We start from the raw sequence: 57,671 nt of genomic DNA, 5'->3' as shown, positions 1-57,671 counted from the left end.
TATTGCAAAATTCTGTGCCTTTTCAATTTATTATGTATTTTATTAACGAAGAGAACCCAACAATCGAAGAATTTTGCAACCGCTACTTCTCAAGTCGATCAACTGTATCGCGAAAAATCGAGAAGCTAAAAAATTTCTTGAAGACTTTTAATTTACGTTTTACATATACAGAAGCTGGTTTAGTAGGTGACGAAAGACTCGCTCGCCTCGCATTATTTAATCTGATTTGGTTGGGAACTAGAGGAATTACTTGGCCATTTAATGTGTCAGAAGAAAAAGTCGAACAAGTCGTAGCAGCTTTTGGCGAATACTTTCCTCTTTCTCGTACCTATTTAGGCAATTTAGAATTAAAATATTTTGCGGCTATTTTCTTATTACGCATTCAAAAAGGTATTTTTGTTAAATACGATAAAGCCTATGATTGCTTAATGAAAAACAATGACTATTATGATTTCACTCGTTTAAATCCTTTAGTTGATAATCAGTTAACTGCCCGTCAAAATAAAGCTGAATCCAGTTATATTTTCTTTTTGGCACACTTTATTCCGTTTTATACCTTAGAAGATGATCCAACCTTAACACAAGTTATTCACGACTTTGGTAAAGAAGCAAATCCTGTTGATAATTTAGTCAAAGAATTTTTACAATTTGCTAAAGAAGAGTTATTTACCAACAACCCTTCTGTCTTAGATCAACCCCTTGTTTTAGGGAATTTATTGAACATTACATTTGGTTATTATGTCATTAAACATCGCATGCCTACCATTCAACGTTTATTAGGACCAAAACAAGTTTTTGAATCACCTATTCGCGAAATGGAAGGAAAAATTCGTGCCTTCTTTATCGATAAAAGCAATCAAGAGCCTTACAATGCTTTCATCAATAATGCAACTATCAATAGCTTAATTAATGGCTTTACTCAAGTCTTAATGCCGCTTTATGACACCATGACGTATGCAAAAAAAGTTGAGGTGGGGGTTGCAATTGAACATAACTATTTAATCGTAAAAAATATTTATCAATTTATGTCAGATTTAAAATTTGTCAATGCGGAAACTTACAACAGTCAAAGACAAGAACAGTACGATTTGGTTATTAGTTCATCTTTAGTATTAAAAAATCAAACACCGAATTTAAATGTCTTTTTATGGGAATTGGACCATGATGATGAACAATATATCGTCTTATATAAACATTTACGCAAAATTTTTAATGAAAAAAACAAATAATAGCAGTTAAGGAGGGTATCTCATGCGGTGGAAAGGTGACCGACAAAGTAAAAATGTTGAAGATCGCCGTAGTAGTTCTGGTGGATTATCCGGTGGCGTAATCGGCGGTGGTGGAATCGGGCTACTACTTATCGTTTTATTTTCTCTCTTCTTTTCTGGGGGGAATATCGACTTAGGTTCGCTTTTAGGCAGTGAAAATAGTCCAACTACCACCCAACAACCAACTGGAACTGATGAGCAAAAAGAGTTTGCCAGTGTTGTTTTTGGGCACTTGGAAGATTATTGGAACGCTGAATTTAAACAACCTGAATATGCCCAATACCAACAAAGCTATGAAAATCCGACTTTGGTTTTATATAGTGGTAGCGTGCGTTCAGCATGTGGTCAAGCCTCCTCTGCTGTGGGACCTTTTTATTGTCCTGGCGATCAAAAAGTTTATTTGGATTTAAGTTTCCAAGAAGAATTATCCCAACGTTTTGGCGCAACAGGAGATTTTGCTATGGCTTATGTTATTGCCCATGAAGTAGGTCACCACGTTCAATATGAATTGGGCACTTCAGATAAGATGGAACGCTTACGTAGCCGCCTTTCGGAAAAACAGTATAATCGCTATAGCGTAGCCTTAGAGTTACAAGCCGATTATTTTGCGGGCTGCTTTGCTCGTTATTTAGCCAATAAAACTTACCAAGGCCAACCAATTTTAGAAGTCGGTGATATTGATGAAGCCATCCAAGCGGCTAATCAAATTGGTGATGATACCTTACAACAAGAAGCTCAAGGATATGTTGTTCCTGACAGCTTTACTCACGGTACTTCTGAGCAGCGTGTGGACTGGTTTAAGCGTGGTTACCAATATGGTGATTTAAAACACGGTGATACATTTAGTACTTATAATTTAAGTCTCTAAATCTTAGGAATAAAAGACTGCTTAGCTGATATATACTTATCAGTTGAGCAGTCTTTTTTTATTATTGCTTGCAAGCTTGACCTGAGTTATTTCAATTTTATTGGATATCTAACTTATGAACTCGCTCTCTACGTCAATAAACTGGAATTTCAAAAAATTCTGTTAATGCTAAAGAGTTGAACACGTTTGTTTTGCTTTTAAGGCTTAATACTTTTTTAAGGATATTTCCTAACTTTTGCTTCTTTGATTCACAAAATATTCATAAATGATTTGTACTATATAAGTGTACCAACAAACAACCCTAACTAACACTTTTTCATTTTTAACTCCTTGCCCGTCGCCTCCCTAGCGACGGGCCCTTTTTTATTTAGAGACAAAAAAGCTGCGCAAGCTTTTTGGCTGCGCAGCAAAATCTTTTATGGTTGTCGGGTAATACTTGTTCGTTGTCCTGATTTATCTAAAATACTCACTTTGCGAATCAGCTCTAACGGAATCATCCGCAATGGCTGTTCTTTATTTTGCGGTTGTATCACTAAATGATTGGGATTTAATTGTTTATTTAAAATCCAGCCATAAACAGTTTCATACTTGACGCTATTTGGGGTTACATCTAATTGTAAAACTACCAAACTTTCTTTTTCAGCCGCCAAAACCAACGTTTCAGCCATTTCAACTGAAATCTTTTGTTGCAGCTCTTTGTCCATACTATCGCTTAAAAATCCCTTTAATAAGGCATTCGAGGTATTGGCCACGAAATTGCCGAATTTTTTAACATTCATTTTTTCTTTCATTGCCGCCACCCCTTCTCATAAGTAAGCACATTTTATCAAATTTCTGTAAAAAGACAAGTTTTTCTGATTGTTCACACAGTAGTCAAAACCGCTAACCACGGTGCTAATCCTGCTTCAATCAATTGTTTGGTTTCATCAAAATCACCTGTGTAATAAGGATCTGGAATAGAGTCGTCTTCTTTTCCCTCAACTACTGATAAATACGTGGCAACTTTAGCGTTCTTATCATGAGGTGCGATCGCCAAAATGTCGTGAACATTTTCTTTATCCATTCCCACGATATAGTCAAAGCGATAAAAATCTTCTTGTTGCAATTGTCGGGAAACCATCGCTGAAAAATCGACACCCGCTTTTTTCAAGACCTTTTTTGTACCCGGATGTGGTGGATTTCCCACTTCAAAACGACTAGTAGCAGCAGAATCCACGTGAATTTTGTAGCCATTTTCAAGTGCAAATTTTCCAAACAAGCCTTCTGCCATTGGCGAACGACAAATATTACCTAAACAAACAAATAAAACACTACTCACCATATTCACTATTGCTCCTCTTGTTGATATAAACGATAAGAATAAAGCTCAACGTCTTTTGCCAAACGAAACATTTGCGTCGCCACTTCTAAAGGAGCGACGGGGTAATCATCTTCAATCCAAGCCAACAACACTCCACTACAGCCATAGGTAAAAAAGTGCCCATAAAAATCTTTATCTGATTCTGATAAATAATTTTCCGTATCAAAGTCTTCAAATAATTTGCGGAAAAGCCGCCCAACAATTTTAGAAAATTCGCGAATTAAAATTTCTTTGCGGTCCGCTACTGTTTTGCGATAAAACTCGCGACGCTGATAAATTGCCCGCAACATTTGGAGTACTTGTTCTTCCCAATTTGCCAGTGATAATTCATCACTAGTTAGAAAATTTAATGCTTCTGTGTAATAAATAAAACGGAGCAATTCATCTTTATCCGAAAAATGATAGTAAAAAGTTTGCCGGTTAATTCCCGCTTTTTTTGCAATCATTTGCACACTAATTTTACTGTAATCCGTTTTTGCTACTAGCTCAATTAATGCTGTTGCAATCTTTAATTTTGTTTGGTTAACTGCCATCCCAACACACTCCATTACTCATAAGGATAACCAAAATGTTCATAGGCTAAGCCAGTCGCAATTCGCCCACGAGGAGTACGTTTCAAAAATCCTTTTTGAATTAAAAAAGGTTCATACATATCTTCCACTGTTTCGGTTTCTTCACCAATATTAACCGCTAGCGTACTCAAGCCTACTGGTCCACCACCATATAATTCAATCATCGTTTTAATTAATTTTTGATCGACATAATCAAGTCCAGCTTCATCAACTTGCAACAACTGTAAAGCGCGCGCGGCGATTTTATCATCAATTATACCATCCGCTTCCACTTGGGCAAAATCTCGCACGCGTTTTAAAAGGCGGTTGGCAATTCGGGGGGTTCCCCGCGAGCGCCGGGCAATTTCATGGGCACCAGTTGCAACAATATCTGTAGCAAAAATATCCGCTGAACGCAAAACAATCTCTTTTAAATCAGCTTCTTGATAATATTCCAAATGGCTGATAATACCAAAACGATCTCGTAAAGGTGCAGAAAGCATACCCGCCCGCGTTGTCGCCCCTACTAAGGTAAAAGGAGGTAAAGGAAAGTGAACAGGATGGGCTGTTGGTCCTTGTCCAACCATAATATCCACATAAAAATCTTCCATGGCCGAATACAACATTTCTTCAGCTACTCGGGGCAGACGATGAATTTCATCAATAAATAAAACATCGCCAGCTTCTAGTTCATTTAAAATCGCCACCAGATCGCCTGGTTTTTCAATAGCTGGACCACTTGTCGTTCGAATGTTGACATTCATCTCATTGGCAATAACCATTGCCATAGTCGTTTTCCCTAATCCAGGTGGTCCGTAAAGCAAGACGTGGTCTAAAGACTCTTCACGACTTTTAGCCGCAGCGATATAAATAGATAGTTCATGTTTCACTTTATCTTGACCGATATACTGGGATAAAAACTGGGGCCGTAATGATTTTTCAATGAGTTGTTCGGTCGTTTCTTTTTCGGGTGAGACAAGTCGTTCTTCTGTCACAATTTCCCCTCCTTTCTATTTTTTCATCACAAGTTTTAAGGCCGCACGTAAATACTCATCTGTTGTTTGCATTTCTTCATTTGCCAAAGTTTTCTCAACTTTTTTGACTTCTTTTGCACTATACCCCAAAGCAGTTAACGCCTCCATTGCTTCTGTTAATGCTACTTTGCCATTTGCTTGTGGTAAGAGCTCCAAATTCAATTGCGGATCGTAAAGATCGCCTAATTTTCCTTTTAAATCTAAGATCATTTGCTGTGCGGTCTTTTTCCCCACACCGGGAAATTTTGTTAAATAAGTAACATCGCCTGACTCAATCGCATTAATCATGCCAGTATGCTCTTCGCCGGCCATAATAGCCAAAGCCGATTTTGGTCCGATACCAGAAACACTAATCAAGCGTAAAAAAAGTTGTTTTTCTGCTAATTGTTTGAAACCATATAAAACGTGAGCATCTTCGCGAATAACTTGTTGCACATATACTTTAACCTCTTCTTGTTCTTTAAAGCGATATGGATTTCCTACTGCGATTTGATACCCAATTCCATGATTTTCTAAAACAATATATGCGGGGGTAACGCCTGTAATTTTACCGATTAAATACTCGTACATTTTTTTGTCCTTCCTGTACATACGTTCCCCTTATTGTAGCATAGTTTGGCACCAGACAAAAGCTGACTATTTCACAAGGGGTAAATACTCCCCGTACCCCGCAGCTTCCATTTCTGCTTTTGGAATAAATTTTAGTGCAGCAGAATTAATGCAATACCGCAAGCCTCCTGCATCTTTTGGTCCATCGCTAAAAACATGACCTAAATGGGAATCGGCATTTTTACTGCGGACTTCTACCCGATGCATACCATGAGAAAAATCAGCTTTTTCTTTGACTCCTCGTTTTTCAATTGGTTTTGAAAAAGCAGGCCAACCACAACCAGCGTCATATTTATCAGTCGAAGCAAATAAAGGTTCCCCGCTAACGACATCCACATAAATGCCTTTTTCATAAAAATCGTCATATTTTCCGGTAAAAGGACGTTCAGTGGCATTTTCTTGGGTTACAGCATACTCTTCTGGTGTTAATTTCTTTTTCAATTCTTCTTTATCCATCGTAATCACCTCTTAAGAAAATAGTACGCTCATCTAATTAAAAGCAAAAATTTTATGCTTATAAATACGCAGCCCTTAATGTTGCGTCAAAACAGTTTTAGGCTGAATTTAGATACATTAATTGCTGCGCAGAATTTTTAGATAATTTTTTTTAACATTTGATTGACAACACCGACAGGAAAACCAACAATGCTGTAATAATCCCCATCAACTTTTTTTACAAACAGACTAGCCTGACCCTGAATCCCATAAGCACCAGCTTTATCGGCATATTCACCAGTATCCAAATAGCGATTGATTTCGGCATCACTAAGCTCAAAAAACAGTACTTTTGCTGGTACTAATTCTTGTAAAATTTGGTGACCCTTACGCATCACCACCGCTGTGTAAACATGATGCATGCCGCCACTCATATCTTTTAGCATCACAAAAGCGTCTTCTCGAGATGTTGGTTTGCCCAGAATTTGACCGTGATTAACTACAATCGTGTCACTGGCAATGACCAAATCTTTAGGATGCTTTTCAGCTACAACCTTTGCTTTTTCTTTTGCCATATGAACAACATATTCTTCTGGTCGATCTGTTTCTTTTACCGTTTCGTCAATATCTGCTGGCTCCACTTTAAAGTCAGCTACCAAGCGAGATAACAACTCTTTTCGTCTAGGTGATTGTGATGCTAAAATAATTGCCAAGAAAAACTCCTCCTTTATTTCCACTCATTTTACAAAGTACCCTCATTTTATACTTAATATTGCAATTGTAAAAGAGGTTGCAACAAAAGCGGTCAGCTTCAAGCAATAAGACGAAATTTTAAGAAAAATTTTTTCTAATTTTTGCGAAATTTCGATTTATAAAAAAGTTACTTCTGTCACACTGTTTATTCCTAAAAAGGAGCTGTGATAAGACTTCTATCACAACCCCTTTGACGCTAAATCGTCTTATTTTTTTGTACCTAAACCTTCAACGGTTAAATCTTGAATACTGGCTGCGGTTTGATCAGCCGTCACGTTAGCTTTAAAAGTTACATTATCCCCTTCTTTGATGAAGATAGCATACGGACTATTATTTGAATTAACACTATAAACTGTTCGGTCGTCTTTTAATAAGAAAGACACTACGGTATTGTTGCCATTGGCGAGTACGACAACACGTTGTACTATACCACTTTTTTGGGTTAAAGCATCTGCTTGGGTACTACTATTGTTGCTTCCTTTTGTTGCAAGCTCAATCCGATAAGCATCCAATGCATTTTGCGCATTTTCAGCGTCTACGACAATATCGTTATCCACTGCATTAATGTAAACATATTTTTTGAAAATACCTTTTGTATCCATTAACGACACAATCCACGTGGGCACTCCATCAATATTATATAAGACTGGCATCTCAGCATCCCATTTCTTTTCGGGATAAATTTTTGCAGCAATGGAGATTGCACCGTCACTATCCATTATCCCAACTTCTGAATCGCGGTAATAGGTCAGTTGGCCACTGCGCGCATCAATTAAGGAATAACCTAAAGCAGAATCTTGATCATCATCACCACTGGTAAAGTCGGTGAAATAATTTAACTGGCCTTCTTTGCTCAACATCGGTGTTAATTGACCAGAAGCATAAATACCGTTATCAGTTGGGACTTTGACATCTTTTTTAGCGCCAAAGACAAATTGATTCCACCAGCCTTGGCCATAACGTCCAAAGAATTCATTCATACTATTAGCCGCAGCCGATGTAATCGGCGCATCCACAAAAGCAGGTGCTTTTTTACTGTCATATAATTTAACTTCGCCTGTTTGTGCGTTTAGCACGGCTGTTTTGAATTGATTATAATGCATTAGCCCGGTTACACCATATTCTTTGTATAAAGTTTGAATATAATAAGGTATCCCTTTATCATCAATCTCTAAATTGATTTTCCCATATGAAGCATAACCAGGAAAAGCAGCATAAATTTTGCGTCCTGCATCTTGGTTGAAAAAAGCAGACGGTGTGTATTTCAATGGCTCTTTGACAAATTCAGGTTGGGCATTTATGTCTGTAGCACTAATTTTGAAATAACCGGGAACTTCACCGAGTTTAAGCCATTTGAAAAAGCCATTGTATTCCACAGTTGCTACATAAACATACTCACCATTGATTGTCTGAGCAGTAATCCCATCTAATGTAAACATATTCGAATTGGGAATGACTGAAAACTTCTGCAGCATTTTTCGCTTCGCCATATCAGGAGCAATGGCGATTGGTGTTTCTTTAGTTGAAGTTAGCACTTCTGCTTTTTCCTTTGTTTTTGCGGGAATAGAAGAATAAACTTCATCAATAGAGGTAATCCCGCTAATTTTGGAAACTGCAAATAATACTCCCATCAACACCACTACCGCCGCAAAGACTTTTCCTAATTGCCCCATTGCTAGTTTGGTTTCAGGAGTAACATCCACACGTTTTTCATTAGCCGCTGGTATCTTCTTACCAATTTTTTTGCCCGCTTTTTTAATGGCCAAATATAGACTTGCAATTAAAACAGCAGCAAAAGCTCCCCATAAGTTGTACCACAAAAGAGAACTTAAATTTTTACTTGGTAGTACCAGATATAAAAAAACTGCCATTATTAGTAATTCCATTACTGTTAAGACGGCCATCCCTTTACGCGAGCTATCTTTTTCTAGTACTAAGATTAAAAAATTTATCATGAGTATCCCAATACTAAACAACAACGTTAAAATAATAAAATCAACAATCATCCACAACACTCTTTCTTTTATAAGACTTTTCCCTATTATGCCAGAAAATAACAAAAAATACGTCAGCCTTTTGCAGTATTTTAAATAGAAAAGCTAAACAAACGCGCTTAACTCTTTAGCATTAAGGCGAAATGATACGAAATTGTTCCTCAAATTTCTTAGCATTTCGACTTAATGTCGCCAAGAGTTCGTTTGTGAAGCTAGATCCAAGAAAAGCATAATAAACATGGTTAGTTCTCAAGCGATAAGACGAAATCTTGATAAATTGCTCTTCAAATTTCTCAAGATTTTGGCTTATCGCCGTAGAGAGCTTGTTTATTATGCTAGATCCAAGAAAAGCTAAAGGCAGTGGTTAGCTCTTTGGAAAAATTTCAGAAATTCGTTTTCTGGTGCTCTTTACCAGAAACTAATTTTTGAATTTTTCCCGAAGAGTTGCTGCCTGTGCTAGACACCTAGAAAAGTTTTCCGAACTCGTTCAATTCGCTAGCAATAAGCTAGAATTTCACGAAATTATTTCTCAAATTTTTTGAAATTTTAGCTTATTGTCGTAGCGAGTTAGTTCAAAAAGCTAGATCAATAGAAAAGCTAAACAAACGCGCTTAACTCTTTAGCATTCAGGCGGAGTAATAAGAAATTGTTCCTCAAATTTCTTAGCATTGCGACTTAATGTCGCCAAGAGTTCGTTTGTGAAACACAAAAAAGTAACCCGAAAGATTACGACTGCAATCTTTCGGGCTAATTTTACTGCTCGCTTAATTTACCATTTGAAAAATTAATCTTCTAAACCAGCCATAGCAGAGCGATGAGGATCTTGAATGCGTTTGAACATTTTTTCCATATCGCCGTTACTAAAGTGAATTAAAACCGGCCGACCGTGAGGACAATTGAAAGGATTTTCGCATAAAGCTAAATCTTGCAATAAGACCCGTGCTTGTAATTCATTTAAATGATGATTGGCTTTAATTGATCGTTTACAACTCATCATAATTGCTGTTGCTTCGCGAAATTTTTTGACGCTAACGTTTCCTGTCGTCAACAACATATCAATCATTTCTCTGGTAATACTTTCTTCTTGTCCAGCGGGATACCACGTTGGATGGGCACGAATAATAAAACTATTGGCACCAAAATCTTCTAATTGAATTCCGACATCTAAGAGCATTTCCTTTTTCTCACGTAATTTAATCGCATCACTATTAGGATAATCCAACACGATAGGTACGAGTAATTCTTGTAAGTTACTGCTCACATCCCCAATTTTTTCCCGAAAATATTCGTACTTGATCCGCTCTTGGGCAGCATGTTGATCGACAATATAAAGACCATCACTACTTTGAGCAAAAAGATAGGTCCCGTGCATTTGTCCAAAATATTCCAATTGGGGAAAACGTTCGCCAGTTTTTTCTGCTTCTAATGTAGCAATCGCTTTATTTAAAGCTTGGCTACCTTTTGAATCATGAAGACTAAATTCTGGATGGTCCAACTCGCTTTGCAATTCTGCCTCTATTTCATCTTGTGATAAAGCAAGATCAGCTTGAGAATTGGAGGAACTGTTTTCCACATCCATATATTTATCCACAACAGCATTTTCCTGCAGAGGAGTAGAATCTGCTTTTTCTTCTGACACTTTGGGATAACTTGGCACTGTAGGTAATTCTTCTTGAATTTCTACTACTTGTTGGAAATTTTCTCCTTGATTTTCCTGTTTACCTGTTGCTTCTTCTAGCTCTTTATCTGGCTTTTCTGAAACTTGTCCACAATCTTCCACAGCTTTATCCACAGACTGTGAATTACGGTAAATAAATTTACCACTACCGGGATCAAAGGCTAGTCCGCTATTTTTCTTTTCGGCATTTGGCAATTCCATTTGCAATTGCTCAGTTTTTTCTTGTTCTGTCCGCGGGATTTTTTTCTTAAAGTCTAGATTTTCTCCGGCATCAGGAATTAAATTTTCACTTTTTAAACGGTCATTAATTGCTTTACTAATTAATTTGGTTAATTCTGGTTCTTTTGATAAGCGCACTTCTTGTTTGGTAGGATGAACATTCACATCGACTAATAAAGGATCCATGGTAATTTCTAAAACCGCAATCGGAAAACGGCCGACCATTAATTTAGAACCGTAGCCTGTAATAATAGCTTTATTTAAAGCAAAGTTTTTAATGTAGCGGCCATTAATAATCGTTGAGATATAATTACGACTTGCCCGAGTTACTTCTGGTAATGAAATGTAGCCTTTCACCGTAAAATCTAAGTCTTGTGCTACAAGATCTAACATTTTTTTAGCTGTTTGCACCCCGAAAATTCCTGCGATCGTTTGTTTTAAATCACCATTTCCCGCTGTCGTTAACATTTTATTGCCATCGTGCACTAAGCGAAAAGCAATATTAGGGTGGCTAAGTGCCAAACGGTTCACAATATCGCCAATATTTGAAAGCTCCGTTTGTAATGTCTTAACGTATTTTAAGCGCGCTGGTGTATTGTAAAATAGATTTTCAACGGTAATTTTAGTTCCTTGACGCAAAGGCGCTGGTGTATGTTCAACGACTTTTCCACCTTCTAAACGCAACAATGTCCCTTGCTGGTGGGTTTGAACTGCTGTTTCAACTGTGACATAAGAAACAGAAGCAATACTTGGCAATGCCTCACCACGAAATCCTAATGTTCGAATGCGAAACAAATCATCCCGACTATGAATTTTACTTGTCGCGTGACGTTTAAAGGCGTTCACTACATCATCTTCAGCAATTCCTTCGCCATTATCAATTACTTGAATTTTTTTCAATCCGGCTTCTTCGACTAAAATATCAATCTGAGTCGATCCTGCATCAATCGCATTTTCAACTAATTCTTTTACAACCGAGGCTGGGCGTTCCACCACTTCACCGGCAGCAATTTGATTGGCAAGACGTTCAGATAACTCTTGAATTTTACCCATCGTCTGCCTCCTTTTCTAAATTCGTTTTTGTAACTCGTATAAAATATTTAACGCTTCACGGGGAGTAGTGTCGAGTAAATCGATTTTTTTCAACGTATCAATCACACCCAACTCTTCTGTGGAAACTTCTTGGAACAATGAAATTTGTTCAACTTCTTCTGCAACTTGGCTAGGCTGTGCTTTTGTTCCATCTTGTTTTTCCAAATGTTGTAAAATCGTTGCCGCGCGCTCTAATAAATCCGTCGGTAAGCCGGCAATTTTAGCGACGTGTATGCCGTAACTCTTATCGGCAGCGCCTTCCATCATTTTATGCAAGAAGACCACTTCACCGTCTTTTTCCACTGCTCCAACATGAATATTGCGTAATTGTGGTAAGACTTCATCTAAAACCGTCAATTCGTGGTAATGGGTAGAAAAGAGCGTTTTGGCTTTAACAACCTTATGAATGTATTCAATAATTGCTTGCGCTAACGCCATACCATCATAAGTTGCAGTCCCGCGACCTAATTCATCAAATAAAATTAGACTATTATTAGTTGCATGACGAAGGGCCTGATTGGCTTCCATCATCTCCACCATAAAGGTACTTTGACCGGCAATTAAATCATCGCTGGCACCAATTCGGGTAAAAATCCGATCAAAAACGGGTAAATTAGCACTTTCAGCCGGCACAAAACTTCCCATTTGTGCCATAATCACCGTCAGTGCTAACTGGCGCATATACGTACTTTTCCCCGACATATTTGGTCCAGTTATTAATAGGATCAGCGTTTCTTGATCCATTGTAATCGAATTGGGAATATATTCTTGATGCCCCAAAACTTTTTCCACCACGGGATGACGACCTTCTTTAATCGTTAACTCATGTTGATTGTTTAGCTGCGGACGAACATATTGATAACGTTCTGCAATGGTCGCAAAACTTTGTAAAACGTCAACTTCACTTAAGGCTTTGGCTAATTTTTGCAGGCGCGTAATCGCTTGTTTAATTTCTTCTCGCACAGCTAAAAAGAGCTGATATTCCAAATCAACAGATTTTTCTTCGGCTTCTAAAATTTGTGTTTCCAGCTTTTTCAACTCTGGGGTAATAAAACGTTCTGCATTTGCCAGCGTTTGTTTGCGCTCATAGCGGCCTTCAGCTAAATTGCCCAAATTCGCTTTTGTAATCTCAATATAGTAACCAAAAACGCGATTAAATCCTACTTTTAAATTTTTAATGCCAGTAGCTTCCCGTTCACTTGCTTCTAGTTTCGCTAACCATTGTTTCCCATTGCGCATCGCCAAACGGTATTGATCCAATTGGTCATTAAAACCGTCTTTTATAACATTACCTTCTGTAATCGCTAATGGCGCCTCTTCATTAATCGCTTGTTCAATTAACGTAACCAAATCATCCAAAGGCTCTAAATCCAGTAGTAGATCATTCCAAGCGCCAGTATTAATGCCGTTTAGCAGTGTGCGAATTTGTGGTACTTGAACCAATGAAGTTTTTAACTGTAATAAATCGCGGCCATTTACGTTGCCAAAAGCTACTCGTCCAGCTAAGCGTTCCAGATCATATACTTTAGTTAAATTCTCTTGTAAATCAGCACGTTCAAAATAACTATCTAAGAGAGATTGCACCATTTCTTGACGAGCAAAGATTTGTTTTTTCTGAATTAAAGGACGATCTAACCATTGTTTTAACAAACGTCCCCCCATTGCCGTTTTCGTTTCATCTAACAACCACAATAACGTTCCTTGTTTTTTACCCGTCCGAATCGATTGGGCTAATTCTAAATTAAATTTAGAATAGTAATCCATCTTAAGATAGTGATCAGGCTGATACTCTTGCGCTTTTTGAATGTGAGCCAAACTGCGTTTTTGCGTCTCTGCTAAGTAACACAGCAGTTTACCAGTTACTTCTTTTTCAATGGTTTCAGTTAGTTCACTTGTTAAAAATTGAAATTCCGCATTTTCTTTCATTTCCATTTGACTGGAGAAAACCAAGTTAAGTCGTTTCTTTAAAGTCTGTTGCAAATCTGATGAAATCTCACTCGTAAATACAATTTCTTTTGTTTGAAGCGCACTCGCTTCATTTAAAACTGCTTCTTCATCTGGTAAAGTGGTCGCCTTTAGTTCTCCTGTACTTAAGTCCACATAGGCAAAACCATACTGATTATCGTTAAAACTTAAGGCAGTCAAAAAATTATTATCTTTTGCCGCTAGTCCTTTGGCATCCATGACAGTTCCGGGAGTAACCAGTTGCACAACTTCGCGTTTTACCATACCTTTAGCAGTTTTAGGATCTTCCACTTGTTCACAAATCGCCACTTTATAACCTTGTTCAATTAACGTGTCAATATAGCCTTGAGCTGCGTGATAAGGAACACCACACATGGGAATGGGATCATCGGCGTTACGATTGCGACTAGTTAATGTCAACTCTAAAATTTGAGCAGCTTTAATCGCGTCATCGTAAAACATTTCATAAAAATCCCCTAGACGATAAAATAAAAAAGCATCTTGATAATTGGCTTTTATCTTTAAATATTGTTCCATCATCGGTGTATTTTTGGTCTTTTGAGGCATTAAAGCTCCTCCTTCAATTCGCCTTTTTTACTGTAATTTATTTATGATTGTCTACTTTTTAAAAGGATTACGCACGCACTAAGCAAAATTTACTTAGAGCATTTATTCAATCTCTTTATCAGCCAGTTTATCTATTGCCTGATTAACATTTTGGGAAATGTTATCAGTCAAAAAGTGCAACAAATCATTTGCTAGTATCAACTTTTCCCGATAAGCAATGACTAAAGGATGATTTTCATATTCCTTTTGATAATGCTCAGCTTTTATAAGAGCCATTTTTTCGGCTTCAGGTTTGCCATAGTGAGCAAATTGAACAGCTTCTTGTTGCGCTGCTTTTATTTTTTCTTCCAAATCTTGCAAGCGAGAATTATTCGCCACTTTTCGCGCAATTTGGCGATAATCTTTTACAATCTCATTTTCTGCTAGAGCTTTAGTTAGTTCATTTAACCCAGCAGTTATTTTAGGTTCAAATTTTTCCATCTGTTCTTCCTATTCATAAAAAGGACGATCTGCTGAAATTTGAATCGTCTCAATTTTTTTAGCATGCCCAGTTTTTTCATCAATTTCAATCACACAAGCCGACAAAATACTACGGCCTTCTTCTACAACTTCAAAACGTTGGGGTAATGCAGTTAAAAAACGTTCAATAACCCCTTCTTTTTTCATACCTAAGATACCATCGTACGGTCCTGTCATGCCCACATCACTTAAAAAGGCAGTACCTTTTGGTAAGATGCGCCCATCATTTGTTTGTACATGTGTATGGGTACCAACAACTGCGGAAACTTTGCCATCTAAATACCAGCCTAATGCTTGTTTTTCACTGGTGGTTTCACCATGAAAATCGACAAAAATATACGGTGTCCGTTTTCTGGCTTCTGCTACTAACGCATCGGCCTTTGTAAAAGGATCATCAATTGCAGTCATAAAAGCTCTGGCTTGTAAATTAATGACAGCCAGTTCGATTTCATTTACCTTAACAAAAACCATCCCTACTCCTGGTGCTTTTTGGGGGAAATTAGCTGGCCGAATCATCTTTTTAGCATCCCCGATGAATTCAAAAATATCACGATTATCCCAAGTGTGATTGCCCAATGTCACCACATCAACACCATCTTGCAAAAATTTCTTATAGATTTTGCCAGTAATTCCACGCCCACCAGCCGCATTTTCACCATTAGCAATGGTAACTTGAGGACGATACTTTTTCTTTAACTTTGGTAAATATTCTGTAATCGTTTTTTGCCCTAATGAACCCACAACATCTCCAATAAACAATACCCGCACAAATTTTCCTCTTCTCTTAAATGTCTTGCTCTATTATAGTGGTTTTTTTAAAGAAAAAAAAGTGTTCCTTATTTTAACAAAATAGTGCTTTATCTTCTCTTTTATCCCAAAACAAAAACGCGCTTTACCTTTTGAGGCAAAACGCGTTTTTTTATGTTTAAAAAGAAAGTGGCCGTTGGTCATTTTCGTGTATAATTTCGCGAAAATCAGCTAACCCTAAAGCCAGACCTCGTATCAAAATTTCAGCCGTTCCAATGTTAGTAGCTAGGGGGATTTCGTAAACATCACTCAACCGGATTAAAGCTGTCACATCTGGTTCATGGGGTTGTGCTGCTAAAGGATCGCGCAAGAATATTACCATATCCAAATCGTCTGCGGCTAACATCGCGCCGATTTGTTGGTCGCCTCCTAAAGGCCCAGATTTATATCGATGCACCTTTAAACCAGTAGCTTCAGCAATTCTCTGACCGGTTGTGCCGGTGGCATATAATTCATGTTGCGCGAGAATTTCTTTGTAGGCAGTTGTCATTTGCACCATCAAATCTTTTTTGCGATCGTGAGCAATTAAAGCAATTTTCATCTTTAGCACCTCCTAATTAAATCAACGCAAATTCTTTCAACGCGTGAAAGATTCCATCTTCATCATTTGAAGCTGTCACAAAATTAGCCACATCTTTAACATCTGCAGTTGCATTTCCCATTGCCACACCTACACCAGCTGCGGCTAACATTTCTTTATCATTTTGACCATCACCAAACGTAATAATGTCACTGCGGTCAATGCCAAGTGTTTCACCTAAGTGGATAATAGTGGCAGCTTTCGAGCCATTTTCAGGAATTACATCCACACATTTTTCATGCCAGCGCACAAAACGCAAAGCAGGATATTTTTCATCAAAAAAGCCTTCATAACTATCATCGTAATAAGCTAATGCTTGATAAATTTCTTGTTGGTTTTTGAAATTTACATCTTGTTTTGGCACATGAGAACCAAAAGAGCGCATTGCTTCATCCATTCTAGGTACATCAAAATCGCTATGACGGCGCATAGCATCCATGCCAATAAAAGCCGTATCGATCTTTAATTGATCCATTTCCGCCACAAAAGCAGTCAATTGCTCTTGGTCTAATAAATGTTTATAGACTTGTTTATGATCCAAAAAGGCAGCTGATCCATTACAGACAATGTAGTTGTGAAAATTTAATTCGGTTAAAACAGGTTGGGCCAGAAACCGGCTCCGTCCAGTCGCTACCATGACTAAATGGCCGTTATTTCGCAATCTTTCCAATGCTTTTTTCGTACTAGCCAACGCTTCTTTTTGACTATTCAACAATGTTCCATCAATATCAAAGGCAATTAATTTTCGTTTCATTTTTTACTCGCTTTCTTTAGATGCTTACTGCCTTCTCTCACAGCAAGCCGACTTAAATTATTTTGGGCAATAAAATTTGTGACATAGACTGGATTTGTTTTAATATACTCCCGCAACGCCCAGCCAATCGCTTTTTGAATAAAAAATTCAGGCGTCTGTTGATCAAATAAAATCGCCTGCTCTAACAAAGACAAGTCCGTCTTTATTTTACTTTGCAATTGTAACGTAATACTAATTCGTCTTAACCAAAAATCCTCAGCTTGGTAAAACCAGCTAAAGACTTCCGTTAAACTTTCCGGATAAGCTTTAATATAATCATTAAAGCCCTTACGCCACGCATCAATGCTATCCCACCATTCTTTGGTAGCGACTAATGGTACATATTCTGCCAACTCTTCTAAATTGAGGCGTAGAACATTTTGATTAAATAAATCAATGGCTAAATATTGATATTCTCGTGCCTCTAACTGGTAATAATAAAAAATCTCAGTTTGTAATTTAGCCACTGACCATGTAAGACTTTCTTTTAGCAACTCTTTTTCCGCTTTTGCTCGTAGTGGTTTTTGAACACCCAAAAAAAGAAACTTATTTTTCATATATTTTGCCATTGGCGTAGCTTTGATTGGGTCAGGGTCAAAAGATAATCGTGACATAAAATCTCCTTACGAAAAATTATAGCGTTTTCCAATCGTTCAAAACTAATTGTAAAAGTAATCTTTAAAACAAGCAAGACTTCTCCTTTTTAAACTCCGCTTAGAAAATAAAAAAGCGACTATAACAACAAGCGGTGGGTAAAATCTTTTAACGATTTACCACTACTTATTGTTATAGCCGTTAAATATTAGTCAACATAAATAGATTTAGAATTATTTAACCATGCAAAGCCTAAGCCCATAACCAGACCGCCCCCAATGTAGTTCCCGATTAAGGCGCAAATAAGGTTGTGTAAAACGGCTCCGGCTGTCATTCCTTCAATGGCACCACCAGAAGCAAAATAAGCTAATGAAAAAGCCGGGAAGTTTGCAATAACGTGTTCATATCCTAAAAAGGCAAAGATAAAAATAATGAAGATAATCGCTGCTACTTTACCAGCATCGTCTTTCATGCGCATGCTGATTAAAACGGCTGTATTCACGACAATATTGGCAAACATTGCTTCGATCAAAATTTGCACGGTTGATTTTTCCAATTTACCTGTAATTGAAGTAAAAAAGAAGTTATCAGGTTCTAGCCCTTGGAATGGTCCTGTTTGTGCGATTAAAAAGCCTACCACTAAACCACCAATTAAATTAAATAAAATACAAGAAAATAAAATCTTCGTAGCCAAGCCAAAATTCAAACGTTTACGATAAACACCAACTGTCATATATAGCATATTTGAAGTACCTAATTCCGCATTCAAATACAAAATCATCACAAGTGACCAACTGAACATGAAGGCATATAACATCTTACCCAAACCTGGCACAATATGCTCGCCTTTCATAGCGATTGCAAATGCCACTGCTGTTCCCAAACCTAAAAACAAACAAGCTAAAATTGCACGGACCGCATACCGGAAGTAACTGCCTTGAATTAAATCAACTTTCTTTTCAATCGATGTGTCAATTTTTGAAAATAATGGTGATACAGGATTCATCTCTTTTCTCCTCTACTTTAAATGAATAATTATAAATACCCACTTATTTTATAGAGGCAAAGTGATTTTGTAAAGTTATTTCGGTAAATTTCTGAAAAAGCCCGCAACAAAATTACACGACTGTCATTCTCTTTAATCTTTTTTTCAAATTGGCTTCTTTTTTGTCATCAAAATGACTGTTTTTACTAAGAAAAGCAATCCTATTAAAAATTTGTGCTATTTCATTGTACTAAGAGAGATAGTAATGCGAAACTACCAGATAAATAACCGTTGTATTTTTATTAACTTCTTTTTTTGACTACTTTTGCAATTTTGGTTCATAAGACAATTTCTCTTGACTACAAGTAGACAATTATCGTACAATAAGCTTTGTGTAAAATAATGCAGCAGAAAAATAATAGCTCGTCACCAGTTCATCGCTGGCTTGCCCAGTTCAATTGTGTAACCGCGGCTGCAAAGGTGAAGATTGAAGGATGAACTGTACGAATATGAATTTTTCATCGGATTATTTTACTCCAAAAAACAATTTATTTTATTGGAGGAATTTTTAAATGTCACGTTATACTGGACCATCATGGAAATTATCACGTCGTTTAGGCATCTCATTGTCTGGAACTGGTAAAGAATTAGCTCGTCGTCCTTTCCCACCAGGTCAACACGGCCCTAACAGCCGCGGTAAAAAATCTGAATACGGCTTGCAATTAACTGAAAAACAAAAACTACGTCACATGTACGGCATGAACGAACGTCAATTCCGTAACTTATTCGTTAAAGCTGGCCGGATCAAAGAAGGTAAACTTGGTGTTAACTTCATGATCTTGTTAGAACAACGTTTGGATAATGTCGTTTACCGCCTAGGTTTGGCTACTACTCGTCGTCAAGCACGTCAATTAGTAAACCACGGCCACATCACAGTTGACGGCAAACGCGTTGACATCCCTTCATACCACGTTGAAGTTGGTCAAGTGATCGGTGTTCGCGAAAAATCTCAAAACAACGTAGCAATCCGCGCTGCTTTAGAAACAACAATCGGACGTCCTGCTTTCGTTAGCTTTGACGATGAAAAATTAGAAGGTTCATTAACTCGTTTACCAGAACGTGAAGAAATGACACCTGATGTTGACGAATCATTCGTCGTTGAATTCTACAACCAATTAATGTAAGAATTTCACTTTTACCACGTCTTTTGCGACGTGGTATTTTTTTTTATTTAACTGTACGTTTTAAAACATAACATTGAGCTCCCCCACCTCCTTGTCATTGCCTCGTTGCTCTTACAAGTATTAGGATACGAAACTTTTGCTATATAAATTCTTTAGTATTGAATTTAAAGCTATATCTTTCCACAAAAAAAGACAGTCGCTTTCCTGCGAACTGCCTCACTCTCAGCTAACTAAAACTAGCCTAAATTCCCATAATAATATAATTGCCACTGTCCTTGATCTACTCTTTTTAAATACCAACACCAGTCTCTGTAATAAGTATTGGGGCGTAAATTTTCATACCCATTCGGTCCGACATAAAGCGTGCTGGTTAACAATAAATATTCAGTCTTAGCTGACACATTATTTTCCGTTTTTAAGCGGGCATACTTTTGCAAATCTGTTTTAAACTCCAATGTATCTAATCGACAGTTTTTAAAGACAGATGGAAAACCACTTTTCACAACAGCTGCCGCAGCGGCAATTTCAGTTGGTGAAAAACGCGGAGATTGCTCAAAACTTTCTTTGACATCATCTGATTTCCCCGCTGGTTTGTAAAACGAAAGTAGTAAAACTACTAACGCCACTATACCAACAATAAAAATCAACTGCTTTTTCAATCGCTTCATAATTTCGTTACCCTTTCTTTTTTCTTCCTTTTTGTATCATACGCTATTTTTTAATTTTAGGGGAGAACAAAAAAAGAACTTTACTTTTCGTTAACCAAGAAATATAATTTGGTTAACCATTTGCAAATGAAGTTAACGAAAGTGAGTGAAAAAAATGCGTATTTCTTTACGAGAACAACTATTAGCTGCAATCTTTGCCGGGATTATCGCGATTTTATCCCAAGTTACTATTCCGTTAGGCTTAATCCCTTTAACTTTACAAACTTTTATCATTGGTTTAACGGTCACTATCTTAGGAAGTAAGACAGGCACTTGGGCGATTACGATCTATTTACTCTTAGGCTTAATTGGCATACCTGTTTTCGCCGGTGGCAGCGCGGGTTTCGGTGTATTATTTGGACCAACCGGTGGCTTTTTAATTGGCTTCATATTTAACGGCTTAGTCACAGGCAGTATTTTAGATAATACTAAAAAAAATTACTTCTGGGCTGTGATCGCCAATATTGTTGGCGCGCTGGTGACGCTAGCTTTTGGGACTGCCTGGTTAAAATTTGGTACGGGAATGGAATTTATTGCAGCTCTTAAAACCGGCTTTATTCCTTTTATTATTCCAGGTATCATAAAAGCAGTTGCTTGTAGCCTCTTAGGTATTTTTCTTTTACACCGCTTGCCGCAACGCTATTTTGCACCAATTAAATAAACAAAATTGAAATGAACCTTTCTAACACTCAACGAGTAGCTCGATATATAAAAGTTATTTTTTTGATGACAAAAAAAAACGCCGTGATAATTATCACGGCCGTTTTTTATTTTACAGCGTCTTTTAATTGTTTACCAGGTTTGAAAGCTGGTGTAACGGATGCTGGAATTTCGATTTCTTCACCAGTTTGTGGATTGCGACCTTTACGGGCAGCACGTTTACGTGTTTCAAAAGTACCAAAGCCCATGATTTGAACACTGTCTTCTGCTTTAAGCGTTGTTTCAACAGTTTCAATAATGGCAGCCAATACAGCAGTAGCATCTTTTTTAGTAACCCCTGATTTTTCAGCCACAGCTGAAATTAAATCTGCTTTGTTCATTAATAATTCCTCCTACTCGGAATAAAATAATTAGGATGTTAAACAATCCTTGTCTTTTATTCTAGCAAAGTGCCTGTTATGGCGCAATAGAAAACACTTTCTATGATTACTATTAAAATAATTGTAATACTTTTAATGTTTATGTAACAGCATTTTTCCTGAAATTTTCACAAGTGTTATCATTTGTTTTTTTAAATAAAATCTGTTTTTATAGTAATGTTTGAGTTTTTTGCTTTATTTTTCTTGCACTTATTTTAAACTCAAGCAAAAATTTTAGGAGGTTTTTTATTTGGATTATTCACTAATGACACGCCTAGCAGCCGAATTTGTCGGAACAGCTTTTTTAATTATGCTAGGTAACGGCGCGGTAGCAAACGTCGATTTGAAAGGTACAAAAGGCTATGGTAGTGATTGGATGTTAATTGCTGTCGGTTATGGTTGTGGGGTTATGATTCCTGCGATGATGTTTGGTTCAATCAGTGGTAACCACATTAACCCTGCTTTTTCAATTGGTTTAGCGGTTGCTGGCATGTTCCCTTGGAGCGAAGTTTTACCTTATATTGTAGCGCAAATGCTAGGTGCCATTGTGGGTCAATTAATTGTCGTAGCGTGTTACAAACCTTACTATGACCAAACAGAAGATACAAACCATGTCTTAGGAACATTTTCAACAATTAACAGTGTCGGTTCAAAATTAAATGGTTTTGTTAATGAATTTTTCGGTTCTTTCATTTTGTTCTTTGGTGCCATCGGAATTACCAAAGCACCTTTTTTCCAAGATAACTTGGGTACAGCTCACTTTGCATTAGGTTTTCTAGTTTGGACGTTAGTTGCATCTTTAGGTGGACCAACTGGACCTGGTTTAAATCCTGCTCGTGACTTGGGGCCAAGAATTTTACACAGTATTTTACCTTTAAAATATAAAGGCTCTTCTCAATGGGATTACGCCTGGGTACCTGTTTTAGCTCCAATTTTAGCAAGTATTGTCGCTATCTTACTTTATAAAGGTTTATTCTTATAAAAAAACTTTAGTATAAAAGTGATGACAAACGTTTTTTAGACGTTTGCCATCACTTTTTTTAATAATCAATAATGGTGAGTGCTTGTTCAAACTCACTTTTTAAATGTTGTTTTTGATATTCCTTAAACTGAGCTTCATGGGTTTTTAAAACCCCTCTTAATTTCATCGGATTATACTCTTCTACTAATTTATTTTCCAAAACGAAATTTCGCGTTAATTGCCATTCAAAAAAATAACCAAAAGGATGACAACTATACCAGGTCCCATGAATCTTTTGATCGTTAAAACGACGATGAGTATGGCCGAAGACTACCTGTTTAATATTGTCATACTGATCTAACAGCTCACCCAATGCCGCCGAACCTAAAAAGGCGTTTAATTCATTCCAACGTTTCAATTTGGGTTCAGTCTGATAAACAATAAATTCTTTTTTGGGGACAAAATGCGTGGCTAAAATCACTTGTTTGCCCTCTTTTTGTAATGCATCCAATAAAATTTTTAAACGCCGCCGTAATTGCAAATCAACATTTGGATCACTGTCGTTTCTTTTAATGACACGATCATACCAATACAATTGTTTAACGGCTTTTATTTTTTCTTCATCCTCCAAAGTAGAAAAGCGATAATCATACCAACCGTTATATCCGACTAAAACAGTCGTATGATTTAGTGCCAATGCTTTTTGATTTAAAAAAGCCGGATTAGGATAATCTTCAATCTGCTCTGGGGCAAGATCAGCCATTTCATGATTTCCCCAATTAAAGGTAGTCGGAAAATATTGTTCAAAATACGCGACAATCGCCAATGCTCGTTCAACTTTATTAGCTAAATCTCCCGCAAAATGCAGGCGATCAACTTTTTTTTCTTGTAAAACGGTGACGAGTTGGGCAAGATCTTCAGTCGTAAAACGATTAATATCGGCATGAAGATCACTAACAACCGCTAATTTTCCCACTATTACCACCTGCAATCACTTTATCAATCCGTAAAACGGGAATATTAGTCGCTAAAATACCACTCTTGCCTTTTAATTGCAGTGTATGCATCGCTTTATTTTCTACTAATTGCGTTTCATCTTCTAAATAACGCGCCGAACTTTTTTTCATTTTAATTGGACCTAACGCCGTTACTAACGTTTCATCATAAACTTCTAACCCTTTTACAGGATAATCTGCTGGTGTTAGTAAGATGCGAAAACTCAAATCCAATCGACAACTAAGCCCTGTATTTGCAAATGGGCCATCACCGTCTTCAAAGTCCAAATAAATTAAATCTCCTGCTTGCATCTTGTTGCGGATATATTCTACTACATCTGTTTCAATTGAAAGTTTCATTTGATCATTTCCTTTCAAATACTGCTTTTAAATTACCACCTAAAAATATTGTTACCTTCTACATAATACGTCTTTGCCAATCAGACGCAGTAATCATGTAAAAAGCTTCATCAATAAGTTGCCCTTTCCATAAACGACTACTTTTGATTTCGGTAATTTTTTTCATCCCGATTTTTTCCATCACTCGTCCAGATTTACCATTTTCTAAATTATGATACGCCCCAATGGAAACTAGCTTCATTTGATCAAAACCTAAAACGAGGAGTGCAAAAGCCGCTTCTGGCATTAGTCCTTGCCCCCAATAAGCTTTGTTTAAAGTATAGCCGAGTTCTCCGCGACCATAATTAGACTCCACGCGTAAATCAATGGTTCCAATCATTTTGCCACTCTTTTTTTCTTCAATGGCATACTTACCTAAAGGCTCAGCCATAAAATAATTGGCAATTGCAAATTTACTATCCTCTAAACTGCGATGCTGTAAAAAAACAAATCTTGTGGTCTCTTCATCACTGGCATATTCATACATATCTTGTGCGTCTGAAATTTGAACAGGCCGTAAGCGCAAACGTGTAGTCTCTAAAATCGTATTTTCCGCAAATGTGAGGGGAATATTAACCATTTCTTCCATTTTAACACCTCGCTAATTTTTGATTTCTGCTCCGCGTAAGTACATTTTTTCAATCGTTGTTTCCTGCCACTTTACTGGATTAGTAGTAAATAAATCTTGTGAAAGTACAATAATATCTGCACTTTGGCCGACTGAAAGCGTAGCTGTCTTGTCTGTTTTCACCATTTTAGCCGCTGCTTTTGTATAAAGTTGTAAAGCTGCAAGCAGATCAATTGCTTCTTTATGATTTAAATCTTCCCCATTGGCACCAATGCGCGTGACTGCTGCGGTAAGACTGGCAAAAACATCATCTGGTTTAATCCAAGCTGTCGCCGGTGCATCCGAAGATAAAGCTGTTGTCACACCACTTTTTAATAACGAAGCCAGCGGATAGCATTCTTTTAATCGTTTTTCCTCTAAATTTTTCTGATATGCCGCATATTCAGCATAGAGGAAAATAATTTGGGTGACAAAAGCAAAGTTCATTTTGGCTGCCGCAAATTCTTTTAACAGCTTATCACTCAATAAAGTAGCATGTTCAATTCGAATGGAAGGACGATCTGTTAACCACGGTGCCAAATCACCATAAGTATCTAAAATCAGTTGAATTGACGCATCTCCCATCGCATGAATCGCAATTTGACAATCATTCTTTTTAGCAAATTCATAGGCAAATTTTAAATCTTCAACTGTATTGATAGCAAAACCGGTACCCTCTGAGTTTTTATAAGGCTTTTTAACTCGTGCCGTTTGATTGGAGATTGTCCCATCCATAAATAATTTAATGCCTGCTGCATGAACCTGAGGATGACTAGGTTGCGGTAGTGTGGTTAATTGCAGGCGTTTAATTTCATCAATTGAATAATACAAATAGACCTCTTGAGCTAGACCACGACGGGCAGCTTCTGAATAAATTTCACCATAATCGTAAGGGGACATTAAACTAATCATATCGCTAATAACCCCAATACCACGGGCGCGATAGTGCGTTGTTAACTTCATGGTCTTTTTCACGACGTTTTCAAAAGTATCTTTTTCCTTAACGGCTTTAATTAACTTGGTGGCGCCATTTTCTATCATTACACCATTTGGATCACCATTTTTAAAATGGCCAATCATCCCACCAAAAGGATCTGGCGTTTCTTTTGTAATCCCAGCTAATTTTAACGCCACTGAATTAACCACACAAGAATGACAATCCGAGCGTAAAACATACACCGGCTGCGTTTTTGATACTTGATCTAAATCATCAATTGTCGGGGTGCGTCCTTCGGCAAGTTTTGATTCATCATACCCCCAACCTTCAATCCATGCATCTTTTTTGCCTACTTGAGGTGATTTTTTTAAAGCAGTAATCATCTCTTTAATACTGGCAACATTTGGTGGTGTACAAGCTACACTTCCAATTGTTTCAGCAATCCACAGAGGATGCGTATGAATATCCCAAAAACTTGGCAGCGTTAAACGGCCTTTTAAATCAACCACTTCATCGGCATTGCGTAAACGTGCCCCTTGGCTATCTCCTAGCCAACTCACTTTATCATCGGTTATTTCCATTGCTGAGAAAAATTTGTCACCAGTAAAAATTTTGCCGTTTACTAAAATCCGTTTCACAAAAATCCCTTCTTCGTCCCTTTTTCTTTTTATTATAGTACAGAAATAAAAGAAAAGCTGAAGGAAACTCGCTCAGCTCTCAAGCAATAAGATAGAATTTTAATAAATTGTTTTTCAAATTTCTTCAAATTATAGTTTATTGCCGCAGAGAGCTAGTTCGTGAAGCTAGACACCTAGAAAAGCTGAAGCAAAATCGTTTAGCTCTTTACCAATAAGATAGAATTTTAATAAATTGTTTTTTTATTGTAGCTCTTTAGAATCGCTTACTAATAGAAATCAGTTAATTTCTTTGTTAGCAAAAAAACACATCCACTAAAAAAGCAGACGTGTTTTTAAATCATCTTACTATTTTGAACGCTCCATTTGCCGCGCCATAAAAAATTTCAACCCGACTGGTAAAAGGACCACAACTAAAACAAAAGCGACAATTTGACCTAGCGAAAGATTGTCGATATATGTACTAACCAATAAAAATAAAATAATTAGTGGCAACAAGAGCTTCTCTTTTGGATTTTCCACAACAGCACTGTCCTCCTTAGCTAAGTTTTCACTTTATCCACTCAACAGTAAATATTATACCTCTTTCATTTTCAGAAAAAAAGCTAGTTTTTATTAAAACAACTGCACCAGTAATTATGCAAGCATTTTCTTACCTTTTCTTACAAACATGCTATAATTAATTTATTAGAATTATTGGGGGCGACGAGATGACAGATGAATTACAACAGCATTTAGATAAAGGCCGCTATGGTACGCCATTAGTTAATCCTGATGAACAGCACAAATATATGGGAACGTTTCGCGAACGTTGTTATTTAAGTATGACGATTGCTCAAATGAAAAGTTCTACTGACAAAGAAAGCTTTTTAACGGAGCTAAAAAAACATGAAGATGCGACAATTCTTTTAAACGGTCAAATGCCAGAAAGTTTGCAAAGCGAATACATTCAATTAGCGACTAAAAATCATGCAAAATTTACTGTGGTAAATGATTTTGTCGACGCCAATCCAGATAGTTTTGGCTTACTTTTAGTCGCCAAAGAAGCCGTTAATGAGCCTGTAATTGATGTAGAAAAGAAATATCCCGAAGAAAAAAAAGCACCAGAGAAAAAGGATGCAGAAAAAAAGCACGGTTTCTTTGATCGCTTTTTCCATTAAAAAGCTAAATTCAAGCTACTATTTGCTACTAATCTGAGGAGGAAATGCGATGATACAACCAGAATACACCGCTTTAAAGACAGAATTACTCGAAGCTTTAGATACTCACATTGATATTTTAAAAGATGCTTCTTACATTCAAGTCGATCATTTAGACGGAATTATGTTTATGATGCGTAGTTTTGGCTTCATGCTGGACCGCGCACCGAAAGTTTTAGCTTGCGATGATAAAGAGGAAATGAATTATTTAATGTTTCAATATTATAGTCTGCTAACTGAATTAAAATATAATCTAACCTTAAATTTCCCTTATGCCAAGATTAATAACAAAAATTTGCTAGAAATCGTCGATGCCTTCCCGACCACTTACGAAAAGGAAATGAAAGCCTGGTGGGAAAATACCACTGGTTTAAAAGTGGAAGAAACGAAGCAAACAATTGAAATTAAAAGTTTTGAATACTAAGAATTATAAAGATTAAAACCTTTAGGAAATTTACTATAAACATTATTTATTCGCAAAAAAAGGTTGTGAAAAAAGTGACCAGCTTCAAGAAATAAGATGAAGTTCCCGAAAATTGTTTTTCAAATTTTTAGAAATTCCGGCTTATTTTCGAAGAAACTGCTTCTGTCACACCGTTCATTCGAAAATAAAAGGTTGTGACAGAAACTACTTCTGTCACAACCTTTTTAATTATGTTTAGTTGATTTCAGGATATAAAAATTTTAAAACTTCCATAGTTAGACGGCGACTTTTTCCGCTAAAAGGATACACATGCATGTGCATGGCTGGATTAAAGTTGGCTTCAATAATCCCATAGGCGTTTGGTGAAGTTGCTGGTTGCAATTTATCGGGAATAATTAAATCAATCCCCGAAATTTTCGCACCTAAAGCCGTTACAGCTTTGGCGGCTACTTCTTTATAATCTTGTGAGAATTCATCGGTTACATCAATTGAATCGCCACCGGTACTAACGTTAGAGTTTTCTCTTAAATAAACAATTACCCCTTCAGCTGGAACACTTGTCGTGACATAACCTTGCTCTTTTAACATCAACTTTTCAATTTCACCTAATTGAATCAGCTCTAATGGTGCGCGGTGGTGACTTCCTCGCAATGGATCTTCATTTTTTGCTGCGACTAACTCTGCAATTGTATGGCGACCATCCCCGACCACATTTGCCGGCACTCGTAACAAAATAGCTTTAACCGATCCATCTAAAACAAAGAAACGATATTCAGTTCCTGCCATGAATTCTTCCACCAAAACAGCAGAATCTTCTGCAAAAGCAATTGCTAATGCCTCTTTAAAATCAGCTAAACTAGCACCATGTTTAAAAATAGAAATTCCTAAACCATAGTTAGTCGATTTGGGTTTGACTACAAAACCACTGTCCGCAAATTTAGGATAAGCCAAAACCGCAGTCTCCATGTCCGCAAATTCTGATCCTTGTGGAACGCGAAAACCTGCATTTGCCAACACTTTTTTGGTAACTGTCTTATTTGCCATCATTAAAGGCACAACATAGCTGTCTTTACTGGTCATATTGGCATTTTTCACATATTCTGTGCGACCGGCAAAACGCAGTTGTAAAAATTGATCTTCTTCATCTAATACCGTGACCTGAACACCTTTTTGAATGGCATCAAACATTAAAATTTGCGTGGATAACTCCATTTTGGTAAATCCGGCTAATTGATAAGGTTTTTGCCAAGCTTGCGCTTGATTTTCTTTTGCTACTGTCTTAGCCCAAGTCGTCATATCTTCTTTTGTGACCGCATATAATCGTGCAGCTAGTGTTTGGTTTGGATCTTCAAAAGCCTGTTGAGCAAAATCAAAGAAATCTTCTGCTAGTGGCAGTTTTAAGTTTTTAACCAGTTCTTTTAATCCTGCTACTAAATCCATGCCCTCTTCAACAAAATCTGTCACCCGATCTGGTCTTTCTAAAGCGACAAAATTATTAATGGCATCGCCTTTTGCTACCCAATCATCGGCAGCTTCAGTTTCTGGTAAATAAAGCATGTATAACATAAAGGCATGTAAAAATTCAATTTGTTTTTCATCGATACCAAAAGGTGCAAAAGGATTCAAATCAATATTACGTAATTCAATATAACGAATACCAGTTTTTGCTAGATCTGCTACTTTTTGCCCACCTCTTAAACGTACTGGTGCATAAAATTCTTTTTCTTCTGAGAGTTTACCAACTTCCACCATCCGCGCAATATCTGCAAGGTATTGTCCTAGACTTTCATAAGAAACTTGTACATCATCGTGATTGGTATAACCAAACCGGCTGTTGCGAATACTACGTACGGGTTCTTTAGGTGCAATATCTGCAACAAAATAATTTTCATTACTTGTCGGTGTTGCCCCAAATAAGTAGGTTAAAAACCAGCGATAGCGCAAATAATTGCGGGTCACTTTCAAGTAGACCGCTGTTTTGAAATCCGTAAAATCAGGATATTGCTCTTGGACTGCAAATAAGTTTTGTAAAAACTCTGTCCCAAATTCAAAATTGAAATGGATTCCACTGACCATTTGTTTTCTTTTACCATAAGTTTTGGCTAAATAACGCCGATACAAAACATCTTCAAAAGTATCTAATTTTGCAATCACGATCTCTTCATCTTTTAACGGTAAAACCGGTGGCATACTTAACGGCCACATCATTTCTTCTTTTGGTAAAGAACGATACGCCACATCGTGAATAGCAGCCAGCCACCGCATCAATTCTTGTGGCGAGTTTGCAACTGGCGTCACTAATTCCAGTTGGGTTTCTGCAAAATCTGTTTGAATATAAGGATGGTAAGCGCGGTTGCCTAAAATTTTGGGATGATCGGTTTTGGCCAATTGACCATTAGCAGTAATACGTTGACTTTCTTTTTCTACGCCATAACGCGCTTGCCAAAGATAAGGTTGGAGCGCCTTTTCATGTAATAATTGTTTCATCGTTTTCATATGCGACTTCCTTTTAGTTAGTTTCATGCTCATTATATGGGAAAGCGGGCATAAAAAAAATGGAATTGCTCAAAGTTAAGGAAAATCCCATTTTAGCTTAACTTTTTAACATTTCCATTTGTTTTTTCACTTTTATAAAAAAGTAAGATGACACCCGAGTTAAATGTATCCCTTTTCATTTTTTAACAGGCTCCTTTTGATATGCAGCTAAGGAGTAGCCTGTTAAAGCAGCGGGTAATCCTAGCAGTAAAAAAAGACCCCAACCCTGCAATTTGTAAAAATACGCCAGTAAAAAACCAACCAACGTTAATCCAAAATAATACTGAATTTTCCCCATTTTTACTCCTTTCTTACACATTTTATAGCGGTGTTGTCCCCGTTAATACAATTAATACCCAATAAGCAACTAAACCTAAAACAATAGCAAGAATAACTTGTAGTATCTTCCCGATTATTTTTCTTTGTTCCATGATGCTTCCTCCGTTTTTCAAACCACCACCAAAGCAAAAAAACTCAACAACCAAATAAATAACAGCGAAATTTTTAAACCAATTCAAAAACCGCTCTTCAAAAAAACTGCAAATAATTTAAAAATTAATTTTAGAAGCTAAAAAGACTTATACTATAAGAATAGTATAAAACAGATACCTCATTTACTAAAAATGCGAATTCCTATTTTAGCGATTTTAAAATAACAGCTTTTTATAAAAAAGGACCTGTAACCACCACTTTACCAATCATATGGCCTGCTTCTACCAAAGCCGTTGCTTTTTTTAAATTGGTCGCATTAATGCCTCCGGTAATAGTTTGCGTCAACGTAGTCTGAATTTCACCCTCATCCACCAACTGCGCTACATGAGCTAAAATTTTCCCTTGGCTAGCAATATCTGTCTGAAAATCTGTTTTTGTGAACATATACTCCCAATCAAAACTAACCGATAAATTTTTCCACGCAACTAATGGCAAGTCTTCTTTTATCGCTACAATTGTCCCTACATGCCCGAGTGGGGCGATTAAGGTGCTGATGGCATCAAAATAAGGTGTAATCGCATAAAGAACCGCGATGTAATCAAATTTTTTTACTCCACTTGCGGCCAAATTTTTTTTCAAATTGCCATGATAGTCAATGGGAAAATCGACTTTATTATAGCGTAGCCATTCAAAATTATGCGGACTACTGGTACCATAAACCGTCAAGCCTGCCCAATGTGCCAGTTGACTCATGACAGAACCCACACCGCCACCGCTGTTGATTATGAGGATATTTTTCCCTTCATTTGCGTCCTTTTTAGCAATTAAACCAAATTTTTCAAATAATAATTCATAAGCGGTTAATGTTGTTAGAGGCATCGCTGCTGCTTGGGCATCGGTCAATGTTTTGGGAGCTAAAGCACAAATTCGTCGGTCAACGAGTTGCAACTCTTGATTACTCCCAGCTCGTTTAGTCGTCCCAGCGTAATAAACTCTGTCTCCAATTTGAACATCATGAACATTAGCACCAGTTGCTATTACTTCACCCACAGCATCAAAACCTAAAATTTGCGGTTGCTTGGTTTTTTGGGCCGTTTGTCGCAATTTGGTATCCACTGGATTTACCGAAACACCTTTAACTGCAACTAATAAATCATTGGATAAAGGCTGAGGACGTGACACCTCGACATCTTGAAAACTATTGGGATCACTTAGGGGTAACCCTTCATAAAAACCCACTGCCGCAATTTTTCCCGTCATCTTTTCTCATCCTTTCCAAAAAAATCACTTTTTATCTATTACTTAAAATTAGTGTAACAAATATTCGTTTTTTAGACATTTTTTTAACCTTCATAAATCCCCTTTCAAAAAAAGTTAAAGGAAATGTTAAAATTAAAGAAATTATGTAACCAATTGGTAAAAGAAACGTTTTTAAAGTGAAGGGGTGAAAAAGATGAAGCCAGAACTGGCTATTTTATATGAACAATATGCTAAAGAATGCTGGCTTTATGCTTTTAGTCTAACCAAAGATGCTGCTTTAGCCGAAGATTTAGTGAGTGAAGCTTTTTATCAATTGGTTAAGTCATTAGACAGTTTAACCAAAGATATGGTGAAGTTTTGGCTCTTGCGGGTAATTAAAAATCGTTATCTAGACGAACAACGTCACAAAAAGAGGTGGCAAATGACCTCTTTTGAACAGGAAAGACCACAAGTAATTTCAAATTCTGAAACTTCACCTTTGGAGCAACTTTTACATAACGAAAAAAAGAACAGGCTCTATCAGGCTCTTTATCTACTTTCTGATTCACAACGAGAACTACTCTATCTATTTTACTTTTTAGATTGGTCGACAAAAGAGATTGCCGCTTTTACCAATTTATCACTGGGACAAGTAAAAACAAAAATGTATCGCAGCCGGCAAAAATTAAAGGAGATTTTACAAGATGAAACCACAAAATTTTGATTTTGAGAAAATACAAAAAAATATTAAGAAAAAAAATCAGCGAAAAAATTTACTTATTGTCGTGATAACTGTTCTTTTAACGCTCTGCTTATTTTGGTCAGTACCTAAAGTTTTAAACCAATTCTTTTATAATCCTGCTGGTAAAAATGCGTATTTAGCTAATAATCAGTATCTTTTTACGCGGCAAATTTACAACGAACTAACTTTACCTAGTTATACGATGACTGACTTGACAATAGATCAAACTGGCATTGGTAGCTATCAAATTAAAGAAACTTATAGTCCAAAATATAGTAATGAGGTCGTAGGTTTTCAAGGCTTAGAAATAACGCGGAATAAACGCCACTATGATAATAATTTCTATCCCATCTCACCTATTTTCAGCCAAGAATTAGCAACAAAAAAAACAGCCTCTGCAGATAATAATCTAGCCAAAAGTAATTTATTGGAAAACATCAAAGCTTTACCAAAAAGTACTTATGTGACCGTCGATCTTGCCTTTAAAGAAGATAAAAGTATCCCTGAGTATTCAGAGTGGCTAAATGAGACTACTACTGGCGCAGACACATTATGGCAAGCTGTTCGGCCACCACAAAATGCAATTACTGCAAATAAAACGCCAACGGTAGTGGGTTATGCTCCTACTGGCAGTTTTTCGGGCATTAGTGTGACAGTTACTAATGAAAAAAAATTAAATGAAGATTTTCCCCTCTTAATTGGCTATTTAGCTAATGATAAACAAAATAACTGGCCAGAAGAAAAAAGACAAACGACTCACTTTAAATCACTGCTTAACTACCTTATTGAAAATGAAGATTTTCTAGCTCAAGATGCTCATTTACTGCAAAAAACAACACTACAAAACATCTTACAAGCGGTGGAAAAAAAAGGTATTAAGATTTACGGTGTAACTTTACGCTTACCAGCTTTTGAACTAGAAAAAATCTTACAAAATGAAGTGATAAAAACTGCTTATATTACGCAATTAGATGTCTTTCCTCTTACTAGCCAAAGCGCGCAACTACCAGGATTTCACTATCCGGCCGAAAAATAAAAAAACACCCAAAGCCACCACAGTTTGTAGACTATATTGTCCTTAACTGTTTTGGTGATTTGGGTGTTTTTTTTATCTAAGCTACTAGTGCGTTTCATCCCATCTTTTTAGTAATAATGTTTCTAGCGTTACTGGCTCACCTCACAATTACAAGCAGTAGCGCAGGGCGCTAAGATTTGTTGTGCGATTGTTTTTAATTCACTAAATTACATTTTGCTACTTCTTTATAAAGTTCCGGCATACAATTCAAGACCTGAGCATTAGCACTGCTAAAAAATAAAGCTAATTGCTACACAAAATTTTTTCCAACGCTTTACCTTTGGCTAATTCATCAACTAATTTATCTAAATAGCGAATTTTTTGCATTAAAGGGTCTTCAATTTCTTCTACACGTACACCACAAACTACGCCCTTAATTGAATTTGCCGCAGGATTTAGTTGGGGCGCATTAGCAAAAAAAGTGGCAAAATCGGTTTTATTTTCAATTTCAGTTACTAATTGCTCATAAGTAAAGCCAGTTAACCACATAATTACTTCATCTACTTCAGTTTTTGTTCGGCCCTTTTTTTCTGCCTTATTGATATATAAAGGATAGACCTTGGCAAATGGCATTTTGAAAATACGTTCTGACATTTTTTCCTCCTATTTCACTACTGTGTAGCTATCGATCGTATTGCCTTTATCATCTTTTAAAACAAGCCAGCTATTGGTACCGGCAAAATATAAGAAATTCCCCAACTCATTGACACTTTTAAACACAATATCTTCTAGCGTCACAAAGTCTTTGATCTTATCTGCATGCTCGTCTCTTAATTGATTGGCAAAACGAACCGCAAAACCTACGCTACCATCTTTATTTAAAGGTGCCTCCGCTTTTAAAACTGCGCCTTTTAATAACACCAGTTCATTGCGTTTACGCCAAATAGCCGCCCCCTTAGCTCCATTGTGATCAATATGAAATGTAATCTCACTTACTTTTTTATTCCAACGATGTTGCGCTTTTGCAGGTTTCTTTTTCACTTTTTCCATCGGATAACCTAAGAAACTAAACACTGTAAAAAGATCGCTTTGAAATGCGGCTAAATTATCATATTGATTGCTGGGAATTTTTTCAGTCGGGTTTTTGGTCGTCACTTTTAATCCATTATCTTCCCACGCATTTAGTAGCTGTTGTAATAAAAGGACCGGCTCCATTTCCCAAGGCACTTCAATCACAATCGTATCGTGGCTATCAGACTGCTCACCTTCAAGTTCTGCAGTCTTAATTTGTCTATCTGCTGTTGTTAAATAAATACCGCGGTCTACTTTTTTCAAAAGTTTTGTTGCTGGCACAAAATACAAATGACTTTGCCATTGTTCCCAATTAATTTCGGTTAGCTCATCGGTAAGTGTTAAAGTAAAATTCAAGTTCATCTTAGCGCCTCCTATTTATTTCTTTGCTTTTATTTTAGCGGTAGTAAGACCTACAAACAATAAATGCGCCTAGTAAACAGTTCCAATTAAAATAGTCAGCCACCGCCATTTTTACTACTATAAATGAAAGTTTGTGGAATTTGACAGCTAGGACATATGTCTTATGACAAATAGCCGTTTGCAAATTGTTTTAATTGTACGGGCTGAATAATTTCATAACCCCCGGCTACTTTTAATAAAATACCGTCTGTGATTAAATCATTTAGTAGGCGAAACATATGGCGATAACTCATACCGATTGTAGCAGCCACATCGGTTAAATTATCAGTGAAAAAATTTTTATAAGCCGACTGCAAAATATAGCCACATAGGCGTTGTTTGCCGGGATAAAAAGCCGCTGATAAAAAATTTTCAGAGCTTAACAAAAGCTTTTCTGCTAAACCTTTGGCCATCTGGTTAAGAAAAAGCGTATTCTGACGTAAATACGTTTCATTAGGTAAAATTGGCAAGGCGATACACTGAAAATTAGAAAGTGCCACCATAGTCGTAGCCGCTTCATCTTTATTCATCGCAAACTCCATATCCCCAATAATTCCATCTGAAATATAATACGCTAAAACTAAATTTTTACCATTATCGGCTAATGTACAGACTTTGGCTTTACCAGCTAATACTATCAGCAAACGATCGAATAACCCTCCTTGGGTAATAATCGTTTCCCTTTGGTCAAACTGCCACACTTCACACCCTCGTAAACAATCTTTTGCCAAGTTCCACTCGGTTAAAATCTGTTCTTGTTTTGCACCAAGCAACTTTTTTTGCAATGTATCCGCCTCCAATCTTTTTTATTATGACATATGTCCTATTAGAAGAAAAATAAAAGCAGTTAAACTAATTATAGGAGGTGAGGAAGATGTTACGATTTATCGTTTTATTTGGTATCATCACCGCTTTTTTACTCTTGATCAAATTCATGCAAGTTCAGTTTCAAAAAGGGACGCGTAACTATCATGAACAATTGGCTCATTATGAAAATGCTTGGCAAAAACAAGTCATCCGCCATGCCTTAAGAAGATAATAAAAAAGAAGCTGTTTACTTAAAAAAGCAAACAACTTCTTTTTTTATTCTGCTTTATCAAAAGTTATATTTTCATGTTCGTAAACAAACCCTAATAGACTGACAAAGCCGACAATTAATACCTCTAAGTTTTCTTTTAAAACTTTAACGGCAAAAATGTAATTGTCCTGTTCTTTTGTAACTTTTACACTGGCAATTTTTTCATTTCCTCTTGTTATATCAAAATTCTCCCCTAAAAAAGCCCCCGCAAGCGCTAACTTTTCACCTTTAATTTCATAGCTAGTACGGAAATTTTGCATGTCTTTAACAATACTAATCTCATTGTAGGCATTTAATTTCAAAAATAAGCGAGGTAAATCAACATAGCCCATACTGTAACGTTTGCGTTTTATTTCGCCTAGTTTTTTACCGTCTGATTGATACAAATAATATCTTTTTCTAGTTGGTAAGGTTAAAACTTCAGAGACGTAATACACTTCTTTTCCGTCGGCTAAAACTTGATATTTTTTTTCTGTGCCATTCCCTTTTTGAAACGTTAACTCCTTCATTTTCTTTCCCCCTTAACCCGTTGTCACTTTCATTATAACGCGAAACACCCATTGCGAAAACGGATACACTTATTTTTCTAAAGCTGTCATTAGCTGCATAACAATCGGATAATCTTCATTGATACTGCCGTCAAGATTATCACTCATTAAAGAAAAATCAAATTTTTTATATAAAAAAATAGCATCATGACTCCAAGTTTGGGTATGGAGATAAATGGTTGGCTCTTCTTTCATTAATTTTTGAAAAAGCGTTAATATCTGGGCCACTAATGCCGTTGCCAAACCTAGACCTTGATATTCAGGCTTCACAGCTAACCAGTGGAATAAAGGATAGTTTTGCCTTTGTATTTGTTTTTGCCAAGCAGTACAAGTAGCGACTTTTTCTCCATTTGGCGCCACAATAAAAAGCATTTGCTGCGCTAATTTTTCTTTATAGGGGGCAAAAGTACGTCGAAAATAGGTTATGGCATCTGATTTACTTTCAAATTCTAAAACACTCGTTTCAATTTCAGCCCATGCTTTTTCATCGCCTACCTGATAAAACTGAAAAGAAAAACCACAAGGAAGATTTGCCGTTGCCACCGGTAGCTTTAATTGCCGTTTCATCCAGACTTCATGATAAGGGATTGATTTATCCAGCATACCTTTTCACTCCTTTTAAACGAGATCTTGAGCTAGACGAACCATATCTTTTAAAACAAGCCCATTTTCAATAATTGCTTCTTCATAATGACGTACAAAAAAGTCTTGCTCTATGTGCGTCATGCGAAAACCACATTTTTGATACAAGTAAAGTTGCGCAACTCCAGTTGATCCGGTTCCGATTTCTACTCTACGAAATCCCACTTGCTTACTCCAATTCAATGCCTCAGCTATCATTTTCTGAGCCAATTTTTGACCACGAAACTTTTTTGCCACTGCCAAGTTCATAATTTCCACAGTTTCTGGCCGTGTGGCTAATAAAACAATAACACCTGCGAGTTCCCCATTTTGATTTAGTTCAAAACATGTGCTGCGACTGGTATAGTCTTTGACTATTTTTTTAGCAGGATCTGCATCTAATAATAATTCCCAATGAGCAAGCGTAATGGTAGTAAATTTATTTATCTTCAAGTTTCTCCTCCACCCTATAGGTTGAGTATTTGCCTGGGGTAACCCCTTCATACTGCTTAAACATCCGAATAAATGTATTTACATTTTGTACTCCCACCGACTCAGCAACTTCACTAACTTTCATTTTTTTCTCCGTTAATAATTTTTTTGCATAATTTACTTTCAATTGATTTAAATAACTTTTAAATGTAATGCCTGTTCTTTCTTTAATCAAACGAGATAAATAGGATTCTGTTAAAGCAAAATTTTCAGCTAAGTCAGATAAAGAAAGATCTTCTTTGTAGTGTATATCAATGTATTCCAATATACGCCTTATAATATCTTGTGTTTCTTCTTCATTCTCTTCAGCAACTGTAAATATTTCTTGAAATAACGTCAAAAACACTCTATAAAGTTCTTTAGAATCTGTACTGATTAGTTGTTCAAATAATGTTTGATTATTAGTATAAAAATCTGCAAAATTAACTTCCAACAATTGTGTAATTCGTTTTATTGTATTGATTAAAGACTGCTTTAAATCTTCTAACGCATGTGTGGTGAGTCTTTTTTCAATATAATTTGTTCGTAAAATATTTTCAACTAAATTATGAGCTTCCTCAATTTTACGTGCCTTTACAAGATGAACGAGTCTTTGCTCGGCTTCAACTGAGTAGACAAAATCGTTTCCCTTGTCCAAAGAACGATTGATAATAATTTGTTCCGGTTTAAAAAGACTATCTACATTTAGACTAAAAACATCTCTAAAAACTGAAGCAAAATCTGTAATAGTATCAAAGGGAACTGATAGAAAAAATTGACTTTCTAAGTGAAGGCTATTCGCCAAAAGATTACGCAATTCTTCGATTCTTCTCAAAACATCAGCTTGTTCCTTAGTAGAATAAATTAAAGCAAATCGTCCAGATTCAATTGGCTGGACGTATAATTTAACGCTTTTCGTATCTGTCCCATATTCAATAATCCGTTGTCGTGCTTTTAGCAGTTCTCTTTCTTTTAAGTTTTCTTCATCTTTTGAACGCCCTTTAATAGTTAAAATTGCAACTAATCCACCTGATTTTAAAGATTCTAACCCCACGCTAGAAGCAATTCTTTGAAGATCATTAGGAGGATATTTTCCAAGTAGAACATTCTTGAAAAACATTTCTCTAATATCTTCAATATTTGAGGCTTGAAAGCGATCATAATTCGCACGTCCAGTTTTCAAATCTTCAATTTTCTTCAAAAGAACTTCCACGTTTACGCTGCCATTATCATCATGTTGAATTTCTGATATTATTTTACGGTAAGGACGATAATTAGTTCGACTAAAATATAATGTCAGTATTGAACCTAATAATAAAGAGGCAATTAAAACGACAACGATAACCCATACAGTATCTAAGGGTAGACGAGTTAAATTTTTTTGAGGAACAATATAAATATAGGCTAGTGATGGAACGATATTAGAAAACTTCCAAAAAATAGAATTATCTGACTCTACTTTATGTCCGATTAGGTTCGAATTTTGAGGTTTTATGGGAATCAATGAAGACAAAGTACTAACCTCATCCTCAAGATTCTTTTTACCTGCTTCTGAATCTTGAAAATACAGCTTCCCTAATTCGTTGATATTTTCTTGTCCACGAAGCCGTTGCTTATCCCAATTCACAATAAAGTATAACGAAGCAGGATTATCTGCTTGGTAAATTTTTCTTAATAGATAAATACTTTGATTTACAGTAATAATACGAATTCTATACCGATCATCATCATTAAAAAAATCTCGGATTTCAGGATTATCTTTTGGTATACCAATAAAATTCAAATAATCATCAAAATCAAAATAACCATTCAATCCTACAACTTTTTGATTTTCTCCTTGAGTAATTCCCAGATTATAACCTAACTGATAGCCTGAAAAAAGATTATCTTTCATTTGATCGAATATATCTGAAAATAGCGCATAATTATTCTGTGTTACATCAGCTAACTCTTGAATTTTTTTATTGTCAGCTAACATTTGTGTGGAATCAATTGCTGTTTCAATTTGCGAATCAATACGTGCTCCTTCTCTTTCTAAATAAAACTCTACCTCAACTGTAGATTCATAACGCTGACGGCTCAATTCTTTAGAAATAAAAACAAAAAGTAATAAAACTGTATATAAAATAATAATGATGGAAAAAGAGAAAAAAATCTTTTTGTATATTGTATTCCTCATTCGATCCCCCCATTGAATTATGGCACAGTTTTTATACTAAAAAAAGGCGAAAAAGACAACGGTTTCAAAAAATATCAAAAATTAAATAATATATTTATTTTCGATTAATTTTTTATGCCGTTGTCATTCCATCAATATATTCGTATCGTCTTTACTTCATATGGTGATATTTCAAAAGCTAGGTGCCCTTTATTATGATCATGCTCATCTAATTCTAATAAATTTGTCGAATTCCAGTTAACGTCTTTCATTCCCAAAATTTCAAATTTACTACGACCACCAGAATAATCATGAACTCGCAAAATAAAACCTTTCCCATTTTCAGCTTTTTTTATCGCATCAATTGCAATACCACCTTCAACTACTAGTTGTATATCTGGCAGTATATGTTCATCTTGATTTAAGACAGTTATAGGATTATTAATTTCCCATGCTTCTTCAACTGTTCCCCCTGAAATACAATCACCACTATGAGGAAAAATACTGTAAGTGAAACTATGATGCCCATGGTCAGCTTCAGGATCAGGATATATACCACCTTTTAATAGCGATAGCCGCATCGTATTTTCTTTAATATCATAACCATATTTACAATTATTCATTAAGCTAACTCCATAATCTCTTTCAGATAAATCAGCCCATTGATGACCTACAGTTTCAAATTTAGCCATATCCCAACTTGTATTCCAATGAGTAGGCCGTTTAACATTTCCATATTGAATATCATAAGTTGCTTCCGTAGCTCTTACATCAACTTCAAAAGCTACCTTCAATAACCGTTGTCGTTCTGTCCAATCCACATCTGTAATGAAATCAATTCGTCTTGAATTTGCGTAAAGACGTACTTTTTGGGTAAGTTGTGATTTACCAATTTCAGCATCAAAGGTAATCTCTACAAAAAACTCATTATTCTCAGTCAACGTATAATTTGTGAACGGTATTTCTGTCATCTTTTCTTGATAAAAAATATCAATATCCCATGCGTCGAAGTCTTTAGGTTTATCTTCAAATATTTGTAATTGATTACCTTTTCCTTTCAACACCTCGCGCTCATAATCTTTATCATAAAGACTGGTAAAATGACCATTATCATTCCATTTTAAAATATAATGAGTAGTTTCTACATAATTTTCTTTCACGACTCCGGTTACTTGCGATGCTACTATTACGTCATCAATTGGCGTTAAAAGTCTGTCGGAAAGTGCTGATAACTCTGGAATATAAATATATTTTTTATCTTTTACTCTAACTGTAGAAAAAATATTTCCTTGTTCATCTTGATAGTTATTTGCGCTTTCCAAAGGGATAGAAGCAAGTGTATCTCTTGACCATGCAGCAGTATTAATGAGCAGTAATTTATCGGTTGACTTGTTTAATTGCTGATGTAAATTTTGAATCTCTCTTTTAACAATACTAAATTCCTCCTTGTGATCTTGATAAACCTCTTTAATAGAGGAGCCGGGAATAATATCGTGAAATTGATTTCGTAGTAAAATCTCCCAGAGTTCAAAAAGTTTTTCTTTAGGATAGTCATAGCCCTTAGATTCCGCAAACGTGTATAAAATTTCTAATTCACGTAGTGCAAGCTCGGTTTTTCGATTCATTTTTTTTACATAACTTTGAGATGTATATGTTCCTCTATGGTATTCTAAATACAATTCTCCATCCCATTTATGCACATAATGGTCTGTTTCGCTAAAAGTTTCTTGTAATTTTTCAAAGAAATCTTTGGCTTTTCCTGTCTTAACTTTTGGTAGGCCTGCGACCCGATTCATTTGTCTGCGCTTTTCCAACATATCTCGTGTAACACCACCACCTCCATCACCATGCCCATAAGAAATTAAAAGATTAGAATTAATATCTTTATCCCTATAACCTCTATAGGCTCCCAACACCGTTTCTGGTTCTAGAAGTCCATTATACGTATAAAACCATTCAGATGCCCAACTAGCATGCGGTTTAGGTTCCGGGGTTGTAATAAAATGAGTTAAAATTTCACTACCATCCATTCCTTTCCAAATGAAAGTATCATGAGGCATCCGGTTAAATTGATTCCAACTAATTTTTGTAGTCATGAAAGTAGTAATACCACTCTTCTTTAAGATCTGTGGTAAAGCCCACGAGTATCCAAAAACATCTGGCAACCATAAATAATTAACTTCTTGGTCAAATTCTTCTTTAATGAATTTTGAACCATGTAAGATTTGCCGGGTCAATGATTCGCCACTTGGAATATTACAATCTGATTCCAACCACATCGCCCCGTCAACTTCCCAACGTCCCTCTGCGATGCGTTTTTTAATTCTCTGATATATCTCCGGATAGTCATTTTTTATATACTTATATAGTTGCGGTTGAGTTTGTAAAAATATATAATCTGGATATTTTTCCATTAAGCGTAATACTGTGGAAAAGCTTCGAACCGCTTTTTCTCTTGTATGTTTTAAACGCCATAACCAAGCTACATCAATATGAGTATGACCAATTGCCGTAATCTCAACGTTATCATCTTTATCAATTTTATCAATATTTTCAGATAAATAACTTTCTGCTTGCTCAATTGAAGCATAGAATTCATCACTTCCAGGATATGACCAATCGATTTTAATAAATGCTCGATTTAACACATCAAGTAATTGATATTTGATTGGGTCATTATCGTTTAATTCCAAAATAGTATTCAAGACAACGTCAGACAGATAATATAATTCATCAGTTTGTTCATCTAGCACTACTAATTCCGCTCTTTTGAATTCATGCCGTTGAATTTTTTCTGGTCCACCTCCTTCAAGTCCAGACCACAACCGCAACGATACTGTAATTTCCTTTCCATATAAACTATCATCTAAAAATACTTCTTGATGATTACTATCCACACCTTGGTAGGGATTACCATTGATAAAAAGAAGTGATTCAAACCCAGAATTATATCCACCACCAGTTCTACCAAAATCAAAAAGAAATAGTAGTCTTCCACTATTAGGAATTTTTATCACTTGCTGAATCCAAAGATAGAAGTCTCGCCCACTCCAATGCTCTCCTAATGTAAATGTTTGCCAATCGTTAAAACTTACTGGTGGATATTTTTCTCCTTTTGTAACATCCTCTTTAATAAACCAGTCTTTAATTGCTACCTTTCTCCGATAGCGGAACTCTTTTAAGCTATCGATTCGTTTGCGCAACTTATCTTCTACAAATGTAAAATTCATCATCCTTTTGTTGCTCCTCCCATACTAAAGCCTTTAGACATGAAGTTTTGTGAAATAGCATATAAAATTACAACTGGTAAAGAATATAAAACTGAAAAAGCCGCTAATCGACCATAATTAACCATTCCAAAATTACCAAAGAATTGAAAAATTGAAACGGAAGCTGGCATTTTATCTGGAGATTGAATTAAAATATACGGTACAAAAAAATTTCCCCAACTTCCAGAAAATGTAAATATCCCAACTGTAAAAATTCCAGGCAACATTAATGGAGCAACAACTTTTTTTATGCCTTGCCAAGTAGACGCGCCATCAATCCATGCCGATTCCTCTAAGTCAAGTGGAACTGAATCCATAAAATTTTTCATCATCCAAATTCCGTAGGGTAGTGACGAAGCTGTTAAAAAAAACGTAAGCGCTAATAGAGAATCCTGGAATTTTAAGTATAAAAACATTTGAAACACTGGAACAATAACCGCAGTCATTGGTAATGATGTCATAAATAAAATCGTCATCATAAATGATTTTTTATACCGAAGTTTATAGCGCGAAAGAGGGTAAGCGGCCAATACACAAAGAGCAACTACTAATAAAGATTGACAGCCTGAAATTAATAGCCCAATACCAAAAGAACGAATTAACCCTCCATCAGTAATAATTGAAATGAAATTTTCTAAAGTAAAACTCTTAGGTACCTTTAACGCCTGTATTGCTCCTGTATCAACAGATGCAAAAAGCATCCACAATAATGGAAGTAAAAATAAAATTCCTAATAATGTTAGAATGATATAGTGAATTGCTGTTTCAATTTGATAACTTCTTTTAACCATTTCATTCACCTACACTTTCACTTTCAATGTTTTCATATAAATAAGGCTTGCTATCGCTCCTAGTACCAAAAGAACTAAAGAAATAGCTGTACCATATCCTAATTGATAACTCACAAATGCTTGTTTATACATAAATACTGGTAAAGTAGCAGTACTCACCCCAGGGCCTCCACCAGTCATTGTATAAATTAAGGTGAATACTCCTAAAGTCTGTAGTGTTACCAACATCAAGTTTGTTGCAATTGTACCCTTTACCATTGGAATTGTAATTTTGGTCACAATCTTCCAGCGGGATGCACCATCCATAATAGCTGCCTCTTCTACTTCTTTCGGAATATCATCCAATGCTGATTGGAAAACCATCATTGAAAAAGCAGTTCCTCGCCAGATATTTGCAATAATCACGCTAACCATAGGGAAAGTGAATAACCATGCTACAGGTTCAATATTCAATATCCCTAATACCCAATTAGCGGTGCCGCTCTCACTAAGAAATGCTACCCAACAAAATGAAACAACGACCTCAGGCGTAACCCAAGCTGCGATAATAATTAATCCAATTATTCTTCGAAAAGTTTTATTTTTTTCTCGCATCAAAAATGCAATTAGAAATCCTAAAAAACATTGACCCAATACTGCCGAAAAAAATACAAAAATAATTGTATTCCATACACTAGTTCGAAATTCTGGATCTTGAAACATACGTGTAAAGTTTTCAAAACCAATAAATTGTAATTGACTTGCTTCTGCTCCCGTTAATGCTAGATTTGTAAAAGAAAAAACGAAAGTTAAAATCATGGGGCCAATAAAAAATATTAACAATAAAATCCAACTAGGCAACAAAAAGAAAATTGACTTTAAATTATCAGATAGTGGCGCTTTCTTATTTTGGAATGGTTCCATCAATCCGTTTTCCATATTTCTCACCTTCTTAAGTAAAAGGCGGCTACTAAGCCGCCCCAATATTATTTTTTAATATTCTCTTCTCCTACAATTCTCGTCACATTCTTTGCATAATCTTTTGCTGCTTGTTCTGGCGTTTTTGAGCCTGTCGCTACAGACTCCACCATATTTTGAATTTCAACAGATACATTTGGATACTTATCATCAGCAGGGCGAAAATGCGCATTTTTTAAGAAACTAGTAGCTTCTGCGATAAACGGTTGATCTTTGTATTCTGGTAATTCTGCAGAATCATCACGCACTGTTAAATTTCCTTCTGCAATGGCACGTTTTGCTTGTTCTTCTTTACCACCTAGTGCTTGCACAACTTTCCATGATGCCTCTTTATTTTTAGCTTTTGCAGGGATTGCCCATGTCCAACCACCAGACATTGTAGTGGTTCCCGGTGCATCACCATTTTGTGTAGGCATAGCAGCAAAACCAAAACGTTCAGTCATATTTTCAACCGGAGTTGCTCCAGATTCAGTCCAATTTCCCTGACTCCAAAATCCATCCAATAGCATAGCTACTTCATCTTTAGGAAATTTTTCTTGGAACATTACAGAACCATAGTTACTATTAATAGCAATTGATAAAGATGGTCCTAATTTTTTCTGATTATAAATTTCATCAATAAAGTTTAACGAGTCCAAAATACCTTGACTATTTACATCCCATTTTCGAGTTTCTGAATCAAATAATTGGTCTTTTGTTCCGTATAACAGCATCTCAAAAGTTTGCATAGAAACAGACTCTCCATTTGCCTTTGCCACTCCCATACCAAAGGGAATCACTTTAGGTTGGGTTTCCTTCACCTTTTCTGCTGCAGCTACAATATCTTCCCATGTTTTTGGCTGCCAGTCTTCAGGTAAACCTGCCTTTTTAAAAACATTCTTATTAAACCAAATCCCCCTAGAATCTGATGTTCCCGGAATAGCATATAATTTTCCATCTTGGGCAATAGATCCCGCTTTCAAATTTTCAGTATACTTACTCCAATCATCCCATTTTGCTACGTAGTCATCTAAGGCAGTCAAGTATCCTGCATTAGCATCCGAGTTTAACATAAATGAATCCTCGGCAACAATATCTGGAGCTGTACTCTCTGATTGCATTGATAAAGCAACTTTAGAAAAATAATCACCTTCACTTGCAGTGATAGAAGACGGTATTACTTTAATATCTGGATTATCTTTTTCAAACTTTGGAATAAATTCTTCTTCTAAAAATTTCTGCATTTTATCATGATCTCCAGTATTACGCCACGTAATCTTAATTTCTGTCTTCCCATCTTTACTAGCAGAACTTTCTTTTGACTCATTCCCACATCCTGCAATTAAAAGAGGAACTACTAATAAAGACGTAAATAACGCGATTTTCTTCATTCTTAAGTTTTTCAATTTTCAAACCTCACTTTAACTATTATTTAACTATTCATCACTAAACAACTAATTTCGGCCGCAAGTAGTTGTAAGCACTTACAATATTACTTAAGTATACAAAAAGCTCAATCATTTAAAAAAATAATTATCATCAAAATTTGTATTGAATTATAAATTTTGATGATAAAATCACTTTTTGATGATAATTTACTATATTAAAAAGGCTGTAAAAATCATTACTGATTTTTACAGCCTTTTCAGTGATTAATTGCATTAAAATTTTGAATTGCAAACTTTTTTATTCCAGGTCAATTTTTACATTCACCGTTTGGAGCGGCACATCATAAAATGGGTCTTCCCGTCGTCCTAAGAAATCTTTGGCTTGTTGGGGGAAAACAGCATAACTTAATACATCTTCAGTTGATTTTGCGTATTGCTTAATTTCTGCTTCAAATTCAGGCAGTTGTGGCGCTAATAAATCAGCCGGGCGTTGGGTAATAACTGGTTCATTTCCAATAATTTTTTCTTTAATCTCTGGTTTAATGGCAACAGGAGGTTTACCATACAGTCCCCGCACGTAATCTTTGATTTCGTTTGGCACTAGCTTGTATCGTTCTCCAGCTAAAATATTCATTAACGCTTGGGTTCCCACCATTTGTGATAGTGGCGTTACAAGCGGCGGATAACCTAAGTCGGCGCGGACTTTTGGCACCTCGGCTAAAACTTCATCATATTTATCAGCATTGCCTTGTTCGGTTAACTGACTTAAGAGATTGGATAACATTCCACCAGGCACTTGATAAATTAAAGTTTTAGGTTCGGTATCTTTTACTTTAGGATTTAATAAGCCTTCATTGCGGAAATGATCGCGAATTGGATTGAAATAATTGGCAATTTCTTCCAATTTATCCATTTTTAAGCCTGTATCAAAACCTAATCCAGCTAATGCAATAGCGACAGATTCTGTCGCTGGTTGACTTGTCCCACCGGAAAATGATGAAATGGCAGTATCAATAATATCTGCGCCGGCTTCTGCCACTTTTAAATAGGTCATTTCTGAAATACCACTTGTAGCATGGGTATGAACTTCTAGTGGTAATGAAATACTATCTTTAATGCGACTGACTAATTCAAAACCAGTAGCTGGTGTTAAGACTCCCGCCATGTCTTTAATACAAATTGAATCTGCCCCAAGTTCTGCCATTTCTTTGGCTAAACCGACAAAATAATCAACTGTATGAAAATCACTAGTAGTGTAAGAAATTGCTGTTTGGCAATGTCCGCCAGCTTCTTTACAAGCTTCAATTGAGGTCTTTAAGTTACGCGTATCATTTAAAGCATCGAAAACACGGACAATATCAATGCCATTTTCAACTGATTTCATCACAAACTCTCTTACCACATCATCTGCATAGTTTTTATATCCTAAGAGATTTTGTCCTCGTAATAACATTTGTAACTTCGTATTTTTTACTTCTTTACGAATAAGACGTAATCTTTCCCATGGATCTTCATTTAAAAAACGTAGGCAAGAATCAAACGTTGCGCCTCCCCACATCTCCAATGAATGAAAGCCCGCTTCATCCATTGTTTTGATGATTGGTAACATATCTGCTGTTGGCATCCGGGTGGCGATTTGACTTTGTTGGCCGTCCCGCAAGACCGTTTCCATAAAACGAATTTGTTTGGTCATTCCACTACTCCTTTCCCTGTTCAATTATAGTGATAATTTTTGCTTGCATTTCTTCAATCGTATGGATTCTAGCTCGCCCACAGACCTTGGCATCTTGATTGCAAATAAGGCATCTTCTAGCCGGAAAACCTAAATCTTGTCGACTGATTGATTGTATTTTGTCATCTTTTAACCACAAAACATCTAAATCTACCAGCCGTCCTTGAGAATTCTTTTCTTCAATTTCAACCATTTTTCTTTTTAATAGTTCTGGAGAAATTTCGGCTAACAAAAAAAATTCTAGGCCAGTTTTACGCGAAAAATAATTTGTTTCAATGATAAAGAAATCTTTTAATTCTTTACGAACTGTTTCGACTAAAGCAATAAATGTTTTTTCCAAAGCCGGTGTGTTTTTAACTGGTCCAGGAATATTCAGCGTGGCTGAAAGTAAACTTGCCTGCGGACATTTGGCTAGTAGTGCTTGTTGCAATGTCACTCTTTGTTCTCTAGCAGCTAACATTTCTGATAGAGTAACCATTTCCCCTTGAAAATAATTAGACATTTTTAACCACATCGATAATTGAGCCATCGCGATATTCAATTAAAGCGACAACTTTATCACCATATTGAATCGGTTGTGGTGTGCCGACGATGCTATAGGCTTTTTCTTTTAATTCTTCAATCGTAAATTGTGGCACATCTAACTTTTTGAAATGTTCGATTAAATCTTGACGCGCTGGATTGATCGCAATCCCAACTTCTGTGACCACTACATCGATACTTGAACCTGGCGTTACAACTGTATTCACTTTGTCTACAATTGTAGCGATGCGCCCCCGAATAATCGGCGCAATAACAAGACTCATTTTGCATGCCATTGAAGTATCTGAGTGTCCGCCTGAAGCCCCACGAATTACACCATCAGAGCCGGTAATGACATTCACATTAAAATCAGTATCAATTTCTAATGCTGATAAAATTGCTGTATCCAGTTGGTTAATCACTGAACCTTTACTTAGAGGTGAAGCATACATGTTGGCATCAATTTCATAGTGGTTTGCATTTTTTCCTAACGAAATCGCAGACGGATGATCAAAATCTTGGACATCGATAATTTTTTCAACTAAACCTTCTTCTAATAATTCCACCATCGCATTGGTAATTCCACCTAGTGCAAAGCTCGCTTTAATACCATCTTTAAGCATTGCTTCTCGCATAAAACGAGAAACAGCTAATGCTGCGCCACCAGTACCTGTTTGGAAAGAAAAACCTTCTTTATAGTATGGTGAATTAGTAATGACTTTGGCCGCATATTCAGCAATTAATAATTCTTTAGGATTTTTCGTAAAACGCGTAGCTCCTTTGGCAATGCCGTTTGGATCACCAATTGCATCGACTTCGACCACGTAATCAACATCCGTTTGAGGAATACTGATTGGTGTATTGGGATAAGGCATTAAAGTATCTGTAATAATTACGACTTGATCAGCATATTTGGCATCGATCATCGCATAACCTAAAGAACCACACGTTGCTTTACCCACAGTTCCGTTGGCATTACCATATTCATCAGAGCTTGGCGCACCTAAAAATGCTACGTCAATATGCACATCGCCAGCAGCTATCGCTCGTGCCCGTCCACCATGGGAACGAATTACAACTGGATTTTCCATAATACCTGCTGAAATAGCAGCGCCAACTTTATCGCGTAAACCACTGGAAGTAATATTTGTTACTACGCCATTTTTAATATGATCAATCAACGGTTCATGAACGTTAGCAATAGAACTTGGTGCAATCGACAAATTTTTAATTCCCATTTTGGCGATCTCGGCTAAAACCATGTTCATCACAAAGTCACCTTCACGGAAATGATGGTGAAAAGAAATTGTCATCCCATCTTTTAAGCCTGTTTTTTCAATCGCTTCACGAATACTTCCTAATAATTTAGTATCTCTCGGTTTAACGGGTTTAATTTTACGACTTGATTCTTGGTATTCTTTGATGTTGGCTAATTCCCCTTCAAAAACACCGTATTCATCAGCAAATTGTGTTGGAATTTCGCGACCTAATTTATTTGTTGTCATTTTAAATATCCTCCTCGGAAATCAACTTGGCAGCTTTTGCTAACGCAATAACACGTTCTGCCCGTTCTACGATAGGTTTATCTACCATTTTTCCGTTAACTGAAATAACACCAGATCCTTTGGCTTCGGCTTCTTTAATGCCCCAAATGACTTCTTTTGCGTCTTGAATTTCTTTTTCAGTTGGTGCATATACTTTATTGACAAGCGGGATTTGACGCGGATTAATGACTGACTTACCGTCAAAACCAAGCTGTTTAATCATTTCCACTTCTTTTAAAAAGCCTGCTTCATTATCAACATCGGAATAGACTGTATCAATTGCTGCAATTCCTGCTGCTCTAGCAGAATGCAAGATAAAACTACGAGCAAAGAATAATTCTTGTCCATCTGGATAACGTCGGGTACGCATATTGGTGACATAATCTTCAGCCCCTAAAGCAATCCCGATTAATCGGGACGATGCTTTGGCGATTTCCCTTGCGTTTAATACGCCTTCAGCTGATTCAATGGCTGCCATCATTTTAGTAGTCCCCACAGTAATACCATTAGCTTCTTCTACTTTGGTGATTTCTACATCGACGTCAACAATATCTTGGGCTGTTTCTGTTTTGGGTAGTCGAATGACATTGACTCCGGCTAAGACCATTGCCGCAATATCTTGCACACCCACCGTGTCCAAACTATTAATGCGGACGACAGTTTCAACACTACTGTAGTCAAATGTTTTTAAAGCAAAGTGAACCAATGTCCGAGCAGAATCTTTTTCTTTTAAAGAAACCGCATCTTCTAAGTCGAACATAATGGAATCTGCTCCATATAAAGGTGCATCTCTTAACATCGCCGCATTAGCTCCAGGTACAAACATCATTGTTCTTCTTAAGCGTTCCATGAGTCAATCTCCTTCCAGTCGTATGCTTTTACTTCACTAGCACGATGAACCGCCGTTAAAGTGCGCGCTTGAATGGTACAATCTAATGCCCCTTTATCAATCGCCGTTACTTTAGCAGCTGTTACCCCCAAACGATTTAGCGTTTCAGTAATTAAATCGCGAATTTGTTGCCCATATTGTTTTTCAACACTACTGTCTAATTCAATCACGATTTTTTCTTCTTGGTTTGGAGCGACCGTGACCATAATGTCACTAGACTCTACAGTACCAGCTACTGCACTTTTTTTGATTTCCACAATTTTCACCTCAAATTTTATTTTTATCTTTCAAATAAGCAAAAACATTATCCGGTAAAAAGGACTCTACAAGCGACTCATTGTGTTCTTTTAGGGCTTGTCGCACTTTAGTGGCGCTGACGATTTCACCTTTAATAGCCAGACGAGGCAAGATAGTCAGTGACAATTCCGGATCGAAGACTTCTTTCATGGCTTCATTATAAATATTGGTTACTTTTGAATACGGTTCTTCACCAACAAAGCGTTTTTTGATATGCAGAACCGGCGCAATTCGTTCTTTAAAAAGTGTTGCATCTAAGTGAGCTTGAACGCGGGCAATATTTAATTGGGCTCGGTCTTTTAAAAAGTAGGCAGGAAAGGTTAAAGATGAAACCATATAATCCCGTGCAGGTAAAACTGTTACATCTTCAAATTCTTTTAAACCTGCTTTTACTAAGGCAAAGCGTTCGGAACTTTTAAACTCTGATTTTTCTTCTGAGACAACAAAAACATAAACATGATCGCAAACTTTACGCGCTTGCTCTACTAAATATTTATGTCCCAAAGTAAAAGGGTTGGCATTCATGACAATGCTACCGTTTTGCCCTTGACGATCAAACTGACCAATTTCATGGAGATAGTCAGTAAAATCAGGATTTCCTTGTTCCATAAACAATACTTCTTTTACACTGATGATTTTCTTAAACCCCAAAGAGCGAAAAATCACTTCTTTATCTGGTTTGGTGTAAACAAAATAATGAAAAATGTTTTCTTCATGTAAACGATCGATTAGATGCACAATAATTTGCGTCAATAAGTTTTCTGATTGATAACTTTTACAAACCAGCAAATACTTAATGATATTATTTGCTAAAGAACCAGTGGCAATTAACTTTTCCCCGTCATAAATACCAACAGTATAAGTGGCATCATCTTCTGGAAATAAATCGCCAGTTTTTAAAAATTCACGCCACTGCTCATACTCTTTGGCATCTTTTGCTAACCAGAGTCTTTTTTGTGTCAACATCTTTTCTCACCTGATTACTTTTTTATTTTGGCGGAAATAATTTCGCCAATAATTGTGAAGCTGCGTAAATAATTAAAATTACAACAAAAACGCCACCCCAACCAAAGCCTAATAATTCAAACGCAATTTTTAAATCTTCAAACATGGTTATCCTCCTTTTGTAGTCAGATTACTTTTCTTCTGCAATGATTAGACTAAGAGTGCTAATAACAAGCCACCTGCAATAACTGAAGCAATCTGACCTGAAACGTTCGCACCAGCAGCATGCATTAAAATAAAGTTTTGTGGGTCTTCTTCTGTAGCCATTTTTTGAATTACCCGACTGGACATTGGGAAAGCTGAAATACCGGCAGCACCAATCATTGGGTTTACTTTTTCTTTTCTAAATAAGTTTAAGACTTTTGCAAAAAGTACGCCGCCAATTGAATCCATGACAAAGGCCACTAAACCTAAGCCGATAACGATTAAAGTATCTACTTTTAAGAAATCATGAGCTTGCATTTTGACAGAAATTGTTAATCCAAGCAATATACTCACAAGATTTACTAATTCATTTTGGGCAGAAACAGATAAACGATCTAATACGCCACATTCTCTTAATAAGTTACCAAACATTAAAAAGCCGACTAAAGGTAATGACACAGGAGCAATTAAGCCTGCGACAATTGTAATTACGATTGGGAATAAAATTTTAGCGGTTTGAGAGACTGCACCAGCGTGATAAGTCATCCGAATTTGACGTTCTTTTTTAGTTGTAACAGCCTTAATCGCCACTGGTTGAATGATTGGTACTAACGCCATGTAAGAGTAAGCCGCAACCATAATTGCCCCCATATATTTGGAATTTAAGGTGTTGGCAACAAAGATTGAAGTTGGACCATCGGCAGCACCGATAATTCCGATTGAAGCTGCATCGTTAATATCAAAACCAAGCAAGACCGCTACGATAACAGTAAAGAAAATACCAAATTGGGCCGCAGCCCCAAATAATAGCAAGAATGGATTTTGTAATAATGGGCCAAAGTCAATCATGGCACCAATCCCGATAAATAATAGCAATGGGAATAATTCTGTACTGATACCGGCATCAAATAAAACTTGAAAAGGACCAGCCTCGCCACCTGCTTGTAAAACACCTGAATTAGGGAAGTTTACTAAAATTGTCCCTAAGCCCATGGGCACTAATAATGTTGGTTCGTATTCCTTTTTAATTCCCAAGTACATCAACAAACCACCGATAAGCATCATCACAATTCTGCCCGGCTCTTGTCCCATACCGATAATTCCTTCTAAAAGAGTTTCCACTTCGTTCACTTCCTATTTTAAATTTTCATTGCCAAACCATTAACTAAATGTAATTAACGCTTCTCCTGGATTTACCATTTGTCCTTGTGTCACGTGAATGCCTGTTACAGTACCAGCTTTTGGTGCGACAACTTCATTTTCCATTTTCATCGCTTCTAAAATCATCACCGGTTGATTTTCTTTCACTTCATCGCCAACGTTTACTAAAATTTTCAAAATCGTCCCCGGCATTGGTGCAGTCATCGCATCCGCACTTGCTGGTGTCGTAGCCTCAGGTGCTTTAGCTGCTGGTTCTTCAGGACTACTTGTAGCAGCAATTGGTGGTTCAGTGACAGCTTGTGGTGCCGGCTGTGGAGTTGCCGGTTGTGGCACGCCACCAATTTCTTCCATCTCTACTAAATACTCTGTTCCATCAATTGAAATTTTGAATTTACGTAACATAATCATTCTCCTCTGCGTTTTTTATTTTTTGATAATTTTTTTAACGATCATCTGACTATCTGCTTGTTCTCCCGCAGCGATGCTTGCTGCGATAACAGAAACTAACTGGGCCTCAGGATTGCGTTCCAAAATTTTTTTGACAACAAACTGACTATCTGTCTGCTCACCGGCCATAATCGCCGCGGCAATAACACTGACCAATTCATAGTTTTTGGCATCTGTTTCAATATAAGCGGGTACTTCTTGCCCAACTGCTAGATCATTTTCTACTATTGGTTCCGTTTTCACCGGTGTGTTTTCTATTCCTTTTTTCTGCCGGAAAAAATCCCATAATCCCATCGACTCACTCCTTTCTTTTTTATCTACTTCCACCTTTAGAAATACAGTAATTTGAAAAATTTAAGGTCACGAATTAATAACATCTTCATTATAGAATGATTTACTACCATGAGAAGTTTTGCTTTGCGATTAAATTGTTCTTTTGCTGTTTCAAAATCCCCTTTTTTATTAAAAACGCTTTACAACGTTGATTTAAAAGCATTTTACTCGCGTTAAGAATTTATTAATAACTTTTTAAGTACCTGCTAAGATTTAGTAAATCAAATTGTTTTTTTGGTGTTCCTTTTAAAAAAGTTTGTTTTTTTTTAGAAAATCATTGTTTATGATGTAAGCGTTAGCAGAAATATTGTGAAAATTTGCATTTATTAGCCGGCTTGCAAATGATTACGTTTAACTGCAACTAAAAATAGGCTTTTGAAAGGAAGAAGGAAATGTTACTTACAATTTTATCCTATCTCATGATTATCGTCTTCATGTTTGTGATCATGAAAAAGAAATTATCTCCCCTTACGTCATTAGTTATTATTCCTTTAGTTTTTGCATTAATCGCGCTTGCAGCAGGTGTAACCGCGCCACCAGTAGTAGATGGCGTAGCCGGTAGTAACAATATCGGTGACTGGGTGATGGAAGGTATTAAAACGACCTCTAACACCGGGATTATGTTATTATTTGCAATTCTTTATTTCTCTATCATGTTAGATGCTGGTTTATTTGATCCTATCACCAAAAAAATGATTCATTTTGCTAAAGGTGACCCGATGAAAGTTTTGATCGCCACCGCAGTTGTAGCCGCAGCTGTTTCATTAAATGGTGACGGTACCACAACTACTCTAATTTGTTGTTCTGCTTTTATTCCAATTTATAAAAAATTAGACATGCGCTTAATGAATCTTGGTGTTTTGGTTATTTTACAAAATACTATTATGAATTTATTGCCTTGGGGTGGTCCAACAGCCCGCGCAATGGCTGTTTTAGATGTTGGTGCTGAAATCTTAGCTTACTTAATGCCAGGGATGATTATTTCTGTTTTATTCGTTATCTTTATAGTAGCACCTCACATGGGACGCCAAGAAAGAAAACGCTTAGGTATCAAAGAATTATCCGATGCTGAAATTGAAGAAATGACTGCTGTAACAGACCCTGAAACAATGGCGATTCGTCGGCCAAAACTTTTTGCCTTTAACGGTATTATGACGATTATTTTAATCGCTTGGTTAGTTTTAAGTTCTTTTGCTGATCAAATCGGCTTACCCGGCTGGTTTGCCCAACCGCCTTTGTTTTTATTCTTACTAGGTACTTGTATTGCCTTAATCGTAAACTACCCAGTTTTAAAAGATCAGTCAGCACGAATTGGTGCTAACGGTGGTGATGCGGTGCAAGTTGTAATCCTTGTTTTTGCCGCTGGTGTCTTCATGGGTATTTTCCAAGGTTCCGGTTTGGCTGAAGCATTGGCGACAAGTTTCACTTATATTATTCCAAAACAACTGGCAGGTTTCTGGGGAATTGTGATCGCCTTAATTTCTGCTCCTGGTACTTTCTTTATTTCAAACGATGGGTTCTACTTTGGGGTTATGCCAGTCTTAGCAGAAGCAGGCCGGGCCTATGGCTTTACTAATATGCAAATGGCACTTGCCTCATTAATGGGACAAGCATTCCACTTATTGTCACCGTTAGTAGCGTTTATTTATTTATTACTACGTCTAACCAAACTAGATATGGGGCAATGGCAAAGAGAAGCTGGTAAATGGGCCGCTTGTATCTTCATCATTTTCGTCGTGACGATTATGTTATTTGGGCACTTACCTTTTTATATTCCACAAAAATAAAAGCAAAAAGCCGAGCCAGCTTTGACTCGGTTTTTTCTTTTTAACGATTCAATACTATTTTAATATCTGCTATGCTAAATTCAGATATTGACAAAACACTGGATTAAAAATATGATGAGCCCGAGAAATTCACTCCTACGACAAAAGACAACTAATAAAAGGATGACTGATAACGATGAACGAAACGATTGCCGCTGTAAAAAACAACTTAGACTTATCGCAAAATCAACCCTTAAAACTTTCTATTTACGAAGCCTTTCGCAAAAGCATAATTCTCGGCCAAATTCCGGCAGGAGAGCGTATCAACGAAAAAGAATTTTCAGAAACGTTAAATATCAGCCGAACTCCGATTCGTTATGCTCTTCATCAATTGGTGGAAGAACAATTAGTTGAACATGTTCCCAGAGTTGGCATCGTCGTAAAAGGGATTAGTATAAAAGATGCCCATGAAATTTATGATATTCGCAAGTCTTTAGATACGCTAGCCACCATTAAAGCCATGCAGTTAATGACGCCAAAAGATTTTGATGATTTACGGGCGCTATTAGCAGAAGGCGATCGCTTAAATCAAGCAGATAAAGTGGATGAGGTATTACAAAATTTTTCTGATTTTAACTCCTTTATTTACGAAAAAAGTCAAATGAAGCGTTTAAAAACCATCGTCACTGATCTACAAGCCTACCTCGTCTATTTCCGAGACATTGCCATTCGCTCTTCAGAACGACGTTATCGCGCCTTAGAAGAACATTGGCTCCTTTATCGGGGGATGGTCACAAATGATATCACCCAAGTTACTTTGATTACCCATGAACACTTGAACCATTCCTTACAATTTATTTTACAAGAAATGGAGTCTCATCAAATTGAATAAACAAATTTATCGTGTCGATGCCGCCGCCAAAAAGGCTTTGTTTTATGAAGTCGCCCTTTCTCCTAAGCCCGGCTTAGTCGACCGCTTAACCAATGGTGCACATCTAGATATGGACTTTTATCTCTTTATCGATAGCATTTTGGCCTTATCCCCTTATTTTAGCCAATATTTAAATGCCGGTTTCACCCATGACGGTGAAAAACGTGATTTATTTTCTGAACTACGAAAAATAGGGCAAGAAGCTGAAACAGCCATGTTCACTGCAACAAAAGGGGTCAATACTCACAAAGGCGCCAATTTTTCTTTTGCGATTTTATTAGGGGCTACGGGGCTTTATTTACAAAAAAATCAGCTCCCCTTCACAGCAGCTGACTCTGAAAATATTTTACAATTAAGTCGTGAAATCACCCAAGATCTCCTAAAAAAAGATTTTAAATATATTGAA

At 36.6% G+C, this 57,671-nt stretch carries 60 protein-coding genes (2 of these 60 cut by a window edge); 13 read left to right on the top strand and 47 right to left on the bottom strand.

Features of this window, described 5'->3' with window-relative positions:
- Both RU96_RS04305 and ypfJ read left to right on the top strand, forming a co-directional pair.
- A protein-coding gene (locus RU96_RS04305) for a helix-turn-helix domain-containing protein (protein WP_071864304.1) crosses the window boundary here: on the top strand, positions 1-1,229 show its 3' portion. 268 nt of this gene lie to the left of the window's left edge; 1,229 of the gene's 1,497 nt are visible here — the last part of the coding sequence; its start codon lies beyond the left edge, outside the window; it ends in the stop codon at positions 1,227-1,229.
- A gap of 22 nt (positions 1,230-1,251) precedes the next feature.
- Complete coding sequence (gene ypfJ, locus RU96_RS04300) at positions 1,252-2,136, top strand: KPN_02809 family neutral zinc metallopeptidase (RefSeq protein ID WP_071864303.1); 885 nt, start codon at positions 1,252-1,254, stop codon at positions 2,134-2,136.
- A gap of 416 nt (positions 2,137-2,552) precedes the next feature.
- Here the strand turns inward: ypfJ and RU96_RS04295 are convergent, their stop codons facing one another.
- From RU96_RS04295 to RU96_RS04220, 16 genes are all read right to left on the bottom strand, one after another.
- Positions 2,553-2,927 (bottom strand): hypothetical protein, encoded by a 375-nt coding sequence (locus RU96_RS04295; protein WP_071864302.1) that lies wholly within the window; start codon positions 2,925-2,927, stop codon positions 2,553-2,555.
- 71 nt (positions 2,928-2,998) lie between these two features.
- Positions 2,999-3,454: a low molecular weight protein-tyrosine-phosphatase gene (locus tag RU96_RS04290; RefSeq protein WP_071864343.1), complete on the bottom strand. Its 456-nt coding sequence runs from the start codon at positions 3,452-3,454 to the stop codon at positions 2,999-3,001.
- An 8-nt stretch (positions 3,455-3,462) separates the two neighbouring features.
- On the bottom strand, positions 3,463-4,029 hold the full coding sequence (locus tag RU96_RS04285; RefSeq protein ID WP_071864301.1) for a TetR/AcrR family transcriptional regulator: 567 nt from the start codon (positions 4,027-4,029) through the stop codon (positions 3,463-3,465).
- A gap of 14 nt (positions 4,030-4,043) precedes the next feature.
- Complete coding sequence (gene ruvB, locus RU96_RS04280; RefSeq protein WP_071864300.1) at positions 4,044-5,042, bottom strand: Holliday junction branch migration DNA helicase RuvB; 999 nt, start codon at positions 5,040-5,042, stop codon at positions 4,044-4,046.
- Positions 5,043-5,057: 15 nt separating this feature from the next.
- On the bottom strand, positions 5,058-5,651 hold the full coding sequence (gene ruvA / locus RU96_RS04275; protein WP_071864299.1) for a Holliday junction branch migration protein RuvA: 594 nt from the start codon (positions 5,649-5,651) through the stop codon (positions 5,058-5,060).
- Between the two features lie 66 nt (positions 5,652-5,717).
- Positions 5,718-6,146 carry a peptide-methionine (R)-S-oxide reductase MsrB gene (msrB, locus tag RU96_RS04270; RefSeq protein ID WP_071864298.1) on the bottom strand — a complete coding sequence of 143 codons (429 nt, stop codon included), beginning with the start codon at positions 6,144-6,146 and terminating at the stop codon, positions 5,718-5,720.
- 137 nt (positions 6,147-6,283) lie between these two features.
- Complete coding sequence (locus RU96_RS04265) at positions 6,284-6,838, bottom strand: Maf family protein (protein WP_071864297.1); 555 nt, start codon at positions 6,836-6,838, stop codon at positions 6,284-6,286.
- A gap of 246 nt (positions 6,839-7,084) precedes the next feature.
- A complete protein-coding gene (locus RU96_RS04260; protein WP_071864296.1) occupies positions 7,085-8,884 on the bottom strand; it encodes a DNA-binding protein in 1,800 nt (599 codons plus the stop codon).
- Between the two features lie 772 nt (positions 8,885-9,656).
- On the bottom strand, positions 9,657-11,822 hold the full coding sequence (mutL, locus tag RU96_RS04255) for a DNA mismatch repair endonuclease MutL (RefSeq protein WP_071864295.1): 2,166 nt from the start codon (positions 11,820-11,822) through the stop codon (positions 9,657-9,659).
- A 15-nt stretch (positions 11,823-11,837) separates the two neighbouring features.
- On the bottom strand, positions 11,838-14,393 hold the full coding sequence (mutS, locus tag RU96_RS04250) for a DNA mismatch repair protein MutS (RefSeq protein WP_071864294.1): 2,556 nt from the start codon (positions 14,391-14,393) through the stop codon (positions 11,838-11,840).
- Positions 14,394-14,495: 102 nt separating this feature from the next.
- Positions 14,496-14,873 carry a YlbF family regulator gene (locus RU96_RS04245; protein WP_071864293.1) on the bottom strand — a complete coding sequence of 126 codons (378 nt, stop codon included), beginning with the start codon at positions 14,871-14,873 and terminating at the stop codon, positions 14,496-14,498.
- Between the two features lie 9 nt (positions 14,874-14,882).
- Positions 14,883-15,680 (bottom strand): TIGR00282 family metallophosphoesterase, encoded by a 798-nt coding sequence (locus tag RU96_RS04240; RefSeq protein WP_071864292.1) that lies wholly within the window; start codon positions 15,678-15,680, stop codon positions 14,883-14,885.
- 157 nt (positions 15,681-15,837) lie between these two features.
- On the bottom strand, positions 15,838-16,260 hold the full coding sequence (mgsA, locus tag RU96_RS04235) for a methylglyoxal synthase (protein ID WP_071864291.1): 423 nt from the start codon (positions 16,258-16,260) through the stop codon (positions 15,838-15,840).
- A 16-nt stretch (positions 16,261-16,276) separates the two neighbouring features.
- Positions 16,277-17,053: a Cof-type HAD-IIB family hydrolase gene (locus RU96_RS04230; RefSeq protein ID WP_071864290.1), complete on the bottom strand. Its 777-nt coding sequence runs from the start codon at positions 17,051-17,053 to the stop codon at positions 16,277-16,279.
- Positions 17,050-17,706, bottom strand: a complete 657-nt coding sequence (locus RU96_RS04225) for a DNA alkylation repair protein (RefSeq protein WP_071864289.1) — start codon at positions 17,704-17,706, stop codon at positions 17,050-17,052. Before RU96_RS04225 ends, RU96_RS04230 begins: the two co-directional genes overlap by 4 nt.
- A gap of 188 nt (positions 17,707-17,894) precedes the next feature.
- The gene (locus RU96_RS04220) at positions 17,895-18,692 is read right to left on the bottom strand and encodes a formate/nitrite transporter family protein (RefSeq protein ID WP_071864288.1); all 798 of its coding nucleotides are present in this window, start codon (positions 18,690-18,692) and stop codon (positions 17,895-17,897) included.
- Between the two features lie 551 nt (positions 18,693-19,243).
- Between RU96_RS04220 and rpsD the strand changes: the two genes are divergently transcribed.
- On the top strand, positions 19,244-19,855 hold the full coding sequence (rpsD, locus tag RU96_RS04215; RefSeq protein WP_071864287.1) for a 30S ribosomal protein S4: 612 nt from the start codon (positions 19,244-19,246) through the stop codon (positions 19,853-19,855).
- Between the two features lie 236 nt (positions 19,856-20,091).
- Here rpsD and RU96_RS04210 read toward each other — a convergent pair whose 3' ends face one another.
- Entirely contained in the window at positions 20,092-20,523 is a 432-nt protein-coding gene (locus RU96_RS04210; protein ID WP_071864286.1) for a hypothetical protein, read from the bottom strand.
- Positions 20,524-20,677: 154 nt separating this feature from the next.
- On the opposite strand from RU96_RS04210, the gene RU96_RS04205 reads away from it, so the two are divergent.
- On the top strand, positions 20,678-21,223 hold the full coding sequence (locus RU96_RS04205; RefSeq protein ID WP_071864285.1) for a biotin transporter BioY: 546 nt from the start codon (positions 20,678-20,680) through the stop codon (positions 21,221-21,223).
- A 106-nt stretch (positions 21,224-21,329) separates the two neighbouring features.
- On the opposite strand, the gene RU96_RS04200 is transcribed toward RU96_RS04205, so the two are convergent.
- Positions 21,330-21,602, bottom strand: a complete 273-nt coding sequence (locus RU96_RS04200) for an HU family DNA-binding protein (protein ID WP_071864284.1) — start codon at positions 21,600-21,602, stop codon at positions 21,330-21,332.
- Positions 21,603-21,891: 289 nt separating this feature from the next.
- On the opposite strand from RU96_RS04200, the gene RU96_RS04195 reads away from it, so the two are divergent.
- Positions 21,892-22,623 carry an MIP/aquaporin family protein gene (locus tag RU96_RS04195; protein WP_071864283.1) on the top strand — a complete coding sequence of 244 codons (732 nt, stop codon included), beginning with the start codon at positions 21,892-21,894 and terminating at the stop codon, positions 22,621-22,623.
- Positions 22,624-22,681: 58 nt separating this feature from the next.
- On the opposite strand, the gene RU96_RS04190 is transcribed toward RU96_RS04195, so the two are convergent.
- The 5 genes from RU96_RS04190 to RU96_RS13020 form a co-directional block, all read right to left on the bottom strand.
- The gene (locus RU96_RS04190) at positions 22,682-23,578 is read right to left on the bottom strand and encodes a metallophosphoesterase (RefSeq protein WP_071864282.1); all 897 of its coding nucleotides are present in this window, start codon (positions 23,576-23,578) and stop codon (positions 22,682-22,684) included.
- Positions 23,556-23,957, bottom strand: coding sequence for an iron-sulfur cluster biosynthesis family protein (locus tag RU96_RS04185; protein WP_071864281.1), 402 nt, complete (start codon positions 23,955-23,957; stop codon positions 23,556-23,558). The genes RU96_RS04190 and RU96_RS04185 overlap by 23 nt, the downstream gene beginning before the upstream one ends.
- Positions 23,958-24,015: 58 nt before the next feature.
- The gene (locus tag RU96_RS04180; RefSeq protein WP_071864280.1) at positions 24,016-24,585 is read right to left on the bottom strand and encodes a GNAT family N-acetyltransferase; all 570 of its coding nucleotides are present in this window, start codon (positions 24,583-24,585) and stop codon (positions 24,016-24,018) included.
- Between the two features lie 12 nt (positions 24,586-24,597).
- A complete protein-coding gene (locus tag RU96_RS04175) occupies positions 24,598-26,178 on the bottom strand; it encodes an amidohydrolase (protein ID WP_071864279.1) in 1,581 nt (526 codons plus the stop codon).
- Positions 26,179-26,523: 345 nt separating this feature from the next.
- A complete protein-coding gene (locus RU96_RS13020; RefSeq protein WP_169818342.1) occupies positions 26,524-26,697 on the bottom strand; it encodes a hypothetical protein in 174 nt (57 codons plus the stop codon).
- A gap of 188 nt (positions 26,698-26,885) precedes the next feature.
- On the opposite strand from RU96_RS13020, the gene RU96_RS04170 reads away from it, so the two are divergent.
- Complete coding sequence (locus RU96_RS04170; protein WP_071864278.1) at positions 26,886-27,335, top strand: YueI family protein; 450 nt, start codon at positions 26,886-26,888, stop codon at positions 27,333-27,335.
- Between the two features lie 49 nt (positions 27,336-27,384).
- The gene (locus tag RU96_RS04165; protein ID WP_071864277.1) at positions 27,385-27,798 is read left to right on the top strand and encodes a hypothetical protein; all 414 of its coding nucleotides are present in this window, start codon (positions 27,385-27,387) and stop codon (positions 27,796-27,798) included.
- Between the two features lie 234 nt (positions 27,799-28,032).
- On the opposite strand, the gene gshAB is transcribed toward RU96_RS04165, so the two are convergent.
- The 3 genes from gshAB to RU96_RS04150 all read right to left on the bottom strand — a co-directional run bounded on the left by gshAB (position 28,033) and on the right by RU96_RS04150 (position 32,025).
- Entirely contained in the window at positions 28,033-30,294 is a 2,262-nt protein-coding gene (gene gshAB, locus RU96_RS04160) for a bifunctional glutamate--cysteine ligase GshA/glutathione synthetase GshB (protein WP_071864276.1), read from the bottom strand.
- A 175-nt stretch (positions 30,295-30,469) separates the two neighbouring features.
- Positions 30,470-30,631 carry a hypothetical protein gene (locus RU96_RS13015; RefSeq protein WP_169818341.1) on the bottom strand — a complete coding sequence of 54 codons (162 nt, stop codon included), beginning with the start codon at positions 30,629-30,631 and terminating at the stop codon, positions 30,470-30,472.
- Between the two features lie 365 nt (positions 30,632-30,996).
- Positions 30,997-32,025, bottom strand: coding sequence for a zinc-binding alcohol dehydrogenase family protein (locus tag RU96_RS04150; protein WP_071864274.1), 1,029 nt, complete (start codon positions 32,023-32,025; stop codon positions 30,997-30,999).
- Between the two features lie 193 nt (positions 32,026-32,218).
- On the opposite strand from RU96_RS04150, the gene RU96_RS04145 reads away from it, so the two are divergent.
- Positions 32,219-32,728 (top strand): RNA polymerase sigma factor, encoded by a 510-nt coding sequence (locus tag RU96_RS04145; RefSeq protein WP_071864273.1) that lies wholly within the window; start codon positions 32,219-32,221, stop codon positions 32,726-32,728.
- Positions 32,709-33,782, top strand: coding sequence for an anti sigma factor C-terminal domain-containing protein (locus tag RU96_RS04140; protein WP_071864272.1), 1,074 nt, complete (start codon positions 32,709-32,711; stop codon positions 33,780-33,782). Before RU96_RS04145 ends, RU96_RS04140 begins: the two co-directional genes overlap by 20 nt.
- 282 nt (positions 33,783-34,064) lie before the next feature.
- Here RU96_RS04140 and RU96_RS04135 read toward each other — a convergent pair whose 3' ends face one another.
- From RU96_RS04135 to RU96_RS04125, 3 genes are all read right to left on the bottom strand, one after another.
- Positions 34,065-34,415, bottom strand: a complete 351-nt coding sequence (locus RU96_RS04135) for a DUF2200 domain-containing protein (protein ID WP_071864271.1) — start codon at positions 34,413-34,415, stop codon at positions 34,065-34,067.
- A 9-nt stretch (positions 34,416-34,424) separates the two neighbouring features.
- Positions 34,425-35,195 carry a hypothetical protein gene (locus RU96_RS04130; protein ID WP_071864270.1) on the bottom strand — a complete coding sequence of 257 codons (771 nt, stop codon included), beginning with the start codon at positions 35,193-35,195 and terminating at the stop codon, positions 34,425-34,427.
- Between the two features lie 161 nt (positions 35,196-35,356).
- Positions 35,357-36,019, bottom strand: a complete 663-nt coding sequence (locus tag RU96_RS04125; RefSeq protein WP_071864269.1) for a cyclic nucleotide-binding domain-containing protein — start codon at positions 36,017-36,019, stop codon at positions 35,357-35,359.
- An 89-nt stretch (positions 36,020-36,108) separates the two neighbouring features.
- Between RU96_RS04125 and RU96_RS13010 the strand changes: the two genes are divergently transcribed.
- Positions 36,109-36,273, top strand: coding sequence for a hypothetical protein (locus tag RU96_RS13010; protein ID WP_169818340.1), 165 nt, complete (start codon positions 36,109-36,111; stop codon positions 36,271-36,273).
- Positions 36,274-36,317: 44 nt separating this feature from the next.
- Here the strand turns inward: RU96_RS13010 and RU96_RS04120 are convergent, their stop codons facing one another.
- The 18 genes from RU96_RS04120 to RU96_RS04040 all read right to left on the bottom strand — a co-directional run bounded on the left by RU96_RS04120 (position 36,318) and on the right by RU96_RS04040 (position 54,529).
- A complete protein-coding gene (locus RU96_RS04120; protein WP_071864268.1) occupies positions 36,318-36,821 on the bottom strand; it encodes an LURP-one-related family protein in 504 nt (167 codons plus the stop codon).
- A gap of 69 nt (positions 36,822-36,890) precedes the next feature.
- Positions 36,891-37,463, bottom strand: a complete 573-nt coding sequence (locus RU96_RS04115; RefSeq protein WP_071864267.1) for a GNAT family N-acetyltransferase — start codon at positions 37,461-37,463, stop codon at positions 36,891-36,893.
- 15 nt (positions 37,464-37,478) lie between these two features.
- The gene (locus RU96_RS04110; protein WP_071864266.1) at positions 37,479-37,934 is read right to left on the bottom strand and encodes a GNAT family N-acetyltransferase; all 456 of its coding nucleotides are present in this window, start codon (positions 37,932-37,934) and stop codon (positions 37,479-37,481) included.
- Positions 37,921-40,131 carry a helix-turn-helix domain-containing protein gene (locus RU96_RS04105; protein ID WP_071864265.1) on the bottom strand — a complete coding sequence of 737 codons (2,211 nt, stop codon included), beginning with the start codon at positions 40,129-40,131 and terminating at the stop codon, positions 37,921-37,923. The genes RU96_RS04110 and RU96_RS04105 overlap by 14 nt, the downstream gene beginning before the upstream one ends.
- Before the next feature lie 131 nt (positions 40,132-40,262).
- Complete coding sequence (locus RU96_RS04100) at positions 40,263-43,343, bottom strand: alpha-mannosidase (protein WP_071864264.1); 3,081 nt, start codon at positions 43,341-43,343, stop codon at positions 40,263-40,265.
- Positions 43,340-44,170, bottom strand: coding sequence for a carbohydrate ABC transporter permease (locus RU96_RS04095; protein ID WP_071864263.1), 831 nt, complete (start codon positions 44,168-44,170; stop codon positions 43,340-43,342). The genes RU96_RS04100 and RU96_RS04095 overlap by 4 nt, the downstream gene beginning before the upstream one ends.
- A 9-nt stretch (positions 44,171-44,179) precedes the next feature.
- Positions 44,180-45,088 (bottom strand): carbohydrate ABC transporter permease, encoded by a 909-nt coding sequence (locus RU96_RS04090; protein WP_071864262.1) that lies wholly within the window; start codon positions 45,086-45,088, stop codon positions 44,180-44,182.
- A 47-nt stretch (positions 45,089-45,135) separates the two neighbouring features.
- Entirely contained in the window at positions 45,136-46,497 is a 1,362-nt protein-coding gene (locus RU96_RS04085; RefSeq protein ID WP_071864342.1) for an extracellular solute-binding protein, read from the bottom strand.
- Positions 46,498-46,792: 295 nt separating this feature from the next.
- Positions 46,793-48,187 (bottom strand): oxaloacetate decarboxylase subunit alpha, encoded by a 1,395-nt coding sequence (locus RU96_RS04080; RefSeq protein ID WP_071864261.1) that lies wholly within the window; start codon positions 48,185-48,187, stop codon positions 46,793-46,795.
- 4 nt (positions 48,188-48,191) lie between these two features.
- Positions 48,192-48,728: a citrate lyase holo-[acyl-carrier protein] synthase gene (citX, locus tag RU96_RS04075; RefSeq protein ID WP_071864260.1), complete on the bottom strand. Its 537-nt coding sequence runs from the start codon at positions 48,726-48,728 to the stop codon at positions 48,192-48,194.
- Positions 48,721-50,253: a citrate lyase subunit alpha gene (gene citF / locus RU96_RS04070; RefSeq protein ID WP_071864259.1), complete on the bottom strand. Its 1,533-nt coding sequence runs from the start codon at positions 50,251-50,253 to the stop codon at positions 48,721-48,723. Before citF ends, citX begins: the two co-directional genes overlap by 8 nt.
- A 1-nt stretch (position 50,254) precedes the next feature.
- Positions 50,255-51,142 (bottom strand): citrate (pro-3S)-lyase subunit beta, encoded by an 888-nt coding sequence (gene citE, locus RU96_RS04065; RefSeq protein ID WP_071864258.1) that lies wholly within the window; start codon positions 51,140-51,142, stop codon positions 50,255-50,257.
- On the bottom strand, positions 51,130-51,438 hold the full coding sequence (gene citD, locus RU96_RS04060) for a citrate lyase acyl carrier protein (RefSeq protein WP_071864257.1): 309 nt from the start codon (positions 51,436-51,438) through the stop codon (positions 51,130-51,132). Before citD ends, citE begins: the two co-directional genes overlap by 13 nt.
- A gap of 10 nt (positions 51,439-51,448) precedes the next feature.
- Positions 51,449-52,444, bottom strand: a complete 996-nt coding sequence (gene citC, locus RU96_RS04055; protein ID WP_071864256.1) for a [citrate (pro-3S)-lyase] ligase — start codon at positions 52,442-52,444, stop codon at positions 51,449-51,451.
- A 22-nt stretch (positions 52,445-52,466) separates the two neighbouring features.
- The gene (locus tag RU96_RS13385) at positions 52,467-52,589 is read right to left on the bottom strand and encodes an OadG-related small transporter subunit (protein ID WP_095006513.1); all 123 of its coding nucleotides are present in this window, start codon (positions 52,587-52,589) and stop codon (positions 52,467-52,469) included.
- 44 nt (positions 52,590-52,633) lie between these two features.
- On the bottom strand, positions 52,634-53,749 hold the full coding sequence (locus RU96_RS04050; protein WP_071864255.1) for a sodium ion-translocating decarboxylase subunit beta: 1,116 nt from the start codon (positions 53,747-53,749) through the stop codon (positions 52,634-52,636).
- A 39-nt stretch (positions 53,750-53,788) separates the two neighbouring features.
- Positions 53,789-54,190, bottom strand: a complete 402-nt coding sequence (locus RU96_RS04045) for an acetyl-CoA carboxylase biotin carboxyl carrier protein subunit (protein ID WP_071864254.1) — start codon at positions 54,188-54,190, stop codon at positions 53,789-53,791.
- 21 nt (positions 54,191-54,211) lie between these two features.
- Positions 54,212-54,529, bottom strand: coding sequence for a hypothetical protein (locus tag RU96_RS04040; protein WP_071864253.1), 318 nt, complete (start codon positions 54,527-54,529; stop codon positions 54,212-54,214).
- Positions 54,530-54,960: 431 nt separating this feature from the next.
- Here RU96_RS04040 and RU96_RS04035 point away from each other — a divergent pair, with 431 nt between their 5' ends.
- From RU96_RS04035 to citG, 3 genes are all read left to right on the top strand, one after another.
- A complete protein-coding gene (locus tag RU96_RS04035; RefSeq protein WP_071864252.1) occupies positions 54,961-56,355 on the top strand; it encodes a CitMHS family transporter in 1,395 nt (464 codons plus the stop codon).
- A gap of 175 nt (positions 56,356-56,530) precedes the next feature.
- A complete protein-coding gene (locus RU96_RS04030; RefSeq protein ID WP_071864251.1) occupies positions 56,531-57,226 on the top strand; it encodes a GntR family transcriptional regulator in 696 nt (231 codons plus the stop codon).
- Positions 57,219-57,671 carry the 5' portion of a triphosphoribosyl-dephospho-CoA synthase CitG gene (citG, locus tag RU96_RS04025; protein WP_071864250.1) on the top strand. Its footprint extends 405 nt past the window's final position, so only the first 453 of its 858 coding nucleotides appear in the window; it begins with the start codon at positions 57,219-57,221; its stop codon lies off the right edge, out of view. The genes RU96_RS04030 and citG overlap by 8 nt, the downstream gene beginning before the upstream one ends.

It is taken from the genome of Enterococcus canintestini (assembly GCF_001885735.1).
GTDB classification, from domain to species: domain Bacteria; phylum Bacillota; class Bacilli; order Lactobacillales; family Enterococcaceae; genus Enterococcus_C; species Enterococcus_C canintestini.
The sequence above is the reverse complement of the archived record's forward strand: the minus strand, read 5'-3'. Positions and strand labels throughout refer to the sequence as shown.

Bases quoted from the DNA above. Each gene is read 5' to 3' on its own strand.
- RU96_RS04225 (WP_071864289.1), bottom strand. From the start codon at position 17,706: ATGTCACGATTATCTTTTGACCCTGACCCAATCAAAGCTACGCCAATG.
- ruvA (WP_071864299.1), bottom strand. From the start codon at position 5,651: ATGTACGAGTATTTAATCGGTAAAATTACAGGCGTTACCCCCGCATAT.
- RU96_RS04145 (WP_071864273.1), top strand. From the start codon at position 32,219: ATGAAGCCAGAACTGGCTATTTTATATGAACAATATGCTAAAGAATGC.
- RU96_RS04085 (WP_071864342.1), bottom strand. From the start codon at position 46,497: ATGAAGAAAATCGCGTTATTTACGTCTTTATTAGTAGTTCCTCTTTTA.
- RU96_RS04210 (WP_071864286.1), bottom strand. From the start codon at position 20,523: ATGAAGCGATTGAAAAAGCAGTTGATTTTTATTGTTGGTATAGTGGCG.
- citX (WP_071864260.1), bottom strand. From the start codon at position 48,728: ATGTCTAATTATTTTCAAGGGGAAATGGTTACTCTATCAGAAATGTTA.
- RU96_RS04095 (WP_071864263.1), bottom strand. From the start codon at position 44,170: ATGGTTAAAAGAAGTTATCAAATTGAAACAGCAATTCACTATATCATT.
- RU96_RS04150 (WP_071864274.1), bottom strand. From the start codon at position 32,025: ATGACGGGAAAAATTGCGGCAGTGGGTTTTTATGAAGGGTTACCCCTA.
- RU96_RS04100 (WP_071864264.1), bottom strand. From the start codon at position 43,343: ATGATGAATTTTACATTTGTAGAAGATAAGTTGCGCAAACGAATCGAT.
- RU96_RS13385 (WP_095006513.1), bottom strand. From the start codon at position 52,589: ATGTTTGAAGATTTAAAAATTGCGTTTGAATTATTAGGCTTTGGTTGG.
- RU96_RS04045 (WP_071864254.1), bottom strand. From the start codon at position 54,190: ATGTTACGTAAATTCAAAATTTCAATTGATGGAACAGAGTATTTAGTA.
- RU96_RS04200 (WP_071864284.1), bottom strand. From the start codon at position 21,602: ATGAACAAAGCAGATTTAATTTCAGCTGTGGCTGAAAAATCAGGGGTT.
- RU96_RS04165 (WP_071864277.1), top strand. From the start codon at position 27,385: ATGATACAACCAGAATACACCGCTTTAAAGACAGAATTACTCGAAGCT.
- rpsD (WP_071864287.1), top strand. From the start codon at position 19,244: ATGTCACGTTATACTGGACCATCATGGAAATTATCACGTCGTTTAGGC.
- RU96_RS04135 (WP_071864271.1), bottom strand. From the start codon at position 34,415: ATGTCAGAACGTATTTTCAAAATGCCATTTGCCAAGGTCTATCCTTTA.
- RU96_RS04130 (WP_071864270.1), bottom strand. From the start codon at position 35,195: ATGAACTTGAATTTTACTTTAACACTTACCGATGAGCTAACCGAAATT.
- RU96_RS04285 (WP_071864301.1), bottom strand. From the start codon at position 4,029: ATGGCAGTTAACCAAACAAAATTAAAGATTGCAACAGCATTAATTGAG.
- RU96_RS04220 (WP_071864288.1), bottom strand. From the start codon at position 18,692: ATGAATCCTGTATCACCATTATTTTCAAAAATTGACACATCGATTGAA.
- RU96_RS04030 (WP_071864251.1), top strand. From the start codon at position 56,531: ATGAACGAAACGATTGCCGCTGTAAAAAACAACTTAGACTTATCGCAA.
- RU96_RS04035 (WP_071864252.1), top strand. From the start codon at position 54,961: ATGTTACTTACAATTTTATCCTATCTCATGATTATCGTCTTCATGTTT.
- RU96_RS13010 (WP_169818340.1), top strand. From the start codon at position 36,109: ATGTTACGATTTATCGTTTTATTTGGTATCATCACCGCTTTTTTACTC.
- RU96_RS04080 (WP_071864261.1), bottom strand. From the start codon at position 48,187: ATGACCAAACAAATTCGTTTTATGGAAACGGTCTTGCGGGACGGCCAA.
- msrB (WP_071864298.1), bottom strand. From the start codon at position 6,146: ATGGATAAAGAAGAATTGAAAAAGAAATTAACACCAGAAGAGTATGCT.
- citF (WP_071864259.1), bottom strand. From the start codon at position 50,253: ATGACAACAAATAAATTAGGTCGCGAAATTCCAACACAATTTGCTGAT.
- RU96_RS04115 (WP_071864267.1), bottom strand. From the start codon at position 37,463: ATGCTGGATAAATCAATCCCTTATCATGAAGTCTGGATGAAACGGCAA.
- RU96_RS04205 (WP_071864285.1), top strand. From the start codon at position 20,678: ATGCGTATTTCTTTACGAGAACAACTATTAGCTGCAATCTTTGCCGGG.
- RU96_RS04105 (WP_071864265.1), bottom strand. From the start codon at position 40,131: ATGAGGAATACAATATACAAAAAGATTTTTTTCTCTTTTTCCATCATT.
- citE (WP_071864258.1), bottom strand. From the start codon at position 51,142: ATGGAACGCTTAAGAAGAACAATGATGTTTGTACCTGGAGCTAATGCG.
- RU96_RS04170 (WP_071864278.1), top strand. From the start codon at position 26,886: ATGACAGATGAATTACAACAGCATTTAGATAAAGGCCGCTATGGTACG.
- mgsA (WP_071864291.1), bottom strand. From the start codon at position 16,260: ATGAAAATTGCTTTAATTGCTCACGATCGCAAAAAAGATTTGATGGTG.
- RU96_RS04230 (WP_071864290.1), bottom strand. From the start codon at position 17,053: ATGAAACGAAAATTAATTGCCTTTGATATTGATGGAACATTGTTGAAT.
- RU96_RS04295 (WP_071864302.1), bottom strand. From the start codon at position 2,927: ATGAAAGAAAAAATGAATGTTAAAAAATTCGGCAATTTCGTGGCCAAT.
- gshAB (WP_071864276.1), bottom strand. From the start codon at position 30,294: ATGAAAACGATGAAACAATTATTACATGAAAAGGCGCTCCAACCTTAT.
- RU96_RS04245 (WP_071864293.1), bottom strand. From the start codon at position 14,873: ATGGAAAAATTTGAACCTAAAATAACTGCTGGGTTAAATGAACTAACT.
- RU96_RS04180 (WP_071864280.1), bottom strand. From the start codon at position 24,585: ATGGAAGAAATGGTTAATATTCCCCTCACATTTGCGGAAAATACGATT.
- ypfJ (WP_071864303.1), top strand. From the start codon at position 1,252: ATGCGGTGGAAAGGTGACCGACAAAGTAAAAATGTTGAAGATCGCCGT.
- RU96_RS04260 (WP_071864296.1), bottom strand. From the start codon at position 8,884: ATGATTGTTGATTTTATTATTTTAACGTTGTTGTTTAGTATTGGGATA.
- mutS (WP_071864294.1), bottom strand. From the start codon at position 14,393: ATGCCTCAAAAGACCAAAAATACACCGATGATGGAACAATATTTAAAG.
- RU96_RS04090 (WP_071864262.1), bottom strand. From the start codon at position 45,088: ATGGAAAACGGATTGATGGAACCATTCCAAAATAAGAAAGCGCCACTA.
- RU96_RS13015 (WP_169818341.1), bottom strand. From the start codon at position 30,631: ATGGGGAAAATTCAGTATTATTTTGGATTAACGTTGGTTGGTTTTTTA.
- RU96_RS04040 (WP_071864253.1), bottom strand. From the start codon at position 54,529: ATGGGATTATGGGATTTTTTCCGGCAGAAAAAAGGAATAGAAAACACA.
- citC (WP_071864256.1), bottom strand. From the start codon at position 52,444: ATGTTGACACAAAAAAGACTCTGGTTAGCAAAAGATGCCAAAGAGTAT.
- RU96_RS04120 (WP_071864268.1), bottom strand. From the start codon at position 36,821: ATGAAGGAGTTAACGTTTCAAAAAGGGAATGGCACAGAAAAAAAATAT.
- RU96_RS04140 (WP_071864272.1), top strand. From the start codon at position 32,709: ATGAAACCACAAAATTTTGATTTTGAGAAAATACAAAAAAATATTAAG.
- RU96_RS04185 (WP_071864281.1), bottom strand. From the start codon at position 23,957: ATGAAACTTTCAATTGAAACAGATGTAGTAGAATATATCCGCAACAAG.
- mutL (WP_071864295.1), bottom strand. From the start codon at position 11,822: ATGGGTAAAATTCAAGAGTTATCTGAACGTCTTGCCAATCAAATTGCT.